Origin of the sequence: Bartonella machadoae (genome assembly GCF_022559585.1) — a bacterium.
GTDB classification, from domain to species: Bacteria; Pseudomonadota; Alphaproteobacteria; order Rhizobiales; family Rhizobiaceae; genus Bartonella; species Bartonella machadoae.
This window is the reverse complement of record NZ_CP087114.1, coordinates 2,338,529-2,396,199: the sequence shown is the minus strand read 5'-3', so window position 1 is coordinate 2,396,199 and position 57,671 is coordinate 2,338,529. Positions and strand designations below refer to the sequence as shown.

Genomic DNA, 57,671 nt, shown 5'->3' with positions numbered 1-57,671 from the left:
AATCCAGCGAAGGCAATTGCTGAGATTAAAAAACTCATGGTTGAACGCCGCCTTTAAAACTTACCAGTTCATGAAAGTCATAGAAGAAATAAGATATTTGTGAGATTGTTGCGTTTTTTGAAGTGTTTAATCTCTAGGAGCTTATTGGCTTTTGTATGCGCATTAAAAAGAGCACTGATCGCTTTTTTAAAGGGCTTCTTTTTCTTTTGCGCAAAAGAGATGTCTCATTATAAAAATATATCCTGAATATGTATGAACACCTGTAAGAATAAGCAATCGCAAAGCCAGTCGTGTTAGGGTTGATCTTTCGCAAAGTGTTTTATAAAAAGCTGGCACATCTCTTCAATCCATTGCTGGTCTATTATGCGTTTTATGGCGTTGTTTGCTTAAGAGAGCACGTGCTTTTTCTGTAGTCTGCCAATCAACATCTCATTCCAATGTAGCAGCATGTTTAAGACAAAGATTAAGGCGGTTTGGTACTCTCCTTTTATATTCTCAGCAGGGACGGTTCATAGATTATCTTCAACTTGATCTTTATGGATATGACGCAAGGGATATGTGTGAACAGTTGTCAAAATAAGTAAGCGCAAAGTCAATTGTGTTAGGGTTGGTGTATTGCAAAGTAAAGTGTTTGATAAAAAGCCGGTATCTCTTCCAATCCATTGCTGGTCTATTTTGCGTTTTATGCCGTTGTTTGCTTAAGAGCACGTGCTTTTTCTGTAGTCTGTCAATCAACATCTCATTCCAATGTAGCAGCATGTTTAAGACAAAGATTAAGGTAATTTAGTACTTTTTTAGCTGTCTCATTTTGTATGTCAAATGGGGGTAAGCGTATTGCGTCTATCAGTTTGCGTAATTTCTGAAACCGGTCAACAGCCTCATTTTGGCAAAATATGAAGTTGTAAACGATGAAAACCAATCTCCAGCCTTACCATCGTTTTTTAATTCAGCTTTACAAATTTCAAAAGCATCTACAGCAATATCTTTTAAGTAATGGAGATTACGCATTGCCTCACGTTTTTGTTTGTCACGTTCTTTAAGGAGTTACGACTTTTATGGAAAACAAAACGCCACCCAGTTGCCAATTTACGTGCTTTTTTTAAAGAAACATTTCTTAAAGCATCAATCCCATTTCACGATGGTTCCCGTGGATGGTATAGCGGTAAAGCCATTGAGCACCACCATCTTTACGCTTATGAAGGTATACAACGTATTGATTTATAAAGATAAATCATCCTTTTTCAACTTGTATCATACCCCCGAATATTGTAAGATTCTCTCATTTCAAATCATTTCATTTTGTATCAATTAAAGTCACTTACTTGCACATCATAAGCGGGGTTATCGTGTGGGTAGAAAACCGTTTAGAAAGGAGCAAAAATGCCTTTAATGAATCGTCTTAATGCAAGGGCTGTCGCAACATTGGGGGCTGGCAAATATAATGATGGTGCTGGCTTGTTACTTCATAAGCGTAAAGATGGTGGTGCTCAATGGCTTTTACGCTATACCATCCACGGACGCCGTCGTGAAATGGGATTGGGGGCTTTAAGAGATGTCTCTTTAAAACAAGCCCGTGAATGTGCAACCCAATGGCGTTCTGTTTTACGTGAGGGTCGTGACCCCATTAAAGAACGTGAGAAACAAAAGCGTGAGGCAATGCGTAATCTGCATTATCTCAAAGATATCGCTTTGGATGCTTTTGAAAGCCGTAAAGCTGAATTAAAAGGAGATGGTAAAAATGGAGATTGGTTTTCACCTTTACGTCTTTATATTCTCCCTAAATTAGGTTGTCTACCGGTCTCAGAAATCACGCAAACTGATATACGCAATACACTTGCTCCCATCTGGCATACAAAAGCTGGTACAGCAAATACAGCACTGATGCGTCTCAATCTTTGTTTTAAACATGCTGCTGCCTTGGGTTTGGATGTTGATTTACAGGCTACAGAAAAAGCAAAAGCTTTGCTGGGGAAACAACGCCATAAAGTTAAAAATAGACCAGCAATGGATTGGAAAGATATACCGGCTTTTTATAAAACACTTTGCGAAACAACAACCATGACACAACTAGCTTTGCGTCTGCTTATTCTGACAGGTGTTCGTACCTATCCTTTGCGTCATATTTGTAAAGATCAAGTTGATGGTGATATATGGACCATCCCTGCTGAAAATATGAAAGGAAGGCGTGATACTACAACAGAGTTTCGCGTGCCTTTATCATCAGAGGCATTGGAAATTTTAAAACAAGCGCGCTTGCTTTCTCGTAATGATTTCTTTTTTTCTGCAACCGGTCGAGGTTCCCTTGCTGATACTTGCATGTCAAAATATATGAAAAAAACTGGACTTGATGCTTGTCCCCATGGTTTTCGCTCTAGTTTACGCGATTGGTTAGCAGAAACAACCGATGCCCCTTTTGAGGTAGCAGAAACCATTCTAGGTCATACGGTCGGGGGTAAAGTAGAGCGTGCTTACCGTCGTACTGATTATTTAGAACAGCGCCGTGTTTATATGGATAAATGGGCGGCTTATGTCACGGGGCAAAATCATAAAAGTTAAGAATAACTCTATGTCTTTGCCTTTATTATATCCATAATGAATAATAGCAACCACAAATTATTGCTTATTATGAAGACCACAACCACAACATATTGTTTTTTATGCAAGAAACGTATGTTTTTGCTGGTAATGTTTGATACAAAATGCTATTTATATACGGTCATTAAATAGTGATTCGGTCACTTGAATGTTTAAATAAATGGGGATTCCATGAATACAAATAAAGGACTTCTCACAACTCGTGAGAGTGCAAAACTGCTTGGTATAAGCGTTACAACACTTTGGCGGCGTGTTGCTGATGGAACGGTACCAAAACCTCTAAAAATTGGTGCCTTATCCCGTTGGTTAGCATCAGACCTTCATGATGTAATCGAGAAGGCTAAAAACCAACGTAGCAACAACGCCGCTTAAAGAAAAACTTTGCCTTATAGGACAGACAAAAGTATTTCAAGTCTCACAAATTCTGAAATAACAAAATCTGTCCTGTAATGCAAGTAGCAGGATGGTATTTTATGCATTGTACAAATGCTCAAAGCATGGTTTGTGCCTTGCATGGTGTTTGGCACGGGCATTATGGACTTGCCCGTTGTCCTGCCCATGATGATAGGTCACCTAGTTTAGCTCTTGCCAATGGAAATGATGGGCGTCTCTTACTCTATTGTTATGCCGGCTGCTCTTTTAGAGAAATCTTACAAGCTCTTAAGAATATTGGGTTGATTGATAAAAATGCTTACTGTCAAAAAGAGAAGCAAGCATATTTCGTTCATAAAACCTCTTGTTACAATCGCTCTTTATTAGAGCAGAAAACAGCAATACAGAAAGTTGCTAAAGCACAAGAGATTTGGAAGCAAAGTCAACCCATTAAAGGGACCATAGCAGAGCTTTATTTACGCAAGCGTGGTATCACTTGTGAATTACCCTCCAATTTACGTTTTCATAGCAAATGCCCTCATCCCTCTGGGAAAACCATCCCCGCATTGGTTGCTCTTGTTGAGGGTGGTGGCTCCTTTGCAATCCATAGAACCTTTTTACAAGACAATGGATGCAAAACAGAACAGTTACCAACAAAAGCCATGCTGGGCTCTGTTAAGGGCGGTGCTGTACATTTAAGCCAAGCCAATCATCAACATCTGGTCATTTGTGAGGGAATTGAAACAGGTCTTTCTCTGCTGTCTGGTCTGTTATCAGAGCCTGTGACTTTATGGGCATCCCTTTCAACCAGTGGCATGACGCATGTGAATTTACCCCATATCAAATCAAAAGCCCATCTCACCATAGCTATGGATGGCGATGAGGCGGGTCGTAAAGCAGGTTTTGCCCTTGCTACCCGTGCGCAATGCCAAGGCTTTGAAGTCTTGATGATGCAAGCTCCCGAAGGAGCTGATTTTAACGTTTTATTATTAAATTATGAAAGAGAAAAATAATGACAAAACATAGTCTTGATAATAATGAGAATAGCTCTGTAAAGAATACTGATAATGATAACACCCCTGTCTCTTTAAAGGAGCATCCCTGTTTACAAGCCATTCCTTATGAACAGGCTTTGCAACAAATGGGTTGGGGCGAATTAAAACCAATAAACAAAGCGCTTTTACCGGTTGAATCTTTTAATCCGGAACAAATGCCTTTAACGTTAAGACCCTATATTTATGACGTGGCTGAGTGCCAACAATCTTCTCTCGATTTTATTGCTGTCTCGGCTCTGTGTGGGTTAGCTGCCCTGATTGGAAATGGAATTCGCATTGCTCCAAAACAAAATACGCACAATTGGAAAATTGTTCCTAATCTATGGGGCGCCATTATCGGGCGATCTGCAACTCTCAAAACACCAGATATGCAAGCAGCTCTCGCTCCTCTTTATCGCTTTCAAGATGAATGGCATCAACAATGGCGGAAACAGAAAAAACAGAAAGAGACAAAAAATCTTCTCATTGAATTAGAGAGACAAGAAAAGAAAAAACAAATCCGAAAAGCTTTAAAAAATAAAAACAAGGAACAAGCTCTCGCTCTTCTTAATGAATCTCTTGAAGACCAAGAAAGTGAGGATGAAACTCTTGTTAAACGGCGTCTTCTGGTCAATGATGTGACCGTCGAAAAGCTTGGAGAATTACTGAGAGAAAACCCGCGGGGATTATTAATGGTCCGTGATGAACTTTCTGGTTTTTTAGCCAATATGGAAAGAAAGGAATATCAGACAGACCGTTCTTTTTATCTGACGGCTTTTAATGGAAATTCTTCTTTTACCTATGACCGTATTGGACGTGGAACAATTTATATTCCCAATGCAACGGTTTCTATGATTGGGGGCATTCAACCTTCTCGGATTATTCCCATTGTACAAGCGATAAAGCGTGGGATAAACGATGATGGTTTATTGCAACGGTTTCAAATAATCGTTTGGCCCGATAACAATAAAGAGAGAGAATGGAGGGATGAATATCCCAATAGAGAGGCATGGGAAGCTTATGAAAAAGTGTTTCGTTGTCTTTATGATAAACCGGTAGGATCTTCTCAACATCCAACGACCATGCATTTTTCTGCTGAAGCACAAGAGATGTTTAGTGAGTGGTGGGAAAATCATCAGAAAGCGATCAGAAGGGATGATCTCTCTGAAGCTTTGCAATCCCATTGTGCAAAAATGGACAAAACCATAGCAAGTCTTGCCTTAATCTTCGAACTTGTTGATGGTAATCGTTTTGAAGTAAGTTACCCTTATCTTTTTATGGCTTTGCATTGGTCAAAATATCTTTTAAGCCATGCGAAACGTCTTTATGCGGCGGATGATAGCTTAACAATAGAGCATGCAAATTTGCTTGTAGAGCGTTGTGAATACTTGCCTAGTGTCTTTACTGCTCGTGATATTCTCCAGCGTAACTGGACGCGTTTAAAAGACAAGGAAGCCATTAAAAAAGCTTTAGAGCTTTTATGCCGTTGCAACTATCTTCGTGAAATCTGTGAAGACAAGGCGCAAAAAGGCGGTCGTCCTACCATACGCTATGAATGGCATCCTTTGGTGAAAAATCAGAGAACACAACAATGAAGCACTTTTTACCACACCCTCAAAACCTATAGCAAAAAGTGTAAAAATTGCTTTTACAACACCACTTAACGCTTATTGGGCAATTCAATATAACTTATTGATAAAACATATTCTTTTCTATCCTTACCTTTTTTATAGATTTTTACAAGTAATAAGAGATATAGGAATCATAAAAACAACTTTTCTTATATGTTTTGAGGGGTTTTGAGGGTTCTTTTTTAGTCTCACTTTAAAAAAAATTTTAGTAAAAAATAAAAAGTGTTATATTTCAATATGTTAATTTTTATCAACTTTCAAAAAACAACTGATAATTGACGGCATATCGTATAAATACAACCATTACTATATGTTTTGAGGGTTTTTGAGGGTTTTGAAGGTTTCATTTGATATTTATCAAACTATTCATTTTGATTTCTTAAACACGGTTCGAATTTGTTTTGATTTCCATAAAATGAATAGTAAATTTTACTACTTTGCTGTTTATAGGCTGTTTATAATTGCATCTTGTAAATTTTTTTAAAGCATTTGATAGGTTTTTGCGCCATTTTGGTTTATTGGGTACTCGATATTTGTTCTAAATGTATTTATGAAACGCCATTGTGATTCTTCTAATCTTATAAGACGATGGAGTTTATTGAATAATGCCTCAAAACCTCAATTCTGATAAGAAACAATCTTCTTTACGCTCTCTCTTACAGTCTTATCGCCAACAGGCAACCTCAAATGCACATAAAGGAACAATTTTTGAAAGCTTTGTTACTAAATACCTTATGCATGACCCTCTTCATTACGGGCGCTATGAAAAGGTTCAGAGCTATTACGAGTGGGCTAAAGAGCGTGATGAAGATGGGCGGGATATTGGAATTGATTTGGTTGCAAAACTTCGTAATCGAGATGGGTATGTTGCAATTCAATGCAAATTTTATGAAGCAGATCATCAGATCAGTAAAAAGGATATTGATAGCTTTATTGCTGCCTCTGGGAAAGATATCTTCAAATATCGCCTTCTGGTTGATAGCACTGAAGTGAATTTAAGTGACAATGTGAATGCAATGATTAAAGGACAAGCGATACCGGTTTATCGCATTGACCTTCGTCATATGGAAAACAGTCGTATAGACTGGCAAATCTTTGCAACAAAAGAAGAAGTTGTCCTTAAATCGACAAAAGAACCACGCCCTCATCAGATAGAAGCAATTCAAAAAGTCTGTGAGGGTTTAAGAGAAGCTAACCGTGGCAAGCTGATTATGGCTTGTGGAACAGGTAAAACTTTCACCAGTCTTAAGATAGCAGAACAAATAGCCGGAAAAGGCAAGCGGGTTTTATTTCTGGTACCTTCTCTTGCATTAGTCTCACAAACCATAAGGGAATGGACAGCGGATGCACAAATCCCATTGCATTCCTTTGCTGTTTGTTCGGATACAAAAGTTGGCAAGCGTCGTAAAAGCCAAGATGATATTGTTGGCATGGAAACATCCGATCTTGTATTGCCTGCTACAACAGATGCACAAGCACTTGCCAAAGAAGCTCGTGAGAACCAAGCAGATGCAATGACTGTGGTGTTTTCGACTTATCATTCCATCCAAGTGATATCCGATGCGCAAAAAGACCATGGTTTATCCGAATTTGATCTGATCATTTGTGATGAAGCTCATAGAACAACTGGGACATCCTTAGGAAGTGACGACAATGAATCTGAATTTGTCAAGGTTCATGATAACAGTATTGTTCAGGGAAAAAAACGTCTGTACATGACGGCAACCCCGCGCATTTTTAGTGATACTGCTAAAAGGCGTGCGGATGAGATTAATGCCGTGCTGGCTTCTATGGATGATGAAACGCTTTATGGCAAACAACTGCATCATTATAGCTTTGCGGAAGCTGTCGATAATGAACTTTTAACACCTTACAAGATTGTGGTCTTAGGCATTGATGAAACCTATATTACACCAGCCATACAAGATATTATTGCCAATGAAAACCGTGAAATTGATTTAGATGATGCTGCAAAAATTATTGGCTGTTATAGAGCCCTGACCAAAATAGATAAGGAAGCAGCTATTGATGAGGATGATACAGAGCCCATGCATAGTGCTTTGGCTTTTTGCAAAGATATCAATACCTCTCAATATATTACAAAGCTCTTCAATAAAATTATCAAATCTCATATCAATGATTTCCTTCAAACAGTTCCCTTTCTCAACTGTGAAGTAAGACATATTGACGGAAAACAAAGTGTCAAAAAACGCAATGAAGAACTGGATTGGCTTAAAGGAGATGCCGGTAAAAACGTTTGTCGGATTTTAAGCAATGTAAGGTGTCTTTCTGAAGGGATTGATGTCCCTGCTCTTGATGCGATCATGTTCTTACATCCGCGTAATAGCCAAGTAGATGTGATACAGGCGGTGGGGCGTGTGATGCGTCGGGCTCCCAATAAGAAAACAGGTTATATCATTTTACCGATTATCATTCCCTCACACTTAGAAGCTAAAAAAGCTTTACGAAACAATAAGAGATATCGTGTTGTTTGGCAAGTTTTGCATGCTTTACATTCCCATGATGAAAGGTTTGCTAGGACGATTAATCAAATGTCTTTAGGACAAGATAGCAGTCATACGATTAAGATTATAGAGATTAAGCGTGCCAATGAATTACAGGAGCTCACCACAACGGTTGATGAGATCTCGATACAAGCAAAAGCAGAAAGTTCTGGACGGACCATAGGAACAGCAGAAAGCAAATCTCAAACGTGGTATAAAGAGCAAAAAGACTTATTCCACCGTTCTGAATTTTTTGATTTTGTCAAAGCCATTTTTCTGGATAGCTTTAAAATCACGGATTATTGGGGCATTTGGGCGAACAATGTTGCTGAGATTGCGCAAAACCATATCGTCCGTCTTCAAGATACGCTTTCCGATAACAAGAGCAAAGCTTACCTTGCTTTTGATGCATTTCATAAGGAATTACAAAACAATGTAAACAGTGAAATAAAACAAGAGGAAGCCGTTGAGATGTTAGCGCAGCATCTTGTAACGCGTCCTATATTTAAAGCTTTGTTTGAAGGCAATGAATTCGTACAGAACAATGCCATCTCGCAAGCAATGGACAAAATACTCATTGAACTCGATAAAACGAATATCGAAGAAGAGTTGAAAGATCTTGATAAATTTTACAAAAGTATCACGTTCTGTACAGCAGGGATTACCGAACCTCATGCAAAACAGAACCTTATTATCAAGCTTTATGAAAGCTTTTTTGCCAAGGCATTTAAAAAGACCACGGATAGGCTTGGCATTGTTTATACCCCTGTTGAGGTTGTGGATTTTATTATTCATTCGGTTGATGATGTTTTACGCAAGGAATTTGGCAAGAGCTTGGGTTCACGGGGTGTTTCTATTCTTGACCCCTTTACGGGTACCGGTACCTTTATCACGCGGTTATTACACTCTAATCTGATAAAACCGGAAGATATGGAATATAAGTTCCGTCATGATATCCATGCCAATGAGATTGTTCTTTTAGCCTATTACATAGCAGCAATTAATATCGAAACGACCTATCATAGTCTTATGAAAGGAGATTATATTCCCTTTAAACATATTGGATTAACCGATACGTTTCAGAGGGTTGAAAAGCAAGATCTGATGAAGGGTTTATTAGAGGAAAACAGCGTCTATTTAGAACTTCAGAAAAACCTGAATATCGAAGTTATTTTTGGTAACCCTCCTTATTCAACAGGGCAAAAAAGTGCGAATGATAATGCGAAGAACTCTTCTTATCCACTCTTAGATAACCGTATTCGTAAAACCTATGTTGCTCAATCGAAAGCAAGTCTTATGCAAGCGCTTTATGATAGTTATATTCGTGCCATTCGCTGGGCAAGTGACCGTATTGAGAATGCTGGGGTTATCGGCTTTGTTTCTGGTTCTAGTTATATAGAAAAGCCAACAATGGATGGCTTGCGAAAATCTTTAGCTCAAGAATTTACCAGTATTTATGTGCTTAATTTACGAGGAGATATTCGCAAAAACATGTTAAGCGGTGGTAGAGCTCAAGAAGGACAGAATATCTTTGGTAGTGGTAGTATGACCGGTATTGCCGTAACATTATTTATCAAAAATCCCAATGTTTCTGGAGATTGTAAAATTTACTATCATGATATTGGTAATAATCTTACAACAAAAGGTAAACTTGCGGCTCTTGAGTACCTCAGGAGTGTTGATGGTCTTGGCGATAAATTAGGTTGGCAACTGATTACACCAGACAAGCATGGCGATTGGTTAAATCAACGTGATGACAGTTTCAAAGCATTTTTAGTTATGAGTAACAGAAAAAAGCAAGATAAAAAGCTTTTTGAAAATTTTTCTTGTGCTCTTAAAACCAATCGTGATGCATGGGCATATAACTCAAGTCGTAAGGTTTTAGCAAAAAATATGCGTAATATGATTGCGTTCTATGATAGCGAAGTAGAACGTTTTAATGAGGCTCATCCACATGCTGACCGCAAAATACGTACAAAGGCTGTAGATAGTTTTATCAATTCAGATGCACAAAAAATTAGTTGGAGTCTTAATCTTAAAAAACAATTAGCAAAAGGAAAAGCTTTCGAATTTGAAGAAACATGCCTCACAAAAAGTTTATATCGTCCTTTTACACAACAGTGGCTCTATTATAATCGTGCTTTCAATGAAGCAGTCTGTCAAATGCCCTATATGTTCCCTATGGGAAAAGTGCTTGAAAATAGGGCGATACAAGTTTCTGCTGTCGGAGCACGAAGTGGCTTTTCTGTTTTGATGAGTAAAAGTTTACCTGATTACTATGCAATAGATAATGGTCAATGCTTTCCATTGTACCTTTACGAAGAGGTTGTGCCTTCAAAAGATAAAAACGAAAAACAAACTCATTTATTTACAAGTTCTACAGAAGAAAGCAAAGCCGCTGGTTTACAACGCCGTGATGCCATTACTGATGAGGGTTTAGCACATTTTAAAACAGCTTATCCTAATGAGAACATCACTAAAGATGATATCTTCTATTATGTTTACGGTCTCTTGCATTCAAAAGATTACCGTGCTCGCTATGCTGATAACCTCTCTAAGGAATTGCCTCGCATCCCTTGCGTAAAGAGTGCTGAAGATTTCTGGGCATTTGTTAATGCGGGTCGTGAATTAGGCAATTTGCACGTCAATTATGAAACTGTAGAGCCTTATCCCGTGACCTTTAAAAAAGGCAATCCAAAACTTACAGATATCAATAACCCCGAAAAGTTTTATTACGTTACAGAAATGAAATTCGCTGGCAATAGTAAGGAAAAGGATAAAACCACTGTTATTTACAATAGCAATATCACAATAACAGATATACCCAAGGAAGCTTATGAATATATCGTAAATGGTAAATCTGCTCTTGAATGGGTTATGGGGCGCCAATGTGTAAAAACTGATAAAAAGAGTGGCATTGTTAATGATGCCAATCGCTATGCGGTTGAGACCATTGGCAATCCTGCTTATCCATTGGAATTGTTCCAAAGGGTTATTACAGTGAGTTTAGAAACAATGAAGATTGTTAAGAACCTACCAAATTTGGAATTAAGAGAAACTGAAGAGACTTAAGACTTATGAAGCATGCCTATCATATGAACATGCCAATCTCATAAGGGGTATAGATCTTATAACCGTAATCTATACTTCTCTTGTTATGTTGCTTATGTACAATCTTAAAAGGAATGATTTACCATGCGCAATTCTAAAAAGAGAAGATAAGATTTTTTACATTGCCTTTAAAAGATTATATCGCAATCTCAAATGAGAGCATCATATCTTTCAAAAGCTCTCTTTAAAGAGAAGAATGAATGTTTTTATCTTTACGTTATGACACCTTCAAAACCCTCAAAACATATAGTAATGGTTGTATTTATACGATATGCCGTCAATTATCGGTTGTTTTTTGAAAGTTGATAAAAATTAACATATTGAAATATAACACTTTTTATTTTTTACTAAAATTTTTTTTTAAAGTGAGACTAAAAAAGAACCCTCAAAACCTTCAAAACCCTCAAAACCTATAAAATTAATAGCTATAAAAGCCTTGATAGCATTTCTTATAATCACAAGCTGTTTTTTGAAAGGCTTTAAAGGATTATATACCCTCTCATAAAACATGATTTAAACACGCACTCTAATCATAAATGTTGTCTGTTAAATTTTTAGACAGATACTGACAAGTTTTAATCAACTTATCTCATTAATTGTCTATATAAATCATCTTATTAGCACTGATTATTTCTCAAAACATACTAACATATTGAAATATAATGGTTTTTATTTTTATCAAAAAGTTTTTTTAAAAATGAGGGGGTAAAATGACTGCTAATAACTGACAAGAGACAAAAGCCCATAAAAAGGCATTTTGATAAGGATGTAAGAATTCAAAATGTTTTTATAAAAATCAAAACCGCATGATCATATTTATCATTTTGTTTTATGAGAATGATGCGGTGGCTATAGAGAATGAATCAAAACAATAGATTTTGAATCAAAAGCATTGATTATAAAGACGCGGTCGCTTTATAAAATGACAACGAAATTCACAAAAATATTCACAAGTTATCTCATAAAAATAATGATGCGTTATAAAGTTAAAAATAGGCATTATGAGAGCGTTTTTAGTTATTATGATGTTTAAAAGAGAAAAATAACGCAATTGCGTAATATAGAGTCAAATAGAGTCAATAAAACAGAAAATATTCATAAGCATATGACGCATATTTATACACAATGGTATAAAAAATAATTATAAAAAACACAAAAAAGAATAAAAGATAGTTGACAATAAATACGTATTTTGTTATATAAATACTCAAGTGCTAGAAACACTTTTGATAAGCGGATAGGTTACGATACAGCCTTTCCATTTATAAAAAAACTGACTGTCTTTTATGCGTTGATTAGCATATAATGATTTTGTCGGGTGTGGTTATGTCATATAATACTCCTTTTATGGAGGAAAACATAACGACGGACTTATCACCGTGTTTCTACCGCCCGGCGCCCGTATGGGGGTCAATAGAAACTTTATGATAAGGAGACACTAGCTATGAACGCTACTGTTAAAAATAGAAAATCATCCAAAAAATATGAATTGACCAATGAAATGGATTTTATGACTGGTCTCACATTGTACCGTATCCGTGCTTTAAAAGACTTTGGTGATGTGAAAAAAGGGGATCTAGGCGGTTTTATCCAAAAAGAAAGCAACTTATCACATAAAGGCAATTGCTGGGTTTATGATAAAGCCCGTGTCTTTCAAAATGCAAAGGTTTCAGGCAATGCAAAAGTAAAAAGCTATTTTGTAGACGTTTGTGGCAATGCAAAAATTTATGGAAATGCTATTTTCGAATCTATTTTTATGGGGGGCAATGCGCGCCTTTATGGAAATGCTCATATTAAAGGGGCGGTTGTTATTGAAGGCAATGCAAAAATTTATGATAACGCCTCTGTAAGTGGGCATGCTCATATTTCTGATGATGCCGTGATTTGTGATGATGTTCAAATTGGAGGCAATGCAAAAATAAGCGGCGCTGCTTATATTTGTGGTAATTCTTATGTCATTGATGATGCCGTGGTTTGTGGGGCTACCGTATCTGGTTATTCTTGTATTCATAGTGACGCCTCTTTATCATCTGATGATGATATTTATGATGCCGCGGTTCCCGAATTTGGTAGCGAAGATGATTATTATCGTCACGAATATTATGATGATTATGGTTATGATGATGATTACCAATATGATTGCAATTCTGAAGATGCAAATCAAGCTGCGTAAATAACACCACGGGCGCGGCGGGGGCGCCCCTCTCTAGATTTCATTGAAATTTAATCCATTATTTAGATTGGGAACTTACCTATGACCACTATAACTGTATCCAAAAAATATGAATTAACAAATGAAACCCGTGTATTAGATGATTATACCCTTTATCGCATTCGTGCTTTAAGAGATTTTGATGATATAAAGGCTGGTCAATTGGGGGGCTTTATTGAAAACGAAGATAACCTCTCTCATGATGGTAACTGCTGGGTATATGATAATGCATGGGTTTATGGTCACGCCCGTGTTTATGAGAATGCAAAAATACGAGGCAATTCGCAAGTTTGTGGTCATGTCTATGGCAATGCCCATGTCTGCGACAAAACCCGCGTTTATCCTCATGCCCATGTTTATGACAATGCCCATATTTCCAATAAAGCATGGGTTTATCATAAGGCGCGGGTTTATGGTAATGCAAAAGTATCAGGTAGTGCTCGTATTAAAGTAAAGGCAAAAGTTTATGAGAATGCCGTTGTTAATGGGGCTGCAAAAATTTATGGCTCTGTTTATGGCAATGCTAGTGTGGGAGGTTATACTAAGGTCTACGGTTCTGTTTATGGCAATGCAAAAGTGACTGGTTATCATACCATTAGAGGTTTGGTGCATGGCAATGCAATATTAAAAAGAGATGGTTATTCATATCACGAACAAAACATTTACTATTTATATGGGATTCCTGAGGATTGTGAAATTTATGAAGATGATACAGTTGTAAAGATTGGTGACAACAAAGCAGCATAAATGACACTCGGGTGCGGGGGGCGCCCCTTCTTAAGAACATTTCATTCAAAATTTGTTAAATATTTAGATTGGGTTTTCTCATGATTAGTACAGTTGTAACTAAAAAATATGAATTAACAAATGAAACGCGTCTCTTTGGTAATCGCATATTTTATCGCATTCAGGCTTTAAAAAGCTTTTCTGATGTAAAGGCTGGTCAATTGGGTGGTTTTATCGAAAATGAAAATAACCTCTCCCATGATGGCAATTGCTGGGTTTATGGTAATGCTCTGGTTTTAAACTCAGGTCGTGTTTATGAGAATGCTAGGGTCTATCATAACGCTATTATCGCTGGTTATGTCTATGGCAATGCTATCGTTCTTGGTAAATCGATCATTTATGACCATGCCCATGTCTATGGCAATGCACAAATTTATGATCACGCCCGTGTCGTCAATTATGTTCATATTTATGAGAATGCTAATAGTCACGGCGTTGTTATGATTTTAGAAAAGACCCGTGATGATATTGAAACAAGGTCTTATATCGAATTGCTTTCCGATAATGAAATAAAAATCATCTGGCTGCGTAATAAAGCCTTTTTAAACCTTTAAAGCGCCGCGGTCATTCCATTTTTCCAACATTTTCCATGCAACTTTTTTCACAAGAGAGATTGTGAGGGGTCTTATGATGTCCAAAAAATACAAACGAACCAATGAAACAAAACAACTGAAAGATAAAATTACACAAAAAATTACAACGCTTTATCGCATTCAGGCTTTAAAAAGCTTTTCTGATGTCAAAGCTGGTCAACTGGGTGGTTTTATCGAAAAGGAAGAAAACCTCTCTCATAACGGTCTTTGCTGGGTTTATGATGATGCATTGGTTTATAAACATGCCCGTGTCTATGAGAATGCAAAAATACGAGGCAATGCGCAAGTTTGTGGTCGTGTCTATGGCTATGCTCAGGTGCATGATAAGGTGTTTATTTCTCAATATGCAAAAATTTATGACAATGCATTTGTTTATGACAATGCGTATGTGGCTGGGTATGTTTATGGCAAGGCTCGTGTTTATGGCAATAGCCGCGTTTCAATTGATGCCCATGTTTATGGCAAGGCGCATCTTTCTCATAATAGCTGTCTTTTTGAATATGCAAGGCTTTATGGTAGCGCTAGGGTGTCAGGCTCTGCTTGTCTTTTTAGCACTGCACATGTTTATGGCTATGCTGTTGTTCATAACCGTGTAAAAATTTATGGCAAGGTTTATGACTATGCAAAAGTGAGTGGCTGTGCTGAGATTTATGGCTCTGTTTATGGTAAAGCTCAGGTTTCCCATACGATCAAAGTCTTTGGTCGTGCTTGTGGTCGTGCAAAACTCAATCGAAGAAGTGAGATAAGAGAGGTTCCAAAAAATAAGGAGGTTAATAAGAGCGATATTCTTATCGAGATTGTTGATACTGAAGAATAAATAACAAATGCGGGGGGCGTTGGTTTCATGCCATCTTAAAAGACAAGAGAGCAAAAAAGAAAGCCGTGCCATTTTTACGTGACGCGGCTTGCAAATGAAATGTAACTAAAAAATACAAATTAACAAATGAATAAACGCATGTATACAAAACGTATTAGTATTGCAAGCTCTCTAGTCTGTTTATAAAAACTTATCCAAAATAATATAAAGGAATGATTATGAAAGCGTTCTTTTAGATCATCATATTTGAATGAAAAAACATGTTAACTCTCTTAATGGTTATAAAACCTCTTTTAAACGTATTAAAATACTAAGCTCATTTTTGAGTTGAGTAAATTTCAAAGAAATTACATTCTAAAATCAAAACGCTTTGTAAGTTATATCAAGCCAATCAAAAGCAAGCGTTGGTTTTTAAAGCAATCTCTCATAAAACAAAAAACAGCTATAGAGCTCTCTTTAAACATTTGCGTTTAATGATGTTATCTCTCAACTTCTCTCTGCTTATGAAAAAAGGTGCCCTCATTTTTGAGGTAACTAAAATCACTCAATCCAAATTTGGATTAACTCCTTTCAAAAAAACGTTTCAAATATCTGCATTTAAAGACGCTATATTATCTTAAAGAGGTGTCCCCAAATTTGGGGTGACCCTGATCACTCAATCCAAATTGCGTTTATTACTTTAAACCTATTATTAAAACAGCTTTTGATATGTGTTTTGCGTTCTATCATTAAAAGGATATCGCTTTCATAAGAGATAATATGGTGGCTATCTACCGTTTTCTAAATTTTTAGTAAGCGTTATAAAATCGATTGTCTTTAAATCCTTTTATGCGATTCTCAATGAGTGAAAATCTATAACCTTATAACAGCTTCAAAACGATTAATTCCTTTTTTGCTCAAAAAAGAGCAAAAGCCATATTATTCTTTACGTCTATACAATTATGTTATGATAAAAACGTCTTATCAAATTTATGAGATGTTATGAATGATAACTGCTTTGCATTTTATTTGAATGCTCTCATATATTATAACATTGGCATCATGATTTGCTTTTTATGCTCTGTTTATAGATGGCTATTGTTTGTAAAAAATGTTTAATTGAATCGTGCATAAAAGTGTGGATTCTAAAGTGAATTCAAATAAAATAAATACACTTAATATATTGATTTTATTGTATTTTTCTTCATGATTCGCCTTTGAAGGTATAAGCCGGCCCCATCATACTTTTTACTGGCCCTCAATGTTGCGACAGCCCTTGGTATTTAGACAATTCATAAGAGGCATTTTACGCCTTTCTTCTCTCTTTTTTATCCACACGATAATTCTACTTGTGATGTGCAAAGGAATGGTTTGATTGATTCACCATCAGCAAGTTTGAAATGAGGGAATCTCAGAATATTCGGATCTCTCATTCAACATGCAAAACGATAAATTATCATTATAAATCAATATCTTGCCTATAGATAATAGGTTGCAAGGAATTGATACTATCGCAATGGATGTAACTATCATAGAAATGTTGCTGAATCCTAGTGAATCTTTATGAGTGACAATTTTGCATTCTTTCTTATTCATCCATGAAAAATAGAACTTTTTGTAATTGTGTAGAGAACTCTCTTGTCGCTTACGTAAAAGTGCAAAAAACCTGTTTTAGAAACGAAAAATGCCTTATAACTTCCCAACATAAAAGAGAAAACTTTATAGCAATGATCAATAGCATAACGAATCACTGTTTGTTGCTGCTATTGTTCATGATGGTATAATTAAGACGCCTTTTCTTCTTTTTCTAGCGGGAAATGTTGTGTCGATGTGAGAATAAAGCTGATATGTACAATCGTTCCAATGGGTTATAGACGCTCTGCAACACTACAAAATAATGCTAAAAAACCAAAAATGGGGATGCGTTCAATCAAGTTGTTATAAAATTGATTTTTAAGATATTTTTAAATGCAAAGTTTTGCTATCAAAATGCATTGTTGTGCAAAGAAGGTTGATCTGCAATTTATTACTACACGATAATGGAACTTTCTATATTATGCTGTTGATGTCCTCCATTACAAAAATTGGAATATAATGTGTTTGTGCTAAATTGAAAATTTAATACGTTAAATTATGCCTATCGGCAGATTGTATAAAATTGTTCGATGAACAATATATATCGATGAGGGGCAAATGAGGCAGAGAGTTTTTGAATGGTAAGCCATTGTCGTTCGGAGATAGCAATGGTTGGTACTTTTCAAGTGTGCGTATCAGAATTGTCATTGACATACGAATCAAAGATATTTTCTTTTGCTATAAGATCTGTTTTTACAATGATTCCTTCTCTTTACTGTAAAAGATATCTTTTTCAAGAATAAATAAAAAATGATCAAAAGCAATGAATTGCATACAATAAAGCTTCATGTCTGATTTGATTTTCTTTAGGTTTATTTATTGCCAATTTTCCTTTTGTTATAAAAGCGTGAGAGATTCACCAGAGTAATAACTAGAAGAAAAAATTTGTTTTAAAGGGTTATATAAAAAAGACGCAACAAATTGCTGCGTCTGTTATTATTTGCATGCTTCTCTTCAGAAAAGAGACGGACTTAAACTATTTTCGATTTAGAAAAGATTGGATCATAAAAGACTTCAGAGAGCTTTCTATCCTTGAAAAACAATACTACATCCACTGTAGTGTAGAGTACTATCTTTATCATTTCTATATCGAGTTGACGACCAACCTCTGACCTTTTGATCAAGGTGGCACACCGTTCAAATGTTTGCAAAGCATTGTTGGCATGCGTTGTTGTAATTGATCCAGGATGCCCGGTGTTTAACGAGTTGAGATATTCCCATGCCTCATTGCCACGAAGTTCCGCAAGAAAAATACGGTCAGGTGACTGACGCAAACAGGCATCTAAACACTCATCAGCTGCAACACGACCGGCACCGTTACCGTAAAGCATATGCACATGATTAGGATGATTGGGAAGAAAAAGTTCATGAACATCTTCAATTGTGATAATGCGTTCCTCTACGGGTACTTTTTCAATTAAGGAGCGAGCAAATGTCGTTTTGCCTGATCCTGTTTTTCCAGCAATAATAATATTGCGTTTGTGAAGAACACACCCTTCTAAAAATTCAAGAATTTTTCTATTACGTTTGAGACCTAGGAGTTGCACTTCAAACGGTTCTAATCGGGTGAAATCTTGTTTTAATAATAAGTCATTTGCTTCTTTTTCTGAGGGCTTATTAAAGCTTACATCGGTAAAACCACTAAACGCACCTTCTTCGTTGAGTTCCTCTAGCGTCTTAACCGTAAGAGAATGCTTACGAATCATAAAGGATAGTGCACCATCGACGACAGCTGGAGTTTGTATAATCGTCCCACGTTGTCCACCGGGCAACCGTACATAATTAATGCTTTGAGGGGCCATACCATTATAAACGATAATAGCTGTGATCAGTGTTTGCAAAAAAGCGGTCGTTAATTCAGGTACACTATGCACCTGCCAACCCGTGAGGGTTTTCGTCCACACTTCGCAGGGCCGGCAGATTGATAATTCAGTAACTTTTGGATCTTCTAAGAAATGATCAAGTGGTTGCAGAAGTTGTGCAACTGCCTGATCTTTCTGTATTGGGTTAGTGTGTAACGAGGCTGTAGACATCACTGAAATCCAGATCACGAGCAACAAAAATATTCACTCTCTCACCTTGGTTTTTATAAAGTGTGGGAACAATGTTGATTGAGTTTCGAAGAACATCGGTTACCACCGATTCAGCATTTTGTGCACCTTGAGATTGTTTTTTTTCTTTATCCCCTTGACCAATTTTTCCTTTTACCCATTCTCCTAAATCACCAATGATACTCACCATAATTGCACCACTGAATCGTTCCCAAAAATGGTTATCAACCCAACCACCGATACCTGATTCACCAAGAGGACCTGTGCCTGGTGAGTCGAGATTTACGATAACACCAGAGGGCGTTTCAATACGTGACCATTGCACGAAGACACGTGATTGTCCCTGTTGTAAGCCACTTTGGTAAAAACCAACAACTTTAGAACCACGATCTAGTAAAACAACACGACCGCTCGTAGAATAAACATCACGCGTTAAATGACAGGTCGTCATTCCTGGTTGTGATGTGACGATTTTTGTTTCTAATGTACAGTCTATCTGTGTTCCCTGTGTAATCAAAAGATCACGGTTATGAAGTTGAACGGCATAGGATTGACCTAACCGTACAGGCTGTAAATGGTCAAATAATACGCCACTATTGCTATCATTTGCAGATGTGCGGTTTTTTGAATTTTCTACAGAACCTTCGCTACCACCACCGTTGTTAAGACCTGAACTGAGCATACGTTTTCGTGCTAAATCTTCAGAATCTTGAAGCATTTGTGGTGGAAGTGTTGTTTGAAAAAGTTTTGCCAAAGCTTGTGGAATTTCTGTTGAATCCTCTGGATCTGTTGATTTTTCTACTTCTTCTACAACCTTTGGTTCTTCTATGATTCGAGGCGTATAGCTAGGGATAATTTGTTGCACTGTTTGTTGAGGTTTTTCTTCTTCAACGTCTACAGCATTGCGCATTTTTAAAGCTTTCCAAGTTAGAGCAATTGGTACCGCTACTACAACAGCAAGCCCTACCATTAACAATACGCGTGCACCAGGAACTGTTGGACGACGTTCTTTTCCTAGTTCAGAGCTGCCATACGCACCTTCAATGTGTTTTTGTTGGGTGTAATCCAGTTCTGTAGCTTTGTTGTTCTCATCCCCTTTCTTATTATCGAACATTATTTGTCTCCTTTATTGATACGATGAACTGCCGAAGATATTGTTCCAGTTGTGTTTGGTATACCTATGGGATCATAGGCTTCATTAAAAACAGCCAAAGCGCGTTTACCAAGTCGTATCAGCCATTTAGGATTGACCTTATGAACAGCAATAATATCATTGGAATTGCCTATGACAGTACGTGGTACCAAACTTTCATTGCCTTCAGCATCCACTAGGTAAATTGATGGCATATCGATGTTGGCGGGAAATTTAAAATAGGTAATGCGTCCATTGTCCCAAGCATTTATTGGGGCAATGTCTTGGTTACCAGTCATGGTATAGCTCAGGTTATATCCTGTTGCATTTTGATGAAAAGCATTTTCAACGGCAAGGCGTCGCTTGTGTTCCTCTAATTGTTGGGAGGTTTCTCCAGGATAATGGAAAGCAAGTTCATAAGTCGCTCCAGCACGGTCATTGCGAAATTGTAGTCGAAATTTGTAACTACGCTTATCGGTTACAACGATAAGGTTTGTATTAGCAAGCTCTGCCTTGGGTTTAATAAAAATATGCCGCCCTTTATGTGCAAAGGCATAGGCATCTGAATCACCAAAGGCGTGAGTGATATATTGTTCGCCTTCTTCAAGGATAATATGTGTTGCTACGCCAAGAACGGTTTCAATTTGAACCACATCAGCGACATTATAGGTGACATAACGAATACGATGATCATATTGTGAATGAGACGGAGTCTTGAGTGCCTGTACGGGTGCTGTATAAAGAGAGACAAATGAGGACAGTAGGGTCATTAACACAAATTTTTTCATAATAATCAATCCCTTAATTGTTCAACAGTATTTCCGGGTCAGCACGGTAACTTGTTACTTGGAAACCAAGCGGATTAAGTAATCGATCAGATGATTTCATTGGTGCACCAACATAGGTGTAACCAATGGTTGCAATTTGATGTTGTTTGGGTCCAACAGTACCAGTCGTGTCATGTTGTTGTGTTGTAAAACGTACAGTTGCTTGACCGCGTCCATTTGGCTGAATTGACCGTACTTTAACTGTAATGCGCCCTTTATTGGAAAGTATTTTGTCACGCGCATTTTCACCTTCGTAGATCTTATAAAATTCCTGTTGAACAGCTGGGGCACTTAAAAGCGCCGCAGTATCATAATTGAGCTGAATGGTGTCGTAGTCGTAAGTTTCGCGGTTAAGCACATATTGATTAAGCCAATACCTATCCACCACTTCGCCATAACTTGTTTCATGTTCGCGCATCACAGAAATTACATCGACTGCACCAGTTGTGTTATCAACGCGTAACACCAAAGGCGTTGGAGCTGGTTGTAAAAAACCAACAACGCCACACATCATGCCAAACAATCCAAAAATCCCAACAACACCCGTTACACGCCATGCTGTTCTGCGTGATTTTATAAATTCGTTAATGAGTTCACGTTCTAAACCTCTGCTTTCTTTGTAATAACTGTTGAGCTGTTCTGCTTTTACTGGTTTAACTTGTTTTTTTGTCATATTGCTCCTCGTTGAATTTCATCAGGAACTGTTTTGTTAATAGGGACGCGGTTCCACTGGCTTGGTTGTTTTGGCTTTGGTGCCAATCCACAAGCGGATAAAAAACTTGCAATCAAAACTGTAAAAATGATTTGTTTCATTTGAACAATCCTCTTTTTCAATCGTAATATATAACTCTAACACTTTTTTATCATTATTTCAATTTTGATTATAAAGAAAAGGCTATATTTTTAGATAGTTTTTCTTTGGTTAATTTTATTTTTGTCGTGAAAATATTTTTTGTGATGGAGGTATTTTGATTGTATGGCTGCTATAGGATTATTTCTTTCTGCTTGCTGTACTGAATTTCCAGAGGTGGGCAAATGTAATGTTTTTTGCCAAGGCATTGGCGATGCTTGCTATTTTAAGCAACAGGACGATAAAGATGGTCGAGAGGATGACTATAGTTCCGACCGTATAGCCTATGTTGTAATGCTTATCTAGGGTGAAATCTTGTGTGAAGTTTGCAAAGATTTTCATCATAAAGCTAAACACGGTTGCTAAGAGGACAATAAGGATTGTATAGGTTAAGACTTGGGATATCCATTGTTCGAAGAGGCGATAAGTTGGTTGCCAAAGCAAGGCAATGATAAAAATTGGTCCAAGTCCGACGAGGAGTATGAGGGCGATTTTAGCGAGCAGGACGAATGCACCACCGATTGCGACAAGGAAGCTTGTCGCAAGTAGAATGAGGATACCGAAGAAGCCATAGAGCACACCATCGGAGTCGAAGAAAACGGCTTCTTCGAAGGTGCGTGCTGCACAATCGAAACCGTTTGTGGCTGCTGTATCGAGTAGATTAGCCAATTTGCTGTTATCCATAGCTTCTGGTATCAGTGTGCTTAACAAATCGTTGGGTATTTCTTTTATCAGATTTGTGATTTCTGGCTGATAAATTCCTGCAGTTAATGCCATTGAAGTAATGATGCTTATCCGCAGGCAACGGCTTAAGAAACCGGAGGCAGGCATGTCTATTGCCCCGCGCATAATGAGCCATGCATATGCAATGAAAGCGATGGTTAATCCGATTGATACAAAGGGGGTTATTGTAACGATCGCTTTTGATGAAAACTCCGTGATATATGTTTGCGTTGTCTTATCAATGACATCGAAAAGTTGCGTGAATACAGTGAAGGACATGGTCTTCCTCTTTAACGAATTTTCATTTTTTATTTTTATGCGATCTGCTGAGCATTTTGTGAGAGTAGAGTGAAATTTAACAGGCTGTTTAAATTGTTAGAAAATGTTGTTATCAAAATTCTCAGCTGCGAACATTTCCATTAATCCGTATTTTAGGCATGTCTTTATGTTCTTTTTTGAAAACCTGTGAATGTAAAGCGCGTTTTCTCTGTTTAATAAGTGCTTGCTCGGCATTGCGAAAATGTGCAACCATTTGTAATCTTATACTTTCATTTTTTATCATGGCGCGCATGCCATGTATGTGTGCTTGCATTTCTAGCATGCTTTTTAGATCTTGCGTTTTTCCGGTCTCCTCTAACATTTTTTTTATTTTGGTAAAGCGCTCTTCTGTTTCATGAAAAGTTTGCAAGCTTACTGCTTTATCAATAGCTACGGCATGTTTGAGACGTTGATTAGTAGATGTGCGTGCATGGCTTTGATTTGTAAGTAGATTGTTTTCTTCTTTCACAATGTCTTGAACTTTTGATTTGTTACGGAGTACTTTTGTGTGTTCAGTCTCATTATAAATAAGGTGTGGATTTGGAAGGTATAAACCTTCATCGATAACTTGTTTTGCGTTTGTCCGACTACCAGTTATTGAAGTATAGATTTTTTCTTTTTGCTCAAGAAGGGCTTTATTTAATGCAAGTTGTTCATTTAATAAATCGACAATTGCCTTAATTTCAGTAGCGTGTTTATGTAGCGAGATATCCGACACTTCTTTTTGTTCTGGCTTTTTGGGATCTGGCTTTTTGGGATCTGGCTTTTGGGGATCTGGCTTTTTGGGATCTGGCTTTTTGGGATCTGGCTTTTTGGAATTTGGCTTTTTGGAATTTGGCTTTTTGGGAGTTGGTCTTCTTGGGCGCTTGTGTAATGTAAACGTTGTGTCTTCTACAATTCTACTTCCCATAATACTTATCCTCTCATGTCTCTTCGTAACATGTGTATTTTGTGTATTTTGCGCCAAAGTTAAGTCTGGTATTCCAGAAAGCAAAAAAAATCCTGCTATAATCAACAGCTTTTTCATGTTTTATTCCTTTTATTTTTATATATTTATAAAAACTGGAATTTACATTACGACCTTATAAATTCACCAATGAGTTCACGTTCCAATCCTCTGCTTTTTTTGTAATAACTGTTGAGCTGTTCTGCTTTTACTGGTTTAACTTGTTTTTTTGTCATATTGCTCCTCGTTGAATTTCATCAGGAACTGTTTTGTTAATAGGGATGCGGTTCCATTGGCTTGGTTGTTTTGGCTTTGGTGCCAATCCACAAGCGGATAAAAGACTTGCAATCAAAACTGTAAAAATGATTTGTTTCATTTGAACAATCCTCTTTTTCAATCGTAATATAACTCTAACACTTTTTTATCATTATTTCAATTTTGATTATAAAGAAAAGGCTATATTTTTAGATAGTTTTTCTTTGGTTAATTTTATTTTTGTCGTGAAAATATTTTTTGTGATGGAGGTATTTTGATTGTATGGCTGCTATAGGATTATTTCTTTCTGCTTGCTGGACTGAATTTCCAGAGGTGGGCAAATGTAATGTTTTTTGCCAAGGCATTGGCGATGCTTGCTATTTTAAGCAACAGGACGATAAAGATGGTCGAGAGGATGACTATAGTTCCGACCGTATAGCCTATGTTGTAATGCTTATCTAGGGTGAAATCTTGTGTGAAGTTTGCAAAGATTTTCATCATAAAGCTAAACACGGTTGCTAAGAGGACAATAAGGATTGTATAGGTTAAGACTTGGGATATCCATTGTTCGAAGAGGCGATAAGTTGGTTGCCAAAGCAAGGCAATGATAAAAATTGGTCCAAGTCCGACGAGGAGTATGAGGGCGATTTTAGCGAGCAGGACGAATGCACCACCGATTGCGACAAGGAAGCTTGTCGCAAGTAGAATGAGGACACCGAAGAAGCCATAGAGCACACCATCGGAGTCGAAGAAAACGGCTTCTTCGAAGGTGCGTGCTGCACAATCGAAACCGTTAGAGGCTGCTGTATCGAGTAGATTAGCCAATTTGCTGTTATCCATAGCTTCTGGTATCAGTGTGCTTAACAAATCGTTGGGTATTTCTTTTATCAGATTTGTGATTTCTGGCTGATAAATTCCTGCAGTTAATGCCATTGAAGTAATGATGCTTATCCGCAGGCAACGGCTTAAGAAACCGGAGGCAGGCATGTCTATTGCCCCGCGCATAATGAGCCATGCATATGCAATGAAAGCGATGGTTAATCCGATTGATACAAAGGGGGTTATTGTAACGATCGCTTTTGATGAAATATCCGTGATATATGTTTGCGTTGCCGTATCAATGACATCGAAAAGTTGCGTGAATACAGTGAAGGACATGGTCTTCCTCTTTAACGAATTTTCATTTTTTATTTTTATGCGATCTGCTGAGCATTTTGTGAGAGTAGAGTGAAATTTAACAGGCTATTAATTGTTCAAAGTGTTGTTATAAAAATTCTCAGGTAGGAACATTTCCATTAATCCGTATTGTAGGCATGCCTTTGCGTCCTTTTAAAGTTTGTAAACGTAAAGCGCGTTTTTGTTGTTTAATAAATGCTTGCTCGGCATTGCGAAAATGTGCAACCATTTGCAATTTACCTGCTTCATTTTCGAGTGTGGCGAGCATTCCCTTTATTTGTGCTTGTATTCTCAGTATGGTTTTTAGATCTTGCGTTTTTCCGGTCTCCTCTAACATTTTTTTTATTTTGGTAAAGCGATCTTCTGCTTCATGAAAAGTTTGCAAGCTTACTGCTTTATCAACAGCTATCGCATGTTTGAGACGTTGATCAATTTTTTCATGCTTTAGATCCAATTCCTGAGCTTTAGAAAATTCCTCATATTCTTTGGAATCGAACGTATGCGATTTTCTGTCCATACGATAAATATCACGTGCATATAACAAATATGTAGATGAATCTACTACCGATGTTAACTGTGATTTTGGAGTTTTTGAATCTAGTGAACGTAGATTTAAGTCTAGATATGCCTCTAGAGGAGAAAGTAGAGAAGAAATTTCTTTTTTATTCCCTGTTATGGAGTTATATATTTTCTTTTCTTCCTCAAGTTGTTGTTTATACACTTCAGCGTGTTGAGTCAGTAAATTCTGAATCTCTTTTAGATCGTCCGTTTTTAAATCACTCGCCAGACTTAAGTTTGGTATTCCCAAAAACGCAACAATTCCCGCTATAATAAACAGCTTTTTCATATTTTATTCCTTTTTTTCATATAGTTAGAAAGATTGGAATTTACATTACGACCTTATAAATTCACCAATGAGTTCACGTTCTAAACCTCTGCTTTCTTTGTAATAACTGTTGAGCTGTTCTGCTTTTACTGGTTTAACTTGTTTTTTTGTCATATTGCTCTTCGTTGAATTTCATCAGGAACTGTTTTGTTAATAGGGACGCGGTTCCATTGGCTTGGTTGTTTTGGCTTTGGTGCCAATCCACAAGCGGATAAAAGACTTGCAATCAAAACTGTAAAAATGATTTGTTTCATTTGAACAATCCTCTTTTTCAATCGTAATATATAACTCTAACACTTTTTTATCATTATTTCAATTTTGATTATAAAGAAAAGGCTATATTTTTAGATAGTTTTTCTTTGGTTAATTTTATTTTTGTCGTGAAAATATTTTTTGTGATGGAGATATTTTGATTGTATGGCTGCTATAGGATTATTTCTTTCTGCTTGCTGGACTGAATTTCCAGAGGTGGGCAAATGTAATGTTTTTTGCCAAGGCATTGGCGATGCTTGCTATTTTAAGCAACAGGACGATAAAGATGATAGAAAGGATGACTATAGTTCCGACCGTATAGCCTATGTTGTAATGCTTATCTAGGGTGAAATCTTGTGTGAAGTTTGCAAAGATTTTCATCATAAAGCTAAACACGGTTGCTAAGAGGACAATAAGGATTGTATAGGTTAAGACTTGGGATATCCATTGTTCGAAGAGGCGATAAGTTGGTTGCCAAAGCAAGGCAATGATAAAAATTGGTCCAAGTCCGACGAGGAGTATGAGGGCGATTTTAGCGAGCAGGACGAATGCACCACCGATTGCGACAAGGAAGCTTGTCGCAAGTAGAATGAGGACACCGAAGAAGCCATAGAGCACACCATCGGAGTCGAAGAAAACGGCTTCTTCGAAGGTGCGTGCTGCACAATCGAAACCGTTAGAGGCTGCTGTATCGAGTAGATTAGCCAATTTGCTGTTATCCATAGCTTCTGGTATCAGTGTGCTTAACAAATCGTTGGGTATTTCTTTTATTAGATTTGCGATTTCTGGCTGATAAATTCCTGCAGTTAATGCCATTGAAGTAATGATGCTTATCCGCAGGCAACGGCTTAAGAAACCGGAGGCAGGCATGTCTATTGCCCCGCGCATAATGAGCCATGCATATGCAATGAAAGCGATAGTTAATCCGATTGATACAAAGGGCGTTATTGTAACGATCGCTTTTGATGAAAACTCCGTGATATATGTTTGCGTTGTCTTATCAATGACATCGAAAAGTTGCGTGAATACAGTGAAGGACATGGTCTTCCTCTTTAACGAATTTTCATTTTTTATTTTTATGCGATCTGTTGGGCATTTTGTGAGAGTAGAGTGGAAATTTAACAGGCTGTTTAAATTGTTAGAAAATGTTGTTATCAAAATTCTCAGCTGCGAACATTTCCATTAATCCGTATTTTAGGCATGTCTTTATGTTCTTTTTTGAAAACCTGTGAATGTAAAGCGCGTTTTCTCTGTTTAATAAATGCTTGCTCGGCATTGCGAAAATGTGCAACCATTTGTAATTTTGTATTTTCATTTTTTATCAGGGCCAGCATGCCGTTTATTTGTGTTTGCATTTCTAGCATGCCTTTTATATCTTGCGTTTTTTCGACCTCCTCTAACATTTTTTTTATTTTGGTAAAGCGATCTTCTGCTTCTTGAAAAGTTCGCAAGCTTACTACTTTATCAACAGCTATTGCATGTTTGAGATACATATTAGTTAAAAACTTTTCAGAGGCTGCACTACTACTAGGCTGAAAATTTTTTGCTACCCTAAAGCCTTGAATTGATGAAACGTCACGGATTGCTTTTGTGTATTCAGTCTCATCATAAATAAGGTGTGGACTTTGAAAGTATAAAGTTTCATCATTTTGTTTTGCGTCTGTCCGACTACCTGTTATTGAATCATGGATCTCTTTCCTTTTCTTAAGGAGATCTTTACTTAAGTTAATTTTTTCTTTTAATATTTTTAAAATTTCCTGATATGTCCCCCGTCCATCTACTGTAGGTGCGTTTGAGACTGTCTGTATAGGGGGTTGAGCAGGAGATGTTATGTTGGCATATAGAGTGTGGTTCTTATGCTGATATTTGAGATCGAGATTCGAACCAATGATCTGGCTAATAGGATATGAACTTATTGCTAAATTTGAATTTCCAAAAAATGTACTGATTGCTATGAGGATAATCAGTTTCTTCATATTTCATTCCTTGTAATTTTACAACTCATAGAGAGATAGACAATTGCACCGCTGGTTTTAAAACTTATAGATTCTAATCCTCTCCTCTGCTTTCTTTGTAATAACTGTTGAGCTGTTCTGCTTTTACTGGTTTAACTTGTTTTTTTGTCATATTGCTCCTCGTTGAATTTCATCAGGAACTGTTTTGTTAATAGGGACGCGGTTCCACTGGCTTGGTTGTTTTGGCTTTGGTGCCAATCCACAAGCGGATAAAAGACTTGCAATCAAAACTGTAAAAATGATTTGTTTCATTTGAACAATCCTCTTTTTCAATCGTAATATATAACTCTAACACTTTTTTATCATTATTTCAATTTTGATTATAAAGAAAAGGCTATATTTTTAGATAGTTTTTCTTTGGTTAATTTTATTTTTGTCGTGAAAATATTTTTTGTGATGGAGATATTTTGATTGTATGGCTGCTATAGGATTATTTCTTTCTGCTTGCTGGACTGAATTTCCAGAGGTGGGCAAATGTAATGTTTTTTGCCAAGGCATTGGCGATGCTTGCTATTTTAAGCAACAGGACGATAAAGATGATAGAAAGGATGACTATAGTTCCGACCGTATAGCCTATGTTGTAATGCTTATCTAGGGTGAAATCTTGTGTGAAGTTTGCAAAGATTTTCATCATAAAGCTAAACACGGTTGCTAAGAGGACAATAAGGATTGTATAGGTTAAGACTTGGGATATCCATTGTTCGAAGAGGCGATAAGTTGGTTGCCAAAGCAAGGCAATGATAAAAATTGGTCCAAGTCCGACGAGGAGTATGAGGGCGATTTTAGCGAGCAGGACGAATGCACCACCGATTGCGACAAGGAAGCTTGTCGCAAGTAGAATGAGGATACCGAAGAAGCCATAGAGCACACCATCGGAGTCGAAGAAAACGGCTTCTTCGAAGGTGCGTGCTGCACAATCGAAACCGTTTGTGGCTGCTGTATCGAGTAGATTAGCCAATTTGCTGTTATCCATAGCTTCTGGTATCAGTGTGCTTAACAAATCGTTGGGTATTTCTTTTATTAGATTTGCGATTTCTGGCTGATAAATTCCTGCAGTTAATGCCATTGAAGTAATGATGCTTATCCGCAGGCAACGGCTTAAGAAACCGGAGGCAGGCATGTCTATTGCCCCGCGCATAATGAGCCATGCATATGCAATGAAAGCGATGGTTAATCCGATTGATACAAAGGGCGTTATTGTAACGATCGCTTTTGATGAAAACTCCGTGATATATGTTTGCGTTGTCTTATCAATGACATCGAAAAGTTGCGTGAATACAGTGAAGGACATGGTCTTCCTCTTTAACGAATTTTCATTTTTTATTTTTATGCGATCTGTTGGGCATTTTGTGAGAGTAGAGTGAAATTTAACAGGCTGTTTAAATTGTTAGAAAATGTTGTTATCAAAATTCTCAGATAGGAACATTTCCATTAATCCGTATTTTAGGCATGTCTTTATGTTCTTTTTTGAAAACCTGTAAATGTAAAGCGCGTTTTCTCTGTTTAATAAATGCTTGCTCGGCATTGCGAAAATGTGCAACCATTTGTAATCTTATACTTTCATTTTTTATCATGGCGCGCATGCCATGTATGTGTGCTTGCATTTCTAGCATGCTTTTTAGATCTTGCGTTTTTCCGGTCTCCTCTAACATTTTTTTATTTTGGTAAAGCGCTCTTCTGTTTCATGAAAAGTTTGCAAGCTTACTGCTTTATCAATAGCTACGGCATGTTTGAGACGTTGATTAGTAGATGTGCGTGCATGGCTTTGATTTGTAAGTAGATTGTTTTCTTCTTTCACAATGTCTTGAACTTTTGATTTGTTACGGAGTACTTTTGTGTGTTCAGTCTCATCATAAATAAGGTGTGGATTTGGAAAGTATAAACCTTCATCGATAACTTGTTTTGCGTTTGTCCGACTACCAGTTATTGAAGTATAGATTTTTTCTTTTTGCTCAAGAAGAGCTTTATTTAATGTAAGTTGTTCTTGTAATAAATCGACAATTGTCTTAATTTCAGTAGCGTGCTTATGCAGCGAGATATCCGACGATTCTTTTTGTTCTGGCTTTTTGGGATCTGGCTTTTTGGGTCTTGGCCTTTTCGGGCGCTTTTTTAATGTAGGCGTTGTTTCTTCTACGTCTACAAATCTCGTCCCCACAAGACTTATCCTAGTAGGTTTACGCGTAACATGTTTATTTTGCGCCAAAGTTAAGTTTGGCATTCCAGAAAGCGCAAAAATTCCTGCTATAATCAACAGCTTTTTCATATTTTACTCCTATTATTTTTATATATTTATAAAAACTGGAATTTATATTACGACCTTATAAATTCACCAATGAGTTCACGTTCTAAACCTCTGCTTTCTTTGTAATAACTGTTGAGCTGTTCTGCTTTTACTGGTTTAACTTGTTTTTTTGTCATATTGCTCCTCGTTGAATTTCATCAAGAACTGTTTTGTTAATAGGGATGCGGTTCCATTGGCTTGGTTGTTTTGGTTTTGGCGCCAATCCACAAGCAGATAAAAGACTTACAATCAAAACTACAAAAATGATTTGTTTCAATTTCGATTGTAAAGTAAAATGCGCCATTTATGATTGTTTTTCTTTGAAAAGTTTTGCGAACATATCAAAGAAGACAGTATTTCTTTTTAATAAACCTTTCTCTCTGTTATAGGCATAAAACAACACTTAATATGAAAAATACTGTCACAAAGACTACCGTATAAAACGTATGGTAGGCATTTTTTTGTTTTCACTGTTTAAAATTTTCATATTGCGTTTATATTTCTGCTGTTTTATGAACTCTCGTTCAGCTTCATGTAAATGTGCGACCATCTGTAATTTTGCATTTTCATTTTGGATTATAGCGAGCATGCCTTTCATATGTGCTTGTAATTCAGCAATGCGTTTTAGATCCGTTGTTTTATCTATTTGTTTTAATAATGCTAAGAGATGCTCTAAACGAGCACCTGTATTCTGAAAAGCTTGTAAACTTATATTTTTATCTATAGCTGTTGCATACTGGATGCGTTTTTCAACATATTTGCGTGCTTCACTAAGAGAATTAGAAATCTTTTCCTCTCTTAGAATGTCATTGAGCAATTTAGGTTTGGATATGAACACATTAGAATTTTTGTCATATATTAAATGAGGATCTTTAAGGAAAAAACTAGAATAATCTGTTGACTCAAGACCGAGGTTCCGTTTCCCTGTTATAGATTCATAACTTTTTTTTGTCGTTTCAAGATGCTCTTCATGTAATTTAATATTTTGTTTTATTAAATCAATGATCTCTGCATAGTGTTTTGGCATAGAAGGCTTTTGAGGTTCGTTAGTAGAACCGGACCATAATACACTAAGATCCACAGGAGGTGAAAACGTAAAAGCTTTTGCTGAATTCATTGTAGTAAAAACGGCTGCTATTGTCGCTAAAATAATTACTCTTCTCATGTTTCCCTCCTATCATTTTTTTCATATTGTAAAAAATTGGAATTTACATTACGATCTTATAAATTTGTTGAGGTTTTTGTGTTCAAATTCCCTATTTTTTTGTAATAACTATTGAGTTATTCTGCTTTTACTGGTTTAGCTTGTCTTTCTCATCTTGTTTTTAGCTGAATTTTATCAGGAACTGTTTTTTTAACAGGAAAACAGCCCCATTGGCTTGCTTGGTTTTGCTTTAGAGCCAATCTGCAAGTAGATAAAAGACTTACAATCAAAACTACAAAAATGATTTATTTCAATTTCGATTGTAAAGTAAAATACGTCGTTTGTGATTATTTTTCTTTGAAAAGTTTTGCGAACACCTCAAAGAGAACAGTATTCCTTTTTAACAAACCTTTCTATCTGTTATACGTGTAAAACAACACTTAATATAAAAATACTGTCATAAAGACTTATTGTATAAAATGTATGGTGGGCATCTTTGTGTTTTTACTGTTTAAAATTTTCATATTGCGTTTATATTTCTGCTGTTTTATGAACTCTCGTTCAGTTTCACGTAAATGTGCGACCATCTGTAATTTTGTATTTTCATTTTGGATTATAGCGAGCATGCCTTTCATATGTGCTTGTAATTCAGAAATGTGTTTTAGATCCGTTGTTTTATGAATTTGTTCTAATAATGCTAAGATTTGCTTCAAACGAGCATCCGTGTGCTGAAAAGCTTGTAAACTTACAGCTTTATCGACAACGGTTGCATATTGTTTACGTCCTTCGATAGATTCGCGTGCTTCATAGAGAGAATCAGGAATCTTTTCCTCTTTTAGAATGTCACTGAACGATTTAGGTTTGAATACGAACACATTAGAACTTTTATCATATATTAAGTGAGGATCGTTAAGGAAAAAACTAGTCTGATCGGTTTGTATATCTCCCTGTTGTTTAGGGTTTAATTTTCGATTCCCTGTTATAGATTTATGGATTTTCTCTGCCTGTTGGAGTTTTTTCGTGTTTATTTCAAGCAGTTTCTTTGTTAATTCAAGGAGTTCTACATAGTGCTGTGGTGGGGAAGGCTCTTTAGGAGGTGGTGACGGTGATCCCCAAAAAGTGGGCAACTCTGTTGGAACTGATGCGCCTAAGTCTGCTGCCCCCGCTCCAAAAAAACTCAAAAAAGCCATCGCTGAATTTTGGCTTGCCAAAATTACTACTGTTGCTATTGCGATTACTTGTTTTTTCATGTTTCCCTCCTCTCATTTTTTACATGTTGTAAAAAAATTGGTAACCATACTGCTGGGTCATCACCTACTTCAGCGATAATGCTTTCAGCCAACTCTGCGTTGTCAGGTGTACCTGATAACACCAAAAGCTCATCACTAAAGTTACGCTCAACAGTTTTTCCATCTATTGTTACGTGGAATTTGCCGAGATTGAGCTCTGCAAGTGCAGATTGGTCACCCTGCTTGATGAGAAATTGCCGACTAAACTCACCAAGTCCTTTGATCAATTCAAATTCAGCATCTGTCAGTTTAAAGCCTTCTGTATAATCTTCATAATTTGCTTTGGGATTGGCTAGAAAAATGTAAGTTGCACACTGCTGAATAAGCGTTTTTGCGATATTGCTTTCTAGGGCATCACCAGGTTCTTGTGTGGCGTAAACAAAAATACCATTTTGCTTACGGATCGTTTTTTGTTTGTTTTTTGCTAAATCTTCAAAGTATGGATCTTGTAACGGTTTCCAAAACTCATCGAAAATATACATAAATCGCTGCCCGCTAATCATCCCTTCTGTACGGTAAAGCAAATACATCATTATTGGAGTGCGAGTCTCTGGGTTATCTAAGAATTCGGTAATATCAAAGCCGTAAACTTGATGTGTTGAGAGATCAAGTGCATCATTAGGATTATCAAATAACCATCCATAATCGCCACCTTCACACCATTTTATTAAGCGAGCATGCACTGATGGGCGTGCATTATAATCACTCAGATGCGGATTTGGTAAGAATTGTACCAAAAAAGACAAGCGACGCAGCGATCTATCAATATTATTGCTCATAATAGATGTGACAGCTTGGTTAATTTCCTCTTCATCATGGTGTGTGACTTCACCACCAGCTTCTGCCAATTTTTTAACAAATTGTTTCAGAAAAATCAGATTATCTTGTGTGGGGGGAAGTTGAAATGGGTTGAAACCACTTGCTTTACCAGCTTTAAATGACAGATATCGTCCCCCCATTGCTCGGATGGCAATTTCCATGCCACGATCCTTATCAAAAACAACGGTCGTTGGTTTGAATTTCTGTGCTTGCGCTAACAAAAATCCAAGAAGCACAGTTTTACCAGAACCAGATTGCCCAATGAGTGCAGTATTCCCGAGCAACCGTTTGTCCGTTGAATCTTCTTCAAGTGTAGAGGAATGAAAATTGAAATAAAGCGGTGTTTTACTTGTTGTTTTCAGAATTGTAACTGCTGGTCCCCATGGGTTTCCAGTTGGTTTACCTGACATGAAATTATGAAAAGATGAGAATGATAAAAAATTCAGCGATGTAATCGGCGCAGGACGTGGCCGCCATTTCCAATTTGCTGGAAGTTGTGCCCAATAACCAGCTTCTATGGCTAAATCTACAGGTTTTGGTAACACCGCAACGTCTAGCAGGGCTGCACTTGCTTTTGCCATATGGTCGCGAACTTGTTGCGCTGTGTCACCATAGATAGTTAATGTACAATGATGCTCACCCATAACAAAATGCCCACTGACAAGTTGATTCAGTGCTTCGTCAATTTGCTCAATTTGACTGGTTGCCACATCACGTGCATCGATAAGATTACGCTGATGTCGCTGTAAATAATCCTTGGCAGCATGTCGTGAGAGTACAGAAAAACTTTGCGTTAACACGAATTCGAAATCACTTTCCAGCAAAACATTTAGTTGTCCTGGTTTCGTTGTCGTATCATATTCCTTAATCTCCAGCATGCCAAATCGACGCATTCCACTGGTTGTACGCAGTTCACCAAGAGCTCCCCATTTTGAGAAAAAAGGCCGATTGATAGACATATAGTCGGCAAAGCGATCGTGGCAAATCGGCATAGGGTGATATTCGCCATTAACAAGCATGCCAAGAAATTCAAGCGCAGAAGAGTAAGCATGGCCATCTTTTTCATAAGCACCAAGAAGTTCTGCTCCATAGCGCTTTAATGATTGACCTAAGGTGTTGTTGATATCATTGAGAGCTTTGATACATGATTCCTGCCGCATCTTTTTTTGATCAAGCGTTTCGCGTTCATGCTGGGAAAAAAACGACATAACTTTATCGGCTATCGGTTGGAAAACAACGGTCAAATACAGATCATTGACCATCAGATTATAACCCGTAAAGCTTTGCTGGTATTTTTCATCAAGCTGATAGCAAAACATTTGATCAAAGGCCGAATCGGGATATTCATAAACGCGCCGACGTACAATATGAGTCCACAGTGACAAATTCGCTGATGCAATACCGCGCAGAGTATTATTGAGCTCTTTTACCCACTGAAAAATATCTTCTTCTGATGCGCTTTGATGCGAACGTCCGTCAATTTTCCAGATTGATAAATACTCCGCATTTTTCGTAGAGATAATCGTATCTGTAATATGATGTGAGTAGGGTATGAACAGACTTACTGGCGTCTCTGATGCGAGGCGTTTGCTGCTTTCAACAGCGGTCATATTTATCTCCTTTTGCGGTAATTAGAGGGACTGTAACTTGAGGCGCCCCAAAAGTCTTTGTTACGGTTGCGAAACTTGGTATCAACCCACAACCACCAGATACGGAATGCCTTATCATCATTTTTGGTAACTTGCACCATAATGAACCATAACAGCGGTGCAATTACCCACAAAAAGATACTTATTGTCATAGCAACAGTAGCGACACCTATAACCATAATAATAAGCGGCATCATAGGTACACCCCAAATTGTTGGAACACGAGTTGCTCCCTTGAATAATGGAAATGCTTCATGTTTTTGCGGTTTCACAGGTTGCTCCGATTATTTGATGTAAAACAAGAGGCTGCTAATATAAAACGCTGCGCTTGCAACGATAATACTAAATAACCATCGTACAAACGTAGCTTTTGAAATGATACGAAACAGATAAATAGGCAACAGCAATAAAAAAAGAATAGCACCAATAATAGGAACAAACATACCCAATCCATACTGCACACCTATAAAAAGATCTATAGACTTCTCTTTTGTTTGCGCATATACAGGCTGGATTATTAGAAACATAATTGGCGTTATAATAAGACTCTGAATCCTTTTGTTAATTTTTGCTTGAAGAATATTTAATAGTTTCATATTTTTTCACCCTCCTTATGACTGAAATCGCCATAAATAATATCCCCTTTTTGTATAAAAAATCATTACAGAGACATCTGCAATCAAATAGATATGACTTAAAAAACACTTCACATCATACAGTTTCCATATTTTTTCAGTTAGTTGTTGTAAATAACATAGTAGCAAGTTGGGTTGCTGAACCAGCAATGACGACACCAATGGCCCATCTTACAAATGTATCTTTTCCGATATAGCGCCCTGCATAACCAATTGCTAAACATAAAAGGATAACTGCAGCGGCAACAGGAATAATTTTTTCAACAAGTTCACTCTTTAGCTTATCTAAAGCATCCTTAGCATTTTTTAGGTCTGCATATGCAGGATGAGATATAAAAAAAGCAACTACAACTGCAGAAATTGCAACAATTCTGTTGCTACCTGATCGGGGATTATTATTTTTCATGTTTCATTCTCATTTTATACTTCTAAATAAATCAAATAAATATATTTTACCACAATTAATGTATAATTTCAATACTTAAAAAGAATGTTATGTATTTTTTATTTTTATTATCGCTTCATTATGGTTTAAATAGCAATGTAGCAAGTTGGGTCGCTGAGCCAGCAATGACAACACCAATAGCCCATCTTACAAATGTATCTTTCTCGATATAGCGTCCTGCATAACCAATTGCTAAACATAAAAGAATAACAGCAGCGGCAACGGGTATAATTTTTCCCGTAAGTTCATCTCGTAGACCTGCTAAAGCTTTTTCAGCTTTATCCAGGGTTTTGCTGGCATACACAGGACTGTTTATAAAGGACATAGTTACAGTTGAAGCAATTACATTGCTTATATTATTATTTTTTGAATAGAAATTAATTAATCGTTTCATCTTTTACTTTCATTTTATAATTTTAATATAATAATAGAATTATTAATTTATTTATTAATATCCGATTTAAATACTTTAAAAGAATGTTATGTTATTTTAATATTGTTATTAACTTCGTTATGGTTTAAATAATAATGTAGCAAGTTGGGTTGCTGAACCAGCAATAACAACGCCAATAGCCCATCTCACAAATGTATCTTTCTCGATATAGCGCCCTGCATAACCAATTGCTAAGCATAAGAGGATAACAGCAGCAGCAACAGGAATGATTTTGTCAGTAAGCTGGCTCTTCAGACTTTCTAAAGCTTTGTTCGCATTTCCTAGGTCCGCATACGCAGGATAAGACATAAAAAAAAACAACTATAGATGCAGGGATCGTTATGAGTTTATTATTATTTTTTGATCGAATATTATTAATTTGTTTCATATTTCACTCTCATTTTATACTTACAACTTTTATACTTACAACACAGGCAAGGAAATTATTAACCTATTATAACTAATGTACCATTTAAATCTTTTTAAAAATGTTATGTGTTTTTATTCCTATATTTAATTTCATTGTGATCTAAACAGCATAATAGCAATTTTAGTTACTAAACCAGCGATGATAACGCCAATCGCTAAATACAAAGCAATAACAACAGCTGCAACAGGAATAATTTTTCTAACAAGCTCTTTTCGCAAATCTTTTAAAGCGTTTTTTGGCATTGTCCAGAGCTTTGTTGGTATACACAGGATGCTTAAAAAGATACAGCTGCAGCAATCATGTTCGTTATACTATCACTCTTTGATTAGAAATTAAATAATTGCTTCATATCATTTAATCTAATTAGATTATAGTTGACATGAAAATAATCTTCTCTGTAATAAAAGTAAAATTCCTCTTAATATGCATGAAATTGCGAATTTTCAAGTGCTTCTTTGAATGAAAAGAGCCTTTCATGTTTCAATAAATTTATGCAGTACCTGTAAATAATAGAGTGGCAAGTTGGGTTGCAGAACCAGCGATGACTACACCAATTGCCCATCTTACAAATGTATCTTTTTCGATATAACGTCCCGCATAGCCAATTGCTAAGCATAAAAGGATAACAGCAGCGGCAACGGGGATAATTTTTCCAGTAAGTTCTTTTTGCAAATTTGTTAAAGCGCCTTTGGCAGTATCCAAATTTTTGCTGGCATACACAGGACTGCTTATAAAAAACACAGTCACAGTTGCAGCAATTACATTGCTTATATTATTATTTTTTGAATAGAAATTAAGTAATCGTTTCATATTGTTTAACCTAATTAAATTACAGTTGGCATGAAAATAACCTTTTCTGTAAGAAAAGGAAAACTCCCCTTGATATGCATGAAATCACGGATCTTCAAATGCTTCTTTGAATGAAAAGGACCTTTCATATTTCAATAAATTTATGGTTTACCTGTAAATAATAAAGTAGCAATTTGAGCTGCTGAACCAGCAATGACGACTCCAATGGCCCATCTTACAAATGTATCTTTTTCGATATAACGTCCCGCATAGCCAATTGCTAAGCACAAAAGTATAACAGCAGCGGCAACAGGAATAATTTTATCAATGAGATCTTTTTGCAAACCTTCTAAAGCTTTTTTTGCATTATCTAAACCGTTTTTTTGGGCGCATACAGAATGTGTTATAAAAAATACACTTATTATTGTAATAATTTTGGTGGTTCTATAATTTATTTTTGTTTTAAGAGCGTTTAGTTGTTTCATAGTATTTGCCTTTATCTAGAGACAGTTTTATAAATGATTTCTTTATTTATCGGTTATTAAGTGACGCTTATATTGATATGGGAAAATCATTGAAATTTTTATTTTTTGAATAAAAAGAGTATTCCACAGCATACAACTTTATAGCCCCTCTTCATGATACAGTACCTGTAAATAATAAAGCAGCAATTTGGGCTGCTGAGCCAGCAATGACAACACCGATTGCCCATCGCACAAACGTATCTTTTTCAATATAACGTCCCGCATAGCCAATTGCTAAGCATAAAAGGATAACAGCCGCTGCGATAGGGATAATTATATCTAACTGCTTCTTGAACTCATCTAGAGCCTTTTTTGCATTTTCTAAACCCGTTGCAGCATAGACAGAATGTGTTATAAAAAAAGCACTTGTTGTTGCAATAATTTTGGTAGTTTTATAATTTATTTTTGTTTGAAGGTTGCGTATTTGTTTCATATCATTTGCCTTTATCTAGAGACAGCTTATAAAAGCAGTCAGATGAAATGATTTCTTTATTTATCGGTTATTAATTGACACTTATATTGATATGGGAAAAATCATTGAAATTTTTATTTTTTGAATAAAAAGAGTATTTCAAAGCACATAACTTTATAGCCCCTCTTCATTATGCATTACCTGTAAATAATAAAGTAGCAATTTCGGCTGCAGAACCAGCAATGACAACACCGATTGCCCATCGCACAAATGTATCTTTTTCGATATAGCGTCCCGCATAGCCAATTGCTAAGCATAAAAGTATAACAGCAGCGGCAACAGGAATAATTCCAATTAATTGCGCCTTAAAAGCATCTAGAGCTTTTTTCGCAGGATCTAAATTTTGTGCTTGGGCATACACAGGGTGCATTATAAAAAAGGCGCTTATCATTGTGGCAATTGAGATAGATTTATTAATCGCTGCCTGAATAATTTTTAATTGTATCATATTGTTTACTCCTAACTCAAATTATAATTGCTACTGATAGCCTTTTTAAGTGTAAGTAGCATATTGCTATCAATACAGATGAAATCATTGAAATTTACACCTCTATTTGGATAAAAAAGATATCCTACAGAAAATCTTTATGTTTTACTCTCATGGTGTCGGTTTGAACAACATATTCGCAATTTGAAGTGCAGAACCAGCGATGACTACACCGATTGCCCATCGTACAAATGTATCTTTTTCGATATAGCGCCCTGCATAGCCAATTGCTAAGCATAAAAGTATAACAGCAGCGCCAATAGGAATAATTATATCTAATTGTGCTTTAAATTTCTCTAGTGCGCTTTTTGCATTGTCTAAACCCGTTGCAGCATAGACAGAATGTGTTATAAAAAAAGCACTTGTTGTTGCAATAATTTTGGTAGTTTTATAATTTATTTTTGTTTGAAGGTTGCGTATTTGTTTCATATCATTTGCCTTTATCTAGAGTCAGTTGTACAAATGGTTTCTTTATTTATCAGTTATTAAGTAACACTCATATTGATATGGAAAAAATCACTGAAATTTTTATTTTTTGAATAAAAAGAATATTTCAAAGCACATAACTTTATAATTCATTCTCATCATGCTTTTGTGAATAATAAATTAGCGATTTCGGCTGCAGAGCCAGCAATGACCACACCAATTGCCCATCGTACAAAAGTGTCCTTTTCGATATAACGTCCCGCATAGCCAATTGCTAAGCATAAAAGGATAACAGCCGCTGCGATAGGGATAATTCCTTTTAACTCTGTCTGAAATTTCGTTAAAACATCTCCTGCATTTTTTAAACCTTGCGCCTGGGCATATACAGGATGTGATATAAAAAATACGGTCACAGCTGCGACAGTTGCAAGGTTTATATTACGAACTATCGTTGGAAGAGTATTTGTTTTTTTCATGTTTTTCGTCCTGATTAAGTTCAAAATTACCATAAAAAACACCTCTTTCATGAAGAAATTTAAAGAGATATTTGGGATCAGCCCAAGTCCTTAACTTTCCTCTTTGTGTAAGAAGTGTATACTTATTTGATTTTCCGGTTACCGGATCATCCGAAACAAATGTAAAATACCACTCTCTTTCTGAACGCATCACGATTGTAATATCACGGGCTGCCTTTTGACTGAATGCGATATCAACACTGTTTTGCTCTATCATTTTCATTATTTATGCCCTCAATTAGAAAAGATTTTATACAATCTTCTAATTTAGAGCTTTAATATCCTTTTATCTACCTTTCATTACCGTACTCCATCAAAACTATAGTTTTAATTCATAAATGCAGTGGACATTACTCCTATTGCTTTTCCGATGAAGGAAGATCCTCTTCTGTAAAAGCATCACGTATACTACCTACTTTATGGGTAAAAACATCTGCTAATTCCTCTGAGGGAGGAGGGAGTGAATCTACACTAATCTGTGGTTCCTGCTTTGTTGCATGAAGTTTTACAGATTTTTGCAAATCTCCACTCATAAGTGCATGAGTTTCTCCTTCAACATGAAAAGCAATTTTTTGAACGTAAGCATTCGTAAAGCCACTTTTAAAATTTCTCGAGTTATAAAAATTGAGCACAGCTTGTAACTCAGTTTGTTCAGAGCTGTACTTTGATGTCGTTTGCTCATAGCAATGCGTTAAAGCGGTTTGCACAACTTTAAGATTTTTGTATGGATAAAAAACATCAAAATTTGAAATTGCTTGGAATATCAAACTTTGAACACTAAATTGCCTCCAATTTACGTCAAAATTATGTTCATTTTGTCCAAAATATTCAGTTGTTTTGATTGCTTCTTTCAATGTAAAGAGTTGATGTGATAATTTAAAATGATCACGCACATTTATTGCACAAATATCATCTTTTGATTCTTGCATAGCAACAGTTGAAAATGTTGCAGGATGTACAGCAGATGCGCATACAGCAGCAAACGTCATGAAATCTGGAAGAGTCATAAGCAGTACACCCGATGATGAAGAATCTTATTGATGTAAAGATAAGTTCTGTGTGACTTTTCTAATTGTTGGCACATCATATTTTTATAGATTCGTGAAATGAAATTGCTCAGTTTAAAACACGCCTTGTGAATACAAATTTCACTTCTTTTGAGAAGATTTTTAATACAAAATAATATCCAATTCATTATGTGAATTTGTGATGCAAAATTGAACACATTATACCAACCAATATTATAATTATCCTGTTTACCGAAAGAGAGCTTTTTTCTAAAAGATAACCCTTTTGGGGGAGTCAGTAAGGTTGATTTTTTCGCATCATTTCCTAATTTTTTAAATCTTTTTGAGGAGTAGTAATGCGAAGGAGAAAAGCGCTGTATGTAAAAAACACCTCGATTGTTAGGGCAAACCACACTATCATTACATGTAGAGGACTTGTCCTTTATCATGTATTGCCATAGTTTATAAAATGGCGGTTTATATTCACTTTTGACTACTGGTTCGTAAGAGTCAGAGAGGTGTGATTTGGTTTGCACGCCCCACTTACCAATTTCAGTAATCAAACTGGAAAAGGATACGGTCGTGAGAACTGAGACACAAACAAATAGCTCTTCGTTGTTCAAAGCACATCTCCGTTGAGTGATATATTTATCGTAATTTAAATTTCGATAATAAATAGGCAGAAATCGTTTATAATTGTGTTTAAAATATGGCATAATGAAATTCTTTTTTGCAAGGGGAGTAATAAGGTGAATAATCTCAAAAATATGAATTTTGATGAATTACAAGAAATGCGTACCCAAATTGAGGTGGAATTAAAAAAACGGCAAGCAAAAGAAAAGCAAAATGCACGGCGGAAAATTCTTGAAATCGCTAGTGCACATGGAATTAATATCGCTGATCTTGTTAATAAAGAACGTCATTATAGAAATCCCAATAACCAATGGGAATTGTGGAATGGGCGTGGCCGTAGACCTAAGTGGATTAAAGAATGGTTAGAGAATGGGTATACGCTTGAAGAATTAGAAGTAACATAAGACACATATTACTTCGGAATAGTCTTTCTCACTTTTTGGTTAATTTCAGTTAGATGTGGGGCTGAGGCATTTACATAGGAAATGTTTGTAAGGTAAAAGAACAGCGAAGGGTATCAACTTAGACAGTGTGCTCTTTATTCCCAGCAGGGGCGGTTCATATAGCATCTTTAATCTGATCTTTATGGATATGACGCAAGGAGTGGTATGAACACCTGTCAAAATAAGCAGGCGTAAAGCCAATTGTGTTAGGGGTGTTGTTTTGCAGAGTGTTTTATAAAAAGCCGGTATATCTTTCCAATCCATAGCAGACATGTTTTTGACTTTGTGGCGTTGTTTTTCTGAGAGCGCATATGCTTTTGCTGTTGCTTGTAGGTCAACCTCTAATCCCAAGGTAGCAGCATATTTAAGACAAAGATTAAGGCGGATGAGAGTTCTACGGGCTGTTGCAGCTTTTGTAAGCCAGATAGGAGCGAGCACATTGCGTATCAGTTTGCGTGATTTCTGAGACCGGTAGACAACCTAATTTAGAAAAAATATGAATTTTTAAAGGTGAAAACTACTCACCATTTTTACCATCATTTTTTAATTCTGCTTTACGGCTTTCAAAAGCAACAAGAGCACTATCTTTTAAATAATAGAGATTGTGCATTGCTTCACGTTTTTGTTTCTCACGTTCTCTTTAATGGGGTCACGACCCTTATGTAAAATAGAACGCCACCCAGTTGCACATTCACGCGCTTTTTTTAAAGAGATCTTTCTTAAGGCACAGAAGTTCATTTCACGATGGCGCGCGTGGATGGTATAGCGTAAAAACCATAGAGCACCACCATCTTTACGCTTATGAAGGTACAAATCGGCGCCATCATACTTTTTACTGGCCCCCAATGTTACGACTGTTTTTGGTATTGAGACGATTCATTAAGGTATTTTGGCTCCTTTCTTTAGAGTTTTTTACTTACACGATACCCCCACTTATGACGTGCAAGTAAGTGACTTTAATTGATACAAAATGAAATGATTTGAGATGAGAGCATCTTACAATATTCGGGGGTCTCATTCAACATGCAAAAAGATAAATTATCATTGTAAATCAATATGTTGTAACAATCTGATGTAATTTAAGCACGTAAATAGAATAAAACACTGGTTATGATGAAGATATACTCTTTTCGTTTGAATGAATTTGTATATTTTTATAGCTTTATTTGATTACACAACATTTTAACACGTTATCCTATCAATACAGTGCGTTGTCTATAAAGATGATGGATAAGAAGCGTTTTATTCTTTCTCTTAAAGAGTTGTGTTTATACGCTGTTCTCTTGTAATGCGAAAGCGAATGGTTTTTCTTGAATTGTCATAACAGGATTGAAAGAGATGAATCTTATCGTATTCAAGGGGCTAATTCCTCTATGTATAATTTATAAATTACTGACTGAATAAATATATTGTTAGACACAAGTCCTGATATTTTTGAATACTGCTGCACCATGAGTCTGTTGCTTTTATAAGTTTAAGTCTGATTTTTTAATTATATATATTGAGAATCACATTTTATCTTTTTATTGTTCATGTGATTCTGATGAGAAACTATTTAAAAAACAAAATTTTTTATGGCTAATATCGGTCTTAATATAATTTCGTGACATAGTGTGAAGTGTTAGTTTTTAAATTTCATTATCCGTGTAATGGAATTTATGAGCGTGTTTAAAATAAAAGGTGCAATTTTTTGGGTTTTTGTTTGTTTCCTTTTATTGTGTGGGAGCTGCGTGGTTGTGCGTATCGTGTATGGAAAACCGTGATAAAAGGATGTGGCTAACTTTTTGTACATATCATGTATAGATTTATAGATTTTTCTAAAGTCATGTGTAGTTTTTTTTAAAACTTTGGTCTTTAAAAATAAGTAAAGGGTCCATTTTGATGAAAAAGAACCTCCATTTTTACTAATTGTAAAAAATGGAACAGGAGAATTTTTATTTATTTTCCTTAAAGTGGGAGTCCAAGCAAGAGACGTGGAGCATTAGGGGTAAGACCAGAAGCTTCTTGAATGAAGTATTTTTTTATTTTTGGCGTTTGATTGACAATTCCAAGACCAGTATCACGAAGCATGCGCAAGAAGAGATTGTCATTAGAAAAGAGTCTATTAATCCAGTCATTGCTTAAAGCCATACGTACAGTTTCAAAACGTCGCCAACTTTGATAGCGTTCTAGGGTTGTAAGGGATCCGATGTCGAGGCCTAATCGTGCTGTTTCGATAAGAACTTCGGCAAGCGCGGCACTATCGCGTAATCCTAAATTGAGTCCTTGTCCGGCAAGGGGATGGATTGTGTGGGCAGCATCACCAACGAGAGCAAAACGAGATTTAATACAGTGACGTGTTAAAGAAAGGCGCAAGGGAAAAGCTTGACGCTCTCCATTCCAAGAGAGTTTGCCAAATCGGTGACCTATGCGTTTTTCCAGTTCTGTTTCAAAAATAACAGCGTCAGCTTTGAGGTAATATTGCGCAGTTTTATGGTATTCATTCCATACAATGGCAGATCTGTTGCCTGTGAGAGGGAGAAGAGCAAAAGGTCCAGCAGGTAAGAAATGTTGCGTTGCTTGTCCATGATGGGGTTTTTCATGTTCAATGGTGCAGATGATGGCTGTTTGTTTATAGCGATGAGAAAAGTTTTTAAGTCCTGCTTTTTCACGTAATTTTGAATGTGCTCCGTCGGCGGCAATCAGTAACTTTGTTTGCCAAATGTCTTCATTGCTTAAAGTGACAGTGGTATGTTGGTCTTCTTGATAGAAATCAACAGCGCGCATGTTTGCAATGACAGTGATATCGAGATCTTTTATACGCTTTTTTAAAGCGTTGATAAGCTCTCTTTGTTCTATCATAGTGGCAAAGGGTTCATTGGGGGTGATATCGCCTTCAAAAGTTAAAAGTGTTGGTTTGACAGGGTCAGCTGCGCATGCATCTGTAATGATCATTGAATGAATGGGTTGAGTATAGGGTTCTATATGTTCCCAACATTGCAATTGTTTTAACATACGAATAGAAGCAGCAGCAAGGGCGATGGTTCGTAAGTTCGAAGCAGGAAGGTCTTCTTGAGAAGTCGCATCAACAATATTAATTTTCAGTTCAGGAGCTGATTGTTTGAGTGCTATTGCTAAAGTAAGACCAACAGCAGCTCCTCCAGCAATGAGAATATCGCATTGCTTTACATTTTTATGGGGTTTTATTTTTCTATTCGCTTTGTCATTTTTATTGAGATGAGGGTGCACAATATTTTGTTCCATTGTTTGTTGGTTCTTAAAAGGGATAACTTTCTTTCATTCTTTTAATTTCTTCTTTGTTCCTTTCCATCTAAAGGACGAAGGTTGTATTCTCACGCTGGTCTAGAGATGGTTGGTTCTTCTTGGTTTTTTCTCCTGCCAATCACTGAGTGTGATCTAGATTTACAATCCTACATTTATAATCCTATTGGGCAAATTTTACTCTCAATATTCTTATCAACTTTACACTTCTCCATTTGTTGATGCAAAAGAAAACTGACATCAAACAGAAATTCTATGGTATTTTTACTGTGTATGAATGTGTTTCACAACATACTGTCTTGAGGGATAATGTTTTGCGGCATTATTAGAGGAGAGGAAACTGTATCGAGGGCAAGGAAGCTGTTATAATGATGATAGTTAAAACTGTGTTAATATTTTGTAGTCATAATTTTATAACGCTTTAATGCGAAGGTAAGGCTTTAATACGAAGGTTTTGTATTTGGAATTGATGATGCAGGAAAGTTCTCCACCTTATGATTTATTAGAAGCACAAAAACCTTATGGCTCGCGGCTTATTGAAATGTTTTTACGCCAAATTGGTGTTTTCATTGGGCTTGGGCTTTTGGGTTTCTTTATTTTTTGCGTTTTCGCTTTAGCAACGTGGAATGCTGCCGATCCTTCTTTGACGCATGCAAATACAAATCGTGTTACAAACTTTATGGGGTGGCCTGGGGCAATTTTTTCAGATTTTGTCATGCAGTTTTTTGGTTTGGCAAGTCTTGGTGTTTTGTTACCACCATTATTTTGGTCGTTTCTTTTGTTAGCACAAAAGGATATCCACAATTTGATTTTTCGCCTTTTTTTATGGGTGATTTCAACGATTTGTTTTTTAATTTCTTTTGCCCTTATGACACCGATTGCTGCCTTTACATATTGGCCATTGCCAATGGGTTTGGGAGGTCTTTTGGGTGATAAAGCTTTAACTGCTGTTTATGCAGTTTTTCCTGTCCTGTTTTCTCCATTTCAGAAATTTCTGTTGGGTCTTGGTGGGAGTGTTTTGGGTTTGTTTGTGGCTGCTTTTGCAGGCAATGTGGTATGGCGACGCAAAACAAGGAAAAGAAAAGTAAAAAATGTCGCAAAAAATGAAGTGGTTGCTCCTCTCTTTGATGAAACAGAAGATATAGAAGTTGAAGAGGGGGCGCGGCATGGTTTTTTTGTTACAACTTTGGGAGCGATTTTACATCTTTTGTATTTTTTACAAGCGCGTTTTTTTCGCCTTTTTTCCATCAAAAGGCACTCTAAGCGTCGCGAACAGTCCTTAGATCGCATTGAACCCATTTTCTTGGATGAACAAGCAAAATGTCAGGAAAAGCAAGAGAAGACTCCTCCTCTTAAAAAAACTGTTTTTAAGCCTTTAAAGGCTTCTTCAAATGGTCGTTTTCTGCTTCCTCTTTTGGATTATCTTGCGGTTTCTCCACCAACTGCGAGGGATGCTAAACTTTCGCCTGCTGCCTTAAAAGCCAATTCTCATGAATTGGAAGGGGTCTTGTTGGATTTTGGTGTCAAGGGAAAAATGATTGATGCACGTCCTGGTCCGGTGGTCACTTTGTATGAATTTGAACCGGCTGCTGGTATTAAATCTTCTCGTATTATTGGTTTGGCAGATGATATTGCCCGCTCGATGCGGGCAATTTCCGCGCGTGTTGCGGTGGTGCCTGGGCGCAATGTAATTGGAATAGAATTGCCCAATGCAAGGCGTGAGATGGTTTATTTGCGCGATATTTTGCAAGCGCAAGAATTTATGGAGAGTAAAGCGAAATTAGGTCTTGCTTTGGGAAAGACAATCGGTGGTGAAGCGGTTATTGCGGATTTAGCAAAAATGCCCCATCTTTTGGTTGCGGGGACAACGGGATCGGGAAAGTCTGTGGCCATTAATACTATGATTTTATCGTTGCTTTATCGGATGACACCTGAACAATGCCGTCTCATTATGGTTGATCCGAAAATGCTTGAACTTTCAGTTTATGATGGCATTCCTCATTTGTTAACACCCGTGGTAACGGACCCTAAAAAAGCAGTGATTGCACTGAAATGGGCTGTTCGTGAAATGGAAGAACGCTATAGTAAAATGTCAAAACTTGGTGTGCGCAATATTGATGGCTTTAATGCACGTCTTAAGGAAGCAGAAAGTCAGGGGGAGACAATGACGCGTACAATTCAAGTCGGGTTTGATCATGAAACTGGTGAGCCCCTTTATGAAACAGAAACACTGGATTTTCGTCCTATGCCTTATATCGTTGTCATTATTGATGAAATGGCCGATTTGATGATGGTGGCTGGTAAAGACATTGAAGGTGCGGTTCAACGCCTTGCACAAATGGCGCGTGCCGCTGGTATCCATGTGATTATGGCAACACAGCGCCCTTCGGTGGATGTCATTACCGGAACGATTAAAGCCAATTTTCCAACACGTATTTCTTTTTCTGTTAGTTCAAAAATTGATAGCCGAACAATTCTTGGTGAGCAGGGGGCGGAGCAATTGTTGGGGCAAGGAGACATGCTGTTCATGATGGGAGGAGGGCGTGTTCAACGTGTGCATGGGCCTTTTGTGGCTGATGATGAAGTGGAGCAAGTTGTCGCGCATCTCAAAGCACAAGGACTTCCTGATTATTTGGAGACCATTACGCAGGATATTGCAGAAAATGACGCGGATGTTGCTTCGGCTTCTCCGGCAGCCGATGATCCTTATAGTCAAGCGGTTGCTATCGTTTTGCGTGATCGTAAGGCTTCAACTTCTTATATTCAACGCCGTTTAGGTATTGGATATAATCGTGCGGCTTCATTGATTGAACGAATGGAAGAAGAGGGGATTATTAGCGCAGCAAATCATGCAGGAAAACGAGAAATTTTGATACCTGCTGAGGAAGAACGCTTTTAAAATAAAATCTTTTGATAGTTTCTTTTAACAATATCTTTCTCTTTTAGAGAAGGGTATTTATTGATTATTCTATTATAAAACAAAACTATTTTTCTGGGGAGCATTTTCTATGAAAACGCCTTTTTTACCACAAAGAAGAATCTTTGGGTTGGTTGCAATGATTCTCTTTTGTTGCTTCGCTTTTCCTACTTTTTCGCAATCATCCAATAAAGTGGTAAGGGCGCAGAATGTTGTGAATCGCTTTGCGGCCATTAAAACAATGACGGGGGATTTTATTCAGTTTAGTCCAAAGGGGAAAATGTCTCAGGGGACATTTTATTTAGAGCGTCCAGGAAAAATTCGTTTCATTTATAAAAAAACACCCTTACAGATTATTGCAGATGGTCAGTTCGTAGGAATTAATAATCGTGCTCTCAATACGTGGAATTTTTCACAGCTTTTGCAAACACCAATGAAGTTTCTGTTAGATGATAAAATCGACGTTTCATCAGGGCGTTTGGTGGCTTTTCGTGAAGATCCAGGGGCGGTGACAATTGTTCTGCGTGATAAAAGCATTGGGCCTGGGCAAATAAGAATGGTGTTTGATGCTAAAGGCACGGCTTTACGCCAATGGACAATTGTTGATCAACAGAATTTAGAAACAACAGTTCAGGTTATGAATGTACGCACGGGCGTGAGGTTCGCTGACGGGATGTTTACACTTCCGGCAAAGAAATAGCCGGCAAAGAAATAGTTTGTGTTACATCATTGGAATTCAAACAGATGCTCTTTCGTATTGCTACTTGGAATATTAACTCTATCCGTTTGCGTCTTGCACAGGTTTTTCAATATTTGGATCTCTTTCCTGTAGATATTTTGTGTCTACAGGAGACAAAATGTCCAGATGCTCTTTTTCCAATCGAGGCTTTTGAAGCAGCGGGATATAAGCATATCGCTTTGAGTGGGCAAAAATCTTATAACGGTGTCGCAATTGTTTCACGTTTGCCTTTTAAGGCTGTCGAAAAGCGCTTCTTTTGTCAAAAACAAGATTGTCGTTATCTTTCAGTGGTTGTTGAAATTTGTGGTAGAGATGTACAAATTCACAATTTTTATGTTCCTGCTGGGGGTGATGTGCCTGATGTGGAAGTCAATGAGAAATTCCGTCATAAACTTGATTTTTTAGAAGAAATGTCTTCTATACAAGCGGATCAGGGCAAAGGGCTTTCTTCTCTTTTGCTGGGTGATTTAAATATTGCACCTTTGCCAGAGGATGTTTGGTCTCATAAGCAATTGTTGAAGGTTGTAAGTCATACACCCGTTGAAACAGAGCGTTTACAAGCTCTGTGTTGCCAAGGTGGCTGGGTTGATTTGATGCGGAGGCATATTCCTGTTCCGACCAAGCTTTATACATGGTGGAGTTATCGTGCACGCGATTGGGCACTTGCTGATCGTGGACGGAGGCTTGACCATATTTGGTCTTCTCCAGATTTAGCACCTTTTGTTGCTGATCTTGAAATTTTTCGTAGGGCACGGGGATGGAAGCAACCTTCAGATCATGTTCCAGTACAAACTCTCTTTGATTTCTCAAAGTAAATTGGGAATAAAATCATAGTAAACAAAATATTAATGGATTGATTTTGAAACTATGATAAATTCAAAATAAGATTTTCGTAAATAAAATATTAAGAGATTGATTTTGAAAGCATGTGGGAGAATGGATGCGAATCAAAAATCGAGAGTGGGTTACTTCTAACAGATTGCTTTATAGTATTTGGTTGTGTGTTTTTATATTATCAGGATGTATGGTCGGTCCTAATTATCTTAAAACATCTTTTCAGGTTCCAAAAAGTTGGGGGCAGCAGTCTGCAAAAATATCGGAGCGTTCTGTTGTGCTTGCAGGGTGGTGGCGGCATTTGAATGATCCTGTTTTGAATGCGTTAATGGATTATGCCATTTCTGGAAACAATAATGTTGCTGTTGCTAAAGCGCGGGTGCGTGAAGCGCGGGCGAGTTTAGGGCAAGTGGTGGGCTCTCTTTTGCCAAGTGTGTCAAATTCCATTTCAGGAACACGTAGTGATTCTGGACAGTCTGATGCGCTTTTAAGCCAATATCGCAGTAGTTTTGATGCAAGTTGGGAGCTTGATTTTTTTGGTGGACATAAGCGAGGCGTTGAAGCGGCGCGTTATGGCCTTGAAGCCACTGTTGAAGATCTGCGTGCTACCATGGTGACGCTGCTAGGAGATGTGGCAACAAATTATGTTCAAGTGCGAGGATGGCAACAAAAACTGTTCATTGTGCGGCAAATTGCTCTCTCACAACGCAAAACATATGACTTGATGCGCGCTAGATTAAAAGCTGGAGATGTTTCAGAACTTGATGTTTCCAATGCGCAAGCACAACTGGCCAATACAGAAGCCGATATAGCACAGATGGAAGCAAATTTGGCAATGAGTATTCATAGCCTTTCTGTCTTAACGGGTCGTGTGCCTATGGCTTTAAAGGATCTTTTACAAAAAAATGCCAGACAAGCAAAAATTCCGCAGCCAAAATGGCCAATACCAGCAGGAATTCCAGCTGATATTTTGTTAACACGTCCCGATTTACGGCGAGCAGAGCGCCAATATGCGCAAGCGACTGCGCGGATTGGTCAACGTGAGGCGGATCGCTATCCATCACTCACTTTAACAGGAAATATTTCAACAGCAGCAACGGCAATTGATCAATTGTGGAAAAGTTCAACAATTGGTTGGTCTTTTGGATCTGGTCTTCGTTTCCCGTTGTTTAATGGGGGACAAATCATCGCTTCTGTTGCCGTCGCACGGGCGCAACGTGATCAAGCTTTTATTCATTATCGGGCGGCTGTGTTGGGCGCTTTGGAAGAGGTAGAAAATGCGCTTGTAAGATTAAGCAAAGAACATCAGCGTTTAGAAAAGCTTATTGTTGCAAATAAAGCTTCTCTGCGTTCTTTAAAACTTTCACAAAATCTGTTTGAAAATGGCAATACCAGCTTTCTTGAATTGTTAAATGCTGATCGTTCCCATTATTCTACGCAAATGGCTCTTAACGATAGCCGTGTTGCTTTGGTTACTCAATATATTGCACTGATGAAAGCGTTGGGGGGAGGATGGGATGGTGTTGTTGACGCATCTCATCCAGAGGTTGTTGATAATGTACCCCGTTCGCGTACAAAGGTAGGGCAATGAAAATAAGTTTTATAAAAAATTTCATTAAAAAACGTAAAAAACTTTCTTTCTTTTTAACGGTTCTATTGCTTATTATCTTATTATGGTTGCGTTCTGTTTTTTTTGGAACAGCAGCACCTGTTTATATGACTGCGGTGGTAAAACGGGGGGATATCGAAGAAAGTGTTTTGGCTTCGGGTCTTGTGCGCCCTTATCGATTGGTCGCGGTTGGTGCACGGGCAACAGGGCGTGTGGTGTCAATGCGCGTTTCCCCCGGTAGTGTTGTCAAAGAGGGAGATCTCTTGGCAGAAATTGATCCGACAGATCAAGAAAATGATCTTAAAAGAAAAAAAGCAGCACTCGCGCATTATGAGGCGAGTTTGGTAGAACAGGAAGCTTATCTTTCTCTGGCACGGAAAAATTTAGAGCGTCAGAAAAAAATGATTGAATCGCATGCAGTTTCACGAGCAAATCTCGATGATGCTGCAACACAAGTAAAAATACGCGAGGCGCAAATTGAACAGCTGCGTCAACAGATTGTACAAGCACAAATAGATGTGGATAGTGCTGAGGTCAATTTAGGCTATACGCGAATAACTGCTCCTTCGGCGGGAACGGTTTTGGCAACGGTGGTAGAAGAAGGACAGAATGTTAATGCTGTTCAGTCGGCGCCAACAATTGTTATTTTAGGTGATTTGTCAAAGATGACCGTCAAAGCGCAAATCTCAGAAGCGGATATTCTGAAGGTTCATGCTGGACAACCGCTTTATTTTACAGTTTTAGGAAATTCGCAGCGCCGTTATGAGGGAACTTTAGAAAGAGTGGAACCGGCTCCTGAAGAAATTCGTGCTGATGTGAGTATTAATTCTGGAATGGCAGGTTCTAGTGCTTTGATATCGTCGGCTATCTATTATAATGGAATTCTCCATGTTGATAATGCAGACAATTTTTTGCGGACTTATATGACGGCGCAAGTGCATATTATCTTAGGGCGTGCTCAGAATGTTTTGTTGGTTCCAAGTGATGCTTTACGCGATGAAACAAAAGAGAATAAAGCATGGGTTTCTGTCCTAGAGGGGCAAAACAAAGTGGTGAATAAACAGGTAACAATTGGGTTGAATAACAAGGTTGTTGCAGAGGTTGTTTCAGGGCTTAATGAAGGGGAGGTGGTTATCACTGGCATGCGTGATGGTGGAATGCCAGAGTCTTCCAATAAACATAACGAAAATGAGTTTTAAGCCATGAAAACAGAGAAAGCAGATGCTGTCATTGTTTTAGAAGATATTGTGCGTCAATTCCCAGCCGGTGAAACATGCGTGACTGTCTTGAAAAACATTAATCTCACCATTAAGCGTGGTGAAATGGTAGCGATTGTAGGGGCTTCTGGTTCAGGAAAATCTACCTTGATGAATATTTTAGGGTGTCTTGATCGAGCAACTTCTGGTCGTTATTGGATTTCAGGAAAAGAAACAGCTACTCTTTCTGCTGATGAATTATCGGCTTTGCGGCGTAACCATTTTGGCTTCATTTTCCAGCGCTATCATTTGCTCAATGAATTGACAGCATTGGGAAATGTTGAAATTCCAGCGATTTATGCCGGGCGCCCTGTCGCAATAAGAAAACAACGTGCACAAGATCTTTTAACACGTTTAGGGATGGGAGATAGGATCAATCATCGTCCCAATCAGCTCTCAGGGGGGCAGCAGCAACGGGTTTCTATCGCTCGTGCCTTGATGAATAATGCAGAGGTTATTCTTGCTGATGAACCAACCGGTGCATTAGATAAACATAGCGGTGAAGAAGTGTTGCGTATTTTGGATGAACTGCATAAAGAAGGGCGCACCATTATTATCGTAACGCATGATATGCAAGTGGCTGAAAGAGCTGAACGTATTATCGAAATTAGTGATGGGGAAATTATTGCTGATCGTGTGTCAAAGGGTGCAAAAACAAAAGCTGCGGGAAAAAAAACAAAAGCCGATAGTCAATATGAGGAGGAAAATTTCACAGGGAAACAACAGCTTGGTTCTCTTCGTTCTTTTTTCGAACGGTTTCGTGAAGCATTTGTGATGGCTTTGTTGGCAATGAATGCACATCGAATGCGAACTTTTTTGACAATGCTTGGAGTGATTATCGGTATTGGTGCCATTATTGCTATGGTGGCTTTGGGAAATGGTACACGAGAGAAAATTCTAGAAAATTTTAAAAGTTTGGGTTCTAATACATTGACAATTTTACCTGGAAAAAGTCTCTCTGATACACAAGCAGAGAAAATAACAAGCTTGGTGGAAGCCGATGCAGAAGCGCTCTCTAACTTGCCTTATATTTCTGGTGTAACACCACAACTTTCAACAAGTTCTACTATACGTGTTGGTTCCGTTAAAGCCAATGCTGTGATTAATGGGGTAGGAGAACAATATTTTCAGACACAAGGATTCAAGGCTGTTCAAGGGAGCTTATTTGGTCAGAACAGTGTGCATGAGAGAGCTGCTGATCTTGTGATTGAAAAAGAAGCACTTTCTGTGCTTTTCCCTCATAGTCATGAGAACCCTATTGGAAAGATTGTTCTTATGGGGAACGTTCCTGTGCGTATTCTTGGTGTGATAGATCCACAACATATGGGAGGCTCTTCTAATACGTTGCAAGTTTATTTGCCCTATACAACAGTGCAAACGCGTTTTCTTGGAACAACACAGGTCCGTGCCATTACCGTTAAGATTGCTGATGATGTCGATTCACATTTGGCAGAGGCGATGGTCAAGCGTTTTCTCACGATGCGGCACGGTGGAGAAGATTTTTTCATTCGAAGTTCAGAGTTCTTTCGTGAACGTATCATGGAAAGCACGCATATTTTAACACTTTTAGTGTCTTCAATTGCTGCTATCTCATTGATTGTGGGGGGGATTGGGGTGATGAATATTATGCTGGTTACCGTTTCCGAGCGGATCAATGAAATTGGGGTACGTATGGCAGTGGGCGCGCGTCAGAGTGATATTTTGCAGCAATTTTTAATTGAAGCAATTTTGGTTTGTGTCATTGGTGGCGGTTTGGGAATCTTGTTTGGACTTTCTGTCGGTGGTTTGTTTCTTCTCTTTAAGGCGCCTATCCACTTAGTTTATACGATTGATTCCGTCATTTTGTCTCTTACTTTTTCAACCCTCATAGGGATTTGTTTTGGTTTTTCACCAGCACGGCAAGCTTCACGGCTTGACCCTGTTGTTGCTCTCTCGCGTGATTAGGCATGATCAATTGTTGCACATATATTGTTACCCTTTTCATTGGCATGAAGCATAAATATGGGTGAAAAAGTTGCGCATTCTTCGCTGCTCTTTTCTAGAAAATCCTTTATGCATTAAGGAGCGTGTGCTTTATATCTACTAAAGACGATAGAGCATAACGGGGTCATGCGTAAGTTGGCATTCTATGTTATGCTTCTATAAAATACTCGTTGGTTTTGCGATTTCTCATTTTAAAAAAGCGGGAGGAGCAGATTTCAAAACAGCAGCAGCAGAGAGTATATTTGTTAACAAATAAGCAGATTTAAATGAAAAATAGCTTATATTTAAAAAACGAATTGGTCTATGAACCGCTTTGATCTCCCTGTTTTTTTATCTCTGTGTAAATAGCTTCTTTTTTCAAAAGTTGGATAGCAAGAGAGGAGGTATTCGTCTTCGTAATGTTTGATTTGGGATTCCTTATGGCGGAGATATAGGCTCTCACGAGATTCTAGCTCTCTATGCAGGATGAGACGAGCACGCTTATACGCTTGAGATTATTGGATGTTAATTGCTCCATTGATTGTTCTCTGATCGCTATAGCTGGTTGTTGATGTCTGATATCCTGTTCTTGGTTTAGCAAAGGAAACAATGGTTAATTCCTTTGATTCAGTTTTTAATACTCAAAACATGGCGGTTGTCTTATAGATCTTAAATGCATTAAGATATTGATTTATAATAATTTATCGTTTTTCCTGTTGAGTAAGCCCCCCGAATATTGTCAGATTCTCTCATTGTGAATCCTCTTATGTTGAAAGAATAAAAACTATGTATCTGCACGTCATAAGCGGGAATGGCGTATGGGTAAAAACTCTAAAGAAAAGCATAACAATACCTGTTATGAATCGTCTAAATGCCGAGGGCTGTCGCAACGTTGGGGGGTGGTAAATGGTATGATGAGGTCAGCTTACCTTTATTATGCGTAAAGTAAGTGTAAAGATGCTGGTACTCAATAGCTTTATCGGTATTACCATCCACGAGCGCCGTCGTGAAATGGGCTTTTGGGTGCTTTAAGACATGTCTTAAAAAAGCCCACGAATGTGCAACACGATGGTGTTCTGTTTTGTACCCACGCACAACAATTCAGTCTGTAAATAAAGCGCAACAAGCAATCCATGTCTTAAAGAATTCACCACACACGCTAAAAACACCCCATATAGAAGTCCTGTACACAAACTTGATATTACCAGCTCTACAATGATGATGCTTGATCACCGCATTTCAAAAAGCGTTGTTTTTACAACACAACGGATAAGTTAACATTTCCAGTCTCCCTTATTTGCAATTTCGGTAAACTGCGCACAATTTTCATAGTTTCTAAGCTTACAGTAATAACCCGTTGAAACAATTCTAAGGGATAAGCAGGGTTGCCCATCGTCTCAACAGCATAGCGGTTAGCATCATTGATAAGACCACTCGCTTTATCAGTTTTGACAACCTGCCGTCCCATCACCCATTCAAGAGCGGGTCTACCATTTACGATATAATCATAAGCTTCAAGAGGGATATTTGTCATTGTAATATTGCTGTTGTAAATAACAGTGGATTTATCCTTTTCCTTACCATTTCCAGCAAATTTCATTGCTTCAACACGGTAGAAACGCACCTCATCAGAAATTGTCCAAGTTGTTGGATCACCTTGTGCATAAGTAACGGGATATGGCTCAACCTCTTCATAATTCATATGCATGTCACCAAGCTTTCGACCTGCTGTCACAAAAGCCCAAAAATCCTCTACACTTTTAACGATTGGAATCCGCGGCAACTGTTTAGCCAAATTATGCGCATAACGCACACGATAATCTTCAGAATGGAAAATTCCGTAAACATAATAGAACAAATCATCCTTTGTTATCACCTCATGAGGATAAGCCGCTTTAAAATGGTCTAAGCCTTCATCAGTAATGGCATCACGGCGTTGTAGATTAGAGGTTTTATTTTCCTCTGTAATATT

At 37.4% G+C, this 57,671-nt stretch carries 53 protein-coding genes and 8 pseudogenes (2 of these 61 running past the window's edge); 17 read left to right on the top strand and 44 right to left on the bottom strand.

What is annotated here, in order from left to right:
* Positions 1-57, top strand: the 3' portion of a protein-coding gene (locus LNM86_RS11350; protein WP_241437759.1) for a succinate dehydrogenase iron-sulfur subunit. Its footprint begins 723 nt before the window's first position; only the last 57 of its 780 coding nucleotides appear in the window; its start codon lies off the left edge, out of view; it ends in the stop codon at positions 55-57.
* A 192-nt stretch (positions 58-249) separates the two neighbouring features.
* Here the strand turns inward: LNM86_RS11350 and LNM86_RS11345 are convergent.
* Together LNM86_RS11345 and LNM86_RS11340 are read right to left on the bottom strand one after the other, a co-directional pair.
* Positions 250-471 (bottom strand): annotated as a pseudogene (locus tag LNM86_RS11345) (integrase); the annotation flags it as partial.
* A 41-nt stretch (positions 472-512) separates the two neighbouring features.
* Positions 513-1,201: pseudogene (locus tag LNM86_RS11340) on the bottom strand (integrase); the annotation flags it as partial.
* A 179-nt stretch (positions 1,202-1,380) separates the two neighbouring features.
* Here LNM86_RS11340 and LNM86_RS11335 point away from each other — a divergent pair.
* The 9 genes from LNM86_RS11335 (at position 1,381) to LNM86_RS11295 (ending at position 15,655) form a co-directional block, all read left to right on the top strand.
* On the top strand, positions 1,381-2,556 hold the full coding sequence (locus LNM86_RS11335; RefSeq protein ID WP_241437758.1) for a tyrosine-type recombinase/integrase: 1,176 nt from the start codon (positions 1,381-1,383) through the stop codon (positions 2,554-2,556).
* Positions 2,557-2,766: 210 nt separating this feature from the next.
* A complete protein-coding gene (locus tag LNM86_RS11330) occupies positions 2,767-2,967 on the top strand; it encodes a helix-turn-helix transcriptional regulator (RefSeq protein ID WP_241437413.1) in 201 nt (66 codons plus the stop codon).
* Between the two features lie 101 nt (positions 2,968-3,068).
* On the top strand, positions 3,069-3,980 hold the full coding sequence (locus LNM86_RS11325; RefSeq protein ID WP_241438973.1) for a DUF7146 domain-containing protein: 912 nt from the start codon (positions 3,069-3,071) through the stop codon (positions 3,978-3,980).
* Complete coding sequence (locus LNM86_RS11320; protein WP_241437757.1) at positions 3,980-5,596, top strand: YfjI family protein; 1,617 nt, start codon at positions 3,980-3,982, stop codon at positions 5,594-5,596. The genes LNM86_RS11325 and LNM86_RS11320 overlap by 1 nt, the downstream gene beginning before the upstream one ends.
* A gap of 641 nt (positions 5,597-6,237) precedes the next feature.
* Positions 6,238-11,208, top strand: a complete 4,971-nt coding sequence (locus LNM86_RS11315) for a DEAD/DEAH box helicase (protein ID WP_241437756.1) — start codon at positions 6,238-6,240, stop codon at positions 11,206-11,208.
* Positions 11,209-12,691: 1,483 nt separating this feature from the next.
* Positions 12,692-13,420, top strand: coding sequence for an LbetaH domain-containing protein (locus LNM86_RS11310; RefSeq protein ID WP_241437755.1), 729 nt, complete (start codon positions 12,692-12,694; stop codon positions 13,418-13,420).
* A gap of 81 nt (positions 13,421-13,501) precedes the next feature.
* Complete coding sequence (locus LNM86_RS11305; protein ID WP_241437754.1) at positions 13,502-14,206, top strand: hypothetical protein; 705 nt, start codon at positions 13,502-13,504, stop codon at positions 14,204-14,206.
* 80 nt (positions 14,207-14,286) lie between these two features.
* A complete protein-coding gene (locus LNM86_RS11300) occupies positions 14,287-14,799 on the top strand; it encodes a hypothetical protein (protein ID WP_241437753.1) in 513 nt (170 codons plus the stop codon).
* Positions 14,800-14,875: 76 nt separating this feature from the next.
* Complete coding sequence (locus tag LNM86_RS11295) at positions 14,876-15,655, top strand: hypothetical protein (protein ID WP_241439012.1); 780 nt, start codon at positions 14,876-14,878, stop codon at positions 15,653-15,655.
* A gap of 2,585 nt (positions 15,656-18,240) precedes the next feature.
* Here LNM86_RS11295 and virB11 read toward each other — a convergent pair.
* The 39 genes and pseudogenes from virB11 to LNM86_RS11115 form a co-directional block, all read right to left on the bottom strand.
* Positions 18,241-19,305, bottom strand: a complete 1,065-nt coding sequence (gene virB11 / locus LNM86_RS11290; protein ID WP_241437752.1) for a P-type DNA transfer ATPase VirB11 — start codon at positions 19,303-19,305, stop codon at positions 18,241-18,243.
* Positions 19,277-20,434, bottom strand: coding sequence for a type IV secretion system protein VirB10 (gene virB10 / locus LNM86_RS11285; RefSeq protein WP_241437751.1), 1,158 nt, complete (start codon positions 20,432-20,434; stop codon positions 19,277-19,279). The genes virB11 and virB10 overlap by 29 nt, the downstream gene beginning before the upstream one ends.
* Complete coding sequence (gene virB9, locus LNM86_RS11280) at positions 20,434-21,240, bottom strand: P-type conjugative transfer protein VirB9 (RefSeq protein WP_241437750.1); 807 nt, start codon at positions 21,238-21,240, stop codon at positions 20,434-20,436. The genes virB10 and virB9 overlap by 1 nt, the downstream gene beginning before the upstream one ends.
* Positions 21,241-21,253: 13 nt before the next feature.
* A complete protein-coding gene (locus tag LNM86_RS11275) occupies positions 21,254-21,952 on the bottom strand; it encodes a VirB8 family type IV secretion system protein (RefSeq protein WP_241437749.1) in 699 nt (232 codons plus the stop codon).
* A complete protein-coding gene (locus LNM86_RS11270) occupies positions 21,949-22,092 on the bottom strand; it encodes a TrwH protein (protein WP_241437748.1) in 144 nt (47 codons plus the stop codon). Before LNM86_RS11270 ends, LNM86_RS11275 begins: the two co-directional genes overlap by 4 nt.
* A gap of 178 nt (positions 22,093-22,270) precedes the next feature.
* A complete protein-coding gene (locus LNM86_RS11265; RefSeq protein ID WP_241437747.1) occupies positions 22,271-23,131 on the bottom strand; it encodes a TrbL/VirB6 family protein in 861 nt (286 codons plus the stop codon).
* A 121-nt stretch (positions 23,132-23,252) separates the two neighbouring features.
* Entirely contained in the window at positions 23,253-24,197 is a 945-nt protein-coding gene (locus LNM86_RS11260) for a TrbJ/VirB5 family protein (RefSeq protein WP_241437746.1), read from the bottom strand.
* Positions 24,198-24,247: 50 nt separating this feature from the next.
* Positions 24,248-24,352 (bottom strand): annotated as a pseudogene (locus tag LNM86_RS11255) (TrwG protein); the annotation flags it as partial.
* Complete coding sequence (locus LNM86_RS11250) at positions 24,349-24,492, bottom strand: TrwH protein (RefSeq protein WP_241437745.1); 144 nt, start codon at positions 24,490-24,492, stop codon at positions 24,349-24,351. The pseudogene LNM86_RS11255 and the gene LNM86_RS11250, both read right to left, overlap by 4 nt.
* A gap of 176 nt (positions 24,493-24,668) precedes the next feature.
* A complete protein-coding gene (locus LNM86_RS11245) occupies positions 24,669-25,529 on the bottom strand; it encodes a TrbL/VirB6 family protein (RefSeq protein WP_241437744.1) in 861 nt (286 codons plus the stop codon).
* 118 nt (positions 25,530-25,647) lie between these two features.
* Positions 25,648-26,394 (bottom strand): TrbJ/VirB5 family protein, encoded by a 747-nt coding sequence (locus tag LNM86_RS11240; protein WP_241437743.1) that lies wholly within the window; start codon positions 26,392-26,394, stop codon positions 25,648-25,650.
* Between the two features lie 48 nt (positions 26,395-26,442).
* Positions 26,443-26,547, bottom strand: a pseudogene (locus LNM86_RS11235) (TrwG protein); the annotation flags it as partial.
* Positions 26,544-26,687 carry a TrwH protein gene (locus LNM86_RS11230; protein WP_241437742.1) on the bottom strand — a complete coding sequence of 48 codons (144 nt, stop codon included), beginning with the start codon at positions 26,685-26,687 and terminating at the stop codon, positions 26,544-26,546. The gene LNM86_RS11230 and the pseudogene LNM86_RS11235, both read right to left, overlap by 4 nt.
* A gap of 178 nt (positions 26,688-26,865) precedes the next feature.
* Positions 26,866-27,726, bottom strand: a complete 861-nt coding sequence (locus LNM86_RS11225; RefSeq protein WP_241437741.1) for a TrbL/VirB6 family protein — start codon at positions 27,724-27,726, stop codon at positions 26,866-26,868.
* 122 nt (positions 27,727-27,848) lie between these two features.
* The gene (locus tag LNM86_RS11220; protein WP_241437740.1) at positions 27,849-28,661 is read right to left on the bottom strand and encodes a TrbJ/VirB5 family protein; all 813 of its coding nucleotides are present in this window, start codon (positions 28,659-28,661) and stop codon (positions 27,849-27,851) included.
* 147 nt (positions 28,662-28,808) lie between these two features.
* The gene (locus LNM86_RS11215; RefSeq protein ID WP_241437739.1) at positions 28,809-28,952 is read right to left on the bottom strand and encodes a TrwH protein; all 144 of its coding nucleotides are present in this window, start codon (positions 28,950-28,952) and stop codon (positions 28,809-28,811) included.
* Positions 28,953-29,130: 178 nt separating this feature from the next.
* Positions 29,131-29,991, bottom strand: a complete 861-nt coding sequence (locus tag LNM86_RS11210) for a TrbL/VirB6 family protein (protein WP_241437738.1) — start codon at positions 29,989-29,991, stop codon at positions 29,131-29,133.
* A 121-nt stretch (positions 29,992-30,112) separates the two neighbouring features.
* Positions 30,113-30,244, bottom strand: coding sequence for a hypothetical protein (locus tag LNM86_RS12785; protein ID WP_256460913.1), 132 nt, complete (start codon positions 30,242-30,244; stop codon positions 30,113-30,115).
* A 9-nt stretch (positions 30,245-30,253) separates the two neighbouring features.
* Positions 30,254-30,304: pseudogene (locus LNM86_RS13040) on the bottom strand (hypothetical protein); the annotation flags it as partial.
* Positions 30,305-30,345: 41 nt separating this feature from the next.
* Positions 30,346-30,963 (bottom strand): TrbJ/VirB5 family protein, encoded by a 618-nt coding sequence (locus LNM86_RS11205; protein ID WP_241437737.1) that lies wholly within the window; start codon positions 30,961-30,963, stop codon positions 30,346-30,348.
* 50 nt (positions 30,964-31,013) lie between these two features.
* Positions 31,014-31,118, bottom strand: a pseudogene (locus tag LNM86_RS12880) (TrwG protein); the annotation flags it as partial.
* Positions 31,115-31,258, bottom strand: coding sequence for a TrwH protein (locus tag LNM86_RS11200; protein ID WP_241439011.1), 144 nt, complete (start codon positions 31,256-31,258; stop codon positions 31,115-31,117). The gene LNM86_RS11200 and the pseudogene LNM86_RS12880, both read right to left, overlap by 4 nt.
* 153 nt (positions 31,259-31,411) lie before the next feature.
* Entirely contained in the window at positions 31,412-32,146 is a 735-nt protein-coding gene (locus LNM86_RS11195; RefSeq protein ID WP_241437736.1) for a TrbJ/VirB5 family protein, read from the bottom strand.
* Between the two features lie 446 nt (positions 32,147-32,592).
* The gene (locus LNM86_RS11190; protein ID WP_241437735.1) at positions 32,593-33,375 is read right to left on the bottom strand and encodes a TrbJ/VirB5 family protein; all 783 of its coding nucleotides are present in this window, start codon (positions 33,373-33,375) and stop codon (positions 32,593-32,595) included.
* Positions 33,372-35,843, bottom strand: a complete 2,472-nt coding sequence (locus tag LNM86_RS11185) for a VirB4 family type IV secretion/conjugal transfer ATPase (RefSeq protein ID WP_241437734.1) — start codon at positions 35,841-35,843, stop codon at positions 33,372-33,374. The genes LNM86_RS11190 and LNM86_RS11185 overlap by 4 nt, the downstream gene beginning before the upstream one ends.
* 2 nt (positions 35,844-35,845) lie before the next feature.
* Positions 35,846-36,154 carry a VirB3 family type IV secretion system protein gene (locus LNM86_RS11180; protein WP_241437733.1) on the bottom strand — a complete coding sequence of 103 codons (309 nt, stop codon included), beginning with the start codon at positions 36,152-36,154 and terminating at the stop codon, positions 35,846-35,848.
* Between the two features lie 12 nt (positions 36,155-36,166).
* Complete coding sequence (locus LNM86_RS11175; protein ID WP_241437732.1) at positions 36,167-36,478, bottom strand: conjugal transfer protein; 312 nt, start codon at positions 36,476-36,478, stop codon at positions 36,167-36,169.
* 136 nt (positions 36,479-36,614) lie between these two features.
* On the bottom strand, positions 36,615-36,923 hold the full coding sequence (gene trwL, locus LNM86_RS11170) for a VirB2 family type IV secretion system major pilin TrwL (RefSeq protein ID WP_241437731.1): 309 nt from the start codon (positions 36,921-36,923) through the stop codon (positions 36,615-36,617).
* A 118-nt stretch (positions 36,924-37,041) separates the two neighbouring features.
* On the bottom strand, positions 37,042-37,356 hold the full coding sequence (trwL, locus tag LNM86_RS11165) for a VirB2 family type IV secretion system major pilin TrwL (protein ID WP_241437730.1): 315 nt from the start codon (positions 37,354-37,356) through the stop codon (positions 37,042-37,044).
* A gap of 117 nt (positions 37,357-37,473) precedes the next feature.
* Positions 37,474-37,783, bottom strand: a pseudogene (gene trwL, locus LNM86_RS11160) (VirB2 family type IV secretion system major pilin TrwL).
* 131 nt (positions 37,784-37,914) lie between these two features.
* Entirely contained in the window at positions 37,915-38,067 is a 153-nt protein-coding gene (locus LNM86_RS11155; protein ID WP_308219216.1) for a hypothetical protein, read from the bottom strand.
* A gap of 247 nt (positions 38,068-38,314) precedes the next feature.
* Positions 38,315-38,635 carry a VirB2 family type IV secretion system major pilin TrwL gene (gene trwL / locus LNM86_RS11150; protein ID WP_241437729.1) on the bottom strand — a complete coding sequence of 107 codons (321 nt, stop codon included), beginning with the start codon at positions 38,633-38,635 and terminating at the stop codon, positions 38,315-38,317.
* Positions 38,636-38,775: 140 nt separating this feature from the next.
* Positions 38,776-39,099, bottom strand: a complete 324-nt coding sequence (gene trwL, locus LNM86_RS11145) for a VirB2 family type IV secretion system major pilin TrwL (RefSeq protein WP_241437728.1) — start codon at positions 39,097-39,099, stop codon at positions 38,776-38,778.
* Positions 39,100-39,250: 151 nt separating this feature from the next.
* Positions 39,251-39,571 carry a VirB2 family type IV secretion system major pilin TrwL gene (trwL, locus tag LNM86_RS11140; RefSeq protein ID WP_241437727.1) on the bottom strand — a complete coding sequence of 107 codons (321 nt, stop codon included), beginning with the start codon at positions 39,569-39,571 and terminating at the stop codon, positions 39,251-39,253.
* A 169-nt stretch (positions 39,572-39,740) separates the two neighbouring features.
* Positions 39,741-40,058, bottom strand: a complete 318-nt coding sequence (gene trwL, locus LNM86_RS11135; protein WP_241437726.1) for a VirB2 family type IV secretion system major pilin TrwL — start codon at positions 40,056-40,058, stop codon at positions 39,741-39,743.
* A 150-nt stretch (positions 40,059-40,208) separates the two neighbouring features.
* On the bottom strand, positions 40,209-40,526 hold the full coding sequence (gene trwL, locus LNM86_RS11130; RefSeq protein ID WP_241437725.1) for a VirB2 family type IV secretion system major pilin TrwL: 318 nt from the start codon (positions 40,524-40,526) through the stop codon (positions 40,209-40,211).
* Between the two features lie 155 nt (positions 40,527-40,681).
* A complete protein-coding gene (trwL, locus tag LNM86_RS11125; protein WP_241437724.1) occupies positions 40,682-40,999 on the bottom strand; it encodes a VirB2 family type IV secretion system major pilin TrwL in 318 nt (105 codons plus the stop codon).
* The gene (gene korA, locus LNM86_RS11120; protein ID WP_241437723.1) at positions 40,962-41,261 is read right to left on the bottom strand and encodes a KorA family transcriptional regulator; all 300 of its coding nucleotides are present in this window, start codon (positions 41,259-41,261) and stop codon (positions 40,962-40,964) included. Before korA ends, trwL (LNM86_RS11125) begins: the two co-directional genes overlap by 38 nt.
* Before the next feature lie 133 nt (positions 41,262-41,394).
* The gene (locus LNM86_RS11115) at positions 41,395-42,045 is read right to left on the bottom strand and encodes a lysozyme family protein (RefSeq protein WP_241437722.1); all 651 of its coding nucleotides are present in this window, start codon (positions 42,043-42,045) and stop codon (positions 41,395-41,397) included.
* A 749-nt stretch (positions 42,046-42,794) separates the two neighbouring features.
* Here LNM86_RS11115 and LNM86_RS11110 point away from each other — a divergent pair.
* The gene (locus tag LNM86_RS11110; RefSeq protein ID WP_241437721.1) at positions 42,795-43,082 is read left to right on the top strand and encodes an H-NS histone family protein; all 288 of its coding nucleotides are present in this window, start codon (positions 42,795-42,797) and stop codon (positions 43,080-43,082) included.
* A gap of 169 nt (positions 43,083-43,251) precedes the next feature.
* On the opposite strand, the pseudogene LNM86_RS11105 reads toward LNM86_RS11110, so the two are convergent.
* Positions 43,252-44,001, bottom strand: a pseudogene (locus LNM86_RS11105) (tyrosine-type recombinase/integrase); the annotation flags it as partial.
* A 1,067-nt stretch (positions 44,002-45,068) separates the two neighbouring features.
* Positions 45,069-46,364 (bottom strand): ubiquinone biosynthesis hydroxylase, encoded by a 1,296-nt coding sequence (locus LNM86_RS11100; protein WP_372712440.1) that lies wholly within the window; start codon positions 46,362-46,364, stop codon positions 45,069-45,071.
* Between the two features lie 490 nt (positions 46,365-46,854).
* Between LNM86_RS11100 and LNM86_RS11095 the strand changes: the two genes are divergently transcribed.
* The 6 genes from LNM86_RS11095 to LNM86_RS11070 all read left to right on the top strand — a co-directional run bounded on the left by LNM86_RS11095 (position 46,855) and on the right by LNM86_RS11070 (position 55,681).
* A complete protein-coding gene (locus LNM86_RS11095) occupies positions 46,855-49,281 on the top strand; it encodes an FtsK/SpoIIIE family DNA translocase (RefSeq protein ID WP_241439008.1) in 2,427 nt (808 codons plus the stop codon).
* Between the two features lie 109 nt (positions 49,282-49,390).
* Complete coding sequence (locus LNM86_RS11090; protein WP_241437720.1) at positions 49,391-49,999, top strand: LolA family protein; 609 nt, start codon at positions 49,391-49,393, stop codon at positions 49,997-49,999.
* A gap of 44 nt (positions 50,000-50,043) precedes the next feature.
* Positions 50,044-50,853 carry an exodeoxyribonuclease III gene (locus LNM86_RS11085; RefSeq protein WP_241439007.1) on the top strand — a complete coding sequence of 270 codons (810 nt, stop codon included), beginning with the start codon at positions 50,044-50,046 and terminating at the stop codon, positions 50,851-50,853.
* Positions 50,854-50,978: 125 nt separating this feature from the next.
* Positions 50,979-52,463 (top strand): efflux transporter outer membrane subunit, encoded by a 1,485-nt coding sequence (locus tag LNM86_RS11080; protein WP_241437719.1) that lies wholly within the window; start codon positions 50,979-50,981, stop codon positions 52,461-52,463.
* Positions 52,460-53,680 (top strand): efflux RND transporter periplasmic adaptor subunit, encoded by a 1,221-nt coding sequence (locus LNM86_RS11075; RefSeq protein WP_241437718.1) that lies wholly within the window; start codon positions 52,460-52,462, stop codon positions 53,678-53,680. Before LNM86_RS11080 ends, LNM86_RS11075 begins: the two co-directional genes overlap by 4 nt.
* A 3-nt stretch (positions 53,681-53,683) precedes the next feature.
* Positions 53,684-55,681 (top strand): MacB family efflux pump subunit, encoded by a 1,998-nt coding sequence (locus LNM86_RS11070; protein WP_241437717.1) that lies wholly within the window; start codon positions 53,684-53,686, stop codon positions 55,679-55,681.
* 1,273 nt (positions 55,682-56,954) lie between these two features.
* Here the strand turns inward: LNM86_RS11070 and LNM86_RS11065 are convergent.
* Positions 56,955-57,671, bottom strand: the 3' end of a protein-coding gene (locus tag LNM86_RS11065) for a DEAD/DEAH box helicase (protein WP_241437716.1). 4,230 nt of this gene lie beyond the right edge of the window; the window shows 717 of its 4,947 coding nt (coding positions 4,231-4,947); the start codon falls outside the window, past its right edge — the gene reads right to left on this strand; its stop codon occupies positions 56,955-56,957.

What these genes read in the sequence shown, in the direction of transcription:
- LNM86_RS11335 (WP_241437758.1), top strand. Translation starts at nt 1,381, where the DNA reads ATGCCTTTAATGAATCGTCTTAATGCAAGGGCTGTCGCAACATTGGGG.
- LNM86_RS11330 (WP_241437413.1), top strand. Translation starts at nt 2,767, where the DNA reads ATGAATACAAATAAAGGACTTCTCACAACTCGTGAGAGTGCAAAACTG.
- LNM86_RS11325 (WP_241438973.1), top strand. Translation starts at nt 3,069, where the DNA reads ATGCATTGTACAAATGCTCAAAGCATGGTTTGTGCCTTGCATGGTGTT.
- LNM86_RS11320 (WP_241437757.1), top strand. Translation starts at nt 3,980, where the DNA reads ATGACAAAACATAGTCTTGATAATAATGAGAATAGCTCTGTAAAGAAT.
- LNM86_RS11315 (WP_241437756.1), top strand. Translation starts at nt 6,238, where the DNA reads ATGCCTCAAAACCTCAATTCTGATAAGAAACAATCTTCTTTACGCTCT.
- LNM86_RS11310 (WP_241437755.1), top strand. Translation starts at nt 12,692, where the DNA reads ATGAACGCTACTGTTAAAAATAGAAAATCATCCAAAAAATATGAATTG.
- LNM86_RS11305 (WP_241437754.1), top strand. Translation starts at nt 13,502, where the DNA reads ATGACCACTATAACTGTATCCAAAAAATATGAATTAACAAATGAAACC.
- LNM86_RS11300 (WP_241437753.1), top strand. Translation starts at nt 14,287, where the DNA reads ATGATTAGTACAGTTGTAACTAAAAAATATGAATTAACAAATGAAACG.
- LNM86_RS11295 (WP_241439012.1), top strand. Translation starts at nt 14,876, where the DNA reads ATGTCCAAAAAATACAAACGAACCAATGAAACAAAACAACTGAAAGAT.
- virB10 (WP_241437751.1), bottom strand. Translation starts at nt 20,434, where the DNA reads ATGTTCGATAATAAGAAAGGGGATGAGAACAACAAAGCTACAGAACTG.
- virB9 (WP_241437750.1), bottom strand. Translation starts at nt 21,240, where the DNA reads ATGAAAAAATTTGTGTTAATGACCCTACTGTCCTCATTTGTCTCTCTT.
- LNM86_RS11275 (WP_241437749.1), bottom strand. Translation starts at nt 21,952, where the DNA reads ATGACAAAAAAACAAGTTAAACCAGTAAAAGCAGAACAGCTCAACAGT.
- LNM86_RS11270 (WP_241437748.1), bottom strand. Translation starts at nt 22,092, where the DNA reads ATGAAACAAATCATTTTTACAGTTTTGATTGCAAGTTTTTTATCCGCT.
- LNM86_RS11265 (WP_241437747.1), bottom strand. Translation starts at nt 23,131, where the DNA reads ATGTCCTTCACTGTATTCACGCAACTTTTCGATGTCATTGATAAGACA.
- LNM86_RS11260 (WP_241437746.1), bottom strand. Translation starts at nt 24,197, where the DNA reads ATGAAAAAGCTGTTGATTATAGCAGGATTTTTTTTGCTTTCTGGAATA.
- LNM86_RS11250 (WP_241437745.1), bottom strand. Translation starts at nt 24,492, where the DNA reads ATGAAACAAATCATTTTTACAGTTTTGATTGCAAGTCTTTTATCCGCT.
- LNM86_RS11245 (WP_241437744.1), bottom strand. Translation starts at nt 25,529, where the DNA reads ATGTCCTTCACTGTATTCACGCAACTTTTCGATGTCATTGATACGGCA.
- LNM86_RS11240 (WP_241437743.1), bottom strand. Translation starts at nt 26,394, where the DNA reads ATGAAAAAGCTGTTTATTATAGCGGGAATTGTTGCGTTTTTGGGAATA.
- LNM86_RS11230 (WP_241437742.1), bottom strand. Translation starts at nt 26,687, where the DNA reads ATGAAACAAATCATTTTTACAGTTTTGATTGCAAGTCTTTTATCCGCT.
- LNM86_RS11225 (WP_241437741.1), bottom strand. Translation starts at nt 27,726, where the DNA reads ATGTCCTTCACTGTATTCACGCAACTTTTCGATGTCATTGATAAGACA.
- LNM86_RS11220 (WP_241437740.1), bottom strand. Translation starts at nt 28,661, where the DNA reads ATGAAGAAACTGATTATCCTCATAGCAATCAGTACATTTTTTGGAAAT.
- LNM86_RS11215 (WP_241437739.1), bottom strand. Translation starts at nt 28,952, where the DNA reads ATGAAACAAATCATTTTTACAGTTTTGATTGCAAGTCTTTTATCCGCT.
- LNM86_RS11210 (WP_241437738.1), bottom strand. Translation starts at nt 29,991, where the DNA reads ATGTCCTTCACTGTATTCACGCAACTTTTCGATGTCATTGATAAGACA.
- LNM86_RS12785 (WP_256460913.1), bottom strand. Translation starts at nt 30,244, where the DNA reads ATGGTTGCACATTTTCGCAATGCCGAGCAAGCATTTATTAAACAGAGA.
- LNM86_RS11205 (WP_241437737.1), bottom strand. Translation starts at nt 30,963, where the DNA reads ATGAAAAAGCTGTTGATTATAGCAGGAATTTTTGCGCTTTCTGGAATG.
- LNM86_RS11195 (WP_241437736.1), bottom strand. Translation starts at nt 32,146, where the DNA reads ATGAGAAGAGTAATTATTTTAGCGACAATAGCAGCCGTTTTTACTACA.
- LNM86_RS11190 (WP_241437735.1), bottom strand. Translation starts at nt 33,375, where the DNA reads ATGAAAAAACAAGTAATCGCAATAGCAACAGTAGTAATTTTGGCAAGC.
- LNM86_RS11185 (WP_241437734.1), bottom strand. Translation starts at nt 35,843, where the DNA reads ATGACCGCTGTTGAAAGCAGCAAACGCCTCGCATCAGAGACGCCAGTA.
- LNM86_RS11175 (WP_241437732.1), bottom strand. Translation starts at nt 36,478, where the DNA reads ATGAAACTATTAAATATTCTTCAAGCAAAAATTAACAAAAGGATTCAG.
- trwL (WP_241437731.1), bottom strand. Translation starts at nt 36,923, where the DNA reads ATGAAAAATAATAATCCCCGATCAGGTAGCAACAGAATTGTTGCAATT.
- trwL (WP_241437730.1), bottom strand. Translation starts at nt 37,356, where the DNA reads ATGAAACGATTAATTAATTTCTATTCAAAAAATAATAATATAAGCAAT.
- LNM86_RS11155 (WP_308219216.1), bottom strand. Translation starts at nt 38,067, where the DNA reads ATGCCAAAAAACGCTTTAAAAGATTTGCGAAAAGAGCTTGTTAGAAAA.
- trwL (WP_241437729.1), bottom strand. Translation starts at nt 38,635, where the DNA reads ATGAAACGATTACTTAATTTCTATTCAAAAAATAATAATATAAGCAAT.
- trwL (WP_241437728.1), bottom strand. Translation starts at nt 39,099, where the DNA reads ATGAAACAACTAAACGCTCTTAAAACAAAAATAAATTATAGAACCACC.
- trwL (WP_241437727.1), bottom strand. Translation starts at nt 39,571, where the DNA reads ATGAAACAAATACGCAACCTTCAAACAAAAATAAATTATAAAACTACC.
- trwL (WP_241437726.1), bottom strand. Translation starts at nt 40,058, where the DNA reads ATGATACAATTAAAAATTATTCAGGCAGCGATTAATAAATCTATCTCA.
- trwL (WP_241437725.1), bottom strand. Translation starts at nt 40,526, where the DNA reads ATGAAACAAATACGCAACCTTCAAACAAAAATAAATTATAAAACTACC.
- trwL (WP_241437724.1), bottom strand. Translation starts at nt 40,999, where the DNA reads ATGAAAAAAACAAATACTCTTCCAACGATAGTTCGTAATATAAACCTT.
- korA (WP_241437723.1), bottom strand. Translation starts at nt 41,261, where the DNA reads ATGAAAATGATAGAGCAAAACAGTGTTGATATCGCATTCAGTCAAAAG.
- LNM86_RS11115 (WP_241437722.1), bottom strand. Translation starts at nt 42,045, where the DNA reads ATGACTCTTCCAGATTTCATGACGTTTGCTGCTGTATGCGCATCTGCT.
- LNM86_RS11100 (WP_372712440.1), bottom strand. Translation starts at nt 46,364, where the DNA reads ATGGAACAAAATATTGTGCACCCTCATCTCAATAAAAATGACAAAGCG.
- LNM86_RS11095 (WP_241439008.1), top strand. Translation starts at nt 46,855, where the DNA reads ATGCAGGAAAGTTCTCCACCTTATGATTTATTAGAAGCACAAAAACCT.
- LNM86_RS11090 (WP_241437720.1), top strand. Translation starts at nt 49,391, where the DNA reads ATGAAAACGCCTTTTTTACCACAAAGAAGAATCTTTGGGTTGGTTGCA.
- LNM86_RS11085 (WP_241439007.1), top strand. Translation starts at nt 50,044, where the DNA reads ATGCTCTTTCGTATTGCTACTTGGAATATTAACTCTATCCGTTTGCGT.
- LNM86_RS11080 (WP_241437719.1), top strand. Translation starts at nt 50,979, where the DNA reads ATGCGAATCAAAAATCGAGAGTGGGTTACTTCTAACAGATTGCTTTAT.
- LNM86_RS11075 (WP_241437718.1), top strand. Translation starts at nt 52,460, where the DNA reads ATGAAAATAAGTTTTATAAAAAATTTCATTAAAAAACGTAAAAAACTT.
- LNM86_RS11070 (WP_241437717.1), top strand. Translation starts at nt 53,684, where the DNA reads ATGAAAACAGAGAAAGCAGATGCTGTCATTGTTTTAGAAGATATTGTG.